The sequence below is a fragment of the Lysinibacillus sp. NPDC094177 genome (assembly GCF_050279145.1).
Taxonomy (GTDB): domain Bacteria; phylum Bacillota; class Bacilli; order Bacillales_A; family Planococcaceae; genus Lysinibacillus.
Genome location: NZ_JBNNTW010000017.1, coordinates 1 through 57,671, shown reverse-complemented (window position 1 = coordinate 57,671; position 57,671 = coordinate 1). Strand labels below are relative to the sequence as shown.

Sequence of the window (57,671 nt, the reverse complement as noted above, 5' to 3'; positions counted from 1 at the left end):
TATCCAAATTATGTTATTCTGTTGAGTGACTCATATTTAGAGTGGAGGCACACATGAAAAAGGCTTTTGGTTTTTTTATCATTTTACTATCCTTACCTGTCCTTTGGTGGATTACTACAAACATTAGGACAGAAATAAATGCGGCACAAGTGCATGAGGAGCAAATTGCTAGCGCTATTCATTTACCGGAAGTACAGCCACAGCTTCCAATAACACTTATAGATCGAAACGGCAGTACATTTAGCGAGGAATATGTCGAATGGCGGCAACCTCTAACATTACAGGAAATCCCAAAAATTGCCCAGGAAATTTTCATCTCAAGTGAGGACGCTCATTTTTATGACCATATCGGCTTTGACTTTAGTGCTATCGTCCGTGCAGTTGTTGCTAACTCAAACTCAAATTCAACTTCTCAAGGTGCTAGCACTATTACACAGCAGCTAGTTCGTATGCGTTATTTATCAGACGAAAAAACATATGAACGAAAATTAACAGAGATTTTTTACTCCTATGAGCTTGAGAAAGAATTTGATAAAGACGAGATTTTAACGATGTATCTAAATGAAGCCTATTTTAGCAATCAAGTTTATGGAATTGGTGGAGCAGCTACATATTATTTTCAAAAACCTCTCAAAGAATTATCTATAGCTGAAATTGCATTTATTGCTGCCATTCCAAATAACCCATCACTGTATAATCCTTTAAAAAACTTTGACAAAACAAAGGCGAGACAGGAACGGCTATTAGATACACTCACAGCGAGTGGCGCTATAACAAAAGAAGAAGCTATTACATATAAAGCCGAAACTATAACATTAAATGTAAAGAATAAAGCTCAAAGCTACCCTATGTACAGCACTTACGTCCTGCAAGAGCTTAGATGGTTAGTTGCAGAAAAAGAAGGCTATTCAGATCGTCTTGCAAACACACAAAGTGAGGAAGAAAAGAAAACAATCAAAGCGCAGTTAGACAATCGACTCAATATGTTATTCCAAAATGGATTAACGATTTATACCGCGCTTAATCCAGACAAACAAGCACATGATGAGGGAAAAATGACTGCAATTCTAGGCTCAGGTAAATTACAAGCAGCTGGAGCAGTTATTGACAATAAAACCCGTGAAGTGGTTAGTCTTTATGCTGGGAAAAACTACGAAAAGTTTGGTTATCATCGTGCCTTTCAAGGTACGCGTCAGCCAGGCTCTGCTTTTAAGCCACTAGCGGTATATGCTCCTTTCTTTGAAACTACAGCACACACACCTGATTCTATAGTTAGTGGTGGCAGTTATTGTGTTGGTTCATTTTGTCCACAAAACTATGGAGGCTTTAAATACGGTGATGTACCAATTCGAGTAGCATTTCAATATAGCTACAATACATCGGCTCTCCGTCTCTTTAACACAGTCGGAATTGAAACGGCCTTTAGTTACTTAGATCGCTTTCACTTCCGCTCCATCGTGGCAAAAGACCATAATTATGCTGCCTCTTTGGGAGGATTAACATATGGTGTTACAGCACTTGAGCTAGCAGACGCCTATACAAGCTTTATAGATGGCTCATATGTACTCGCTCATAGTATTCGTAAAGTGACAACAGCTGATGGAACGGAACTTTACAGTTGGGATTCAGAACGCGATCAAATTTGGTCACCAAAAACTGTTAAATATATGCGTTCGATGCTTGCAGATGTTGTTACTAAAGGTACAGGACAAGGCGTTTATAGTAAAAGTAACTATGTCGGTGCCAAAACGGGAACAACTAACAACTATCGTGACTACTGGCTCGCTGGATTAAATGATGAATACACTGCAGCAGTATGGCTTGGTTATGATAAGCCACAATCTATGGAGAGTTTAGAAGCGTATAAGATTCATCACAAGCTATTTAATGTTTTACTGGAATAAAGTTAAAAGAAGCAGCCCTGAGTGGAATTCATCACTCTAGGCTGCTCCTTTCATTGTTAACTATGTCATTTGAAAAATGTTTAGTGTAAACCGAGGCATTTAATGAGCAAACGGTAAGCTTGCCAAGATACCATTATACAATTTTAAAACTACATAAACTAATAGCGATAATAGTATTGTCCACATAAAAAGCTCAAATACTAGTAAGCCAATCGTTCCACCCATCGACATAAATTGACTCATTTTATAGATAAGGTAAATAAAATAGATAAAAACAGTTAAGACAAAAATACCTACTAAAACGTAAATAAATTGAATAGCAAAGGCTGAACATATTGCGCCAACTAATAAAATGACGTATCCGCCTCGTGCTTGATTAACTGTCGCACCATCATTATCCTTTGAGAAAAATAACATTCCTAGCTCATGAATAGTTTCCCCTACTAATTTTAATGCTGAAAATAGCATAAAGAAGATCACAGCAAAGACAATTAGCAAAAAAACACGTAGCTCGAAATCGGATAAAAACTCACGCATGCCGGAATAAACACCAATTGCATGAAAAACTTGCAACGATTCACTTACTGCATACATCCCAAATGTCAAACTAAACAATAAAATTGTAATTAATGGTAGATAACCATAAATATAAGGGTTCCTCATAAAAAATTTTTTCCTCTATTTTTATTGATAACTTCCTATTTATAATATAGCCAAAATTCCTCCACTATCGCAAGCTAAATCCTATGAGTACATATGCACTCATACAAAAAGTACGTTATAATTAACATACTTACCTGCATAAAGGAGGATTTTTTTGTTACAAGTACTTTATATTTTCATTCCAATGCTTGCCGCAATATTTGTGCCATTTCTATATAAAAGCATTAAAAATATTCACACAGGCTGGTTTGTTCTTGCAGTACCTGCTACACTCGCGATTATTTACGCAACTTACATCGCAAAAGTAGCAGATGGTAAAGTATTTCTTAAAGAGCTTCCTTGGATTCCATCGCTTGATATTTCCATCGTATCTTATTTAGACGGACTTAGCTTGCTATTCTCATTACTGATTACTGGAATTGGCTCGTTGGTCGTACTTTACTCTATTTTTTATTTAGACAAACATAAAGAAAAATTACATAATTTTTATGTTTACTTATTATTATTTATGACCGCAATGCTAGGAGTAGTACAGTCAGATCATTTAATTACGCTGTACTTCTTTTGGGAGTTAACATCTATTTCATCATTTTTACTTATCGGCTACTGGTATAACCGTGATGCCTCTCGCTTTGGGGCACTTAAGTCAATGATGATTACAGTCGGTGGCGGGTTAATGATGTTAGGAGGATTTATCCTTCTTTATATAATGGGAGGAACGTATTCAATCCGTGAACTTATTGTAATGGCACCTGATTTAGTACAGAATCCGCTGTTCACTTGGTCGCTCGTTTTAATACTTCTAGGAGCATTTACGAAATCTGCACAATTCCCATTCTACATTTGGCTACCAGATGCAATGGAAGCGCCAACACCCGTTAGTGCATACCTTCACTCTGCAACAATGGTAAAAGCAGGTATTTATTTAGTTGCACGTTTTACACCAATTTTCGCTGTTTCTGAGCTTTGGGTATGGCTCGTTACTGGCGTAGGTATCGTAACGCTATTCTGGGGTTCATTCTTTGCAGTGAAGCAAACGGATTTAAAAGGAATTCTTGCTTTCTCTACAGTCAGTCAACTTGGACTTATTATGTCGTTACTCGGCGCAAGTGCCTTAGCATTTCATAGCAACGGAGCAACAGATACTATTAAATTTGCTGCTTTTGCGGCAATCTTCCACCTTATAAACCATGCAACGTTCAAAGGGAGCCTTTTCATGATTGCAGGTATTGTCGATCATGAAACAGGTACACGTGATATTCGTAAGCTCGGTGGCTTAATGAGTGTTATGCCGCTTAGCTTTACAGTTGCGGCTATCGGAAGCTTATCAATGGCAGGTCTACCACCATTTAACGGCTTCTTAAGTAAGGAAATGTTTTTAACTGCCATGCTTGCACTACAAAATTTTGAATTTTTCGGCTTTGATACATGGGGAGCTCTCTTCCCGATTATTGCTTGGATTGCTAGTATTTTCACATTTATCTATAGCTTCTATTTTGTTTTCAGAACATTTACTGGTAAATATACACCAGAAAAATTACCTCATAAACCACATGAGGCACCGATCGGCATGCTAATTTCGCCGATGATTTTAGCAGCATTAGTCGTAACAATATTCTTTATTCCAAACCTAGTTGGGGATACTTTTGTAAAGCCAGCAGTACAAGCTATTCAGCCATTCTTATATGATTCACCAAAGGATATTGATATTCATGTGGCAGCTTGGCATGGTGAAATTACACCTGAACTACTCATGACTTTTGGCATAGTAATTGTTGGGGTTCTATTGTTTGTAGCATTACCGAAATGGCAGGGTATTTATCAAAAATTCCCACGAGCGTTAACATTAAATAATGCATACGACAAGATTATGCTCGGTCTAGATGTTGGGTTAAATCGCGTATCACGCCTTTATATGACGGGCTCTATGCGTCACTACCTGCTGTATATGTTTAGTAGCATTGCAGCAATTGTAATAGGTTCTTTATTTGTGAAGAATGCCTTTACTGTCTCCTTCCAAGACACTGCACCTATTCATCTTTACGAAATCATTTTAGTATTGGTGTTAGTTATTGGAACATCCATTACAATTTTGGCAAAGTCACGTTTAACAGCCATTATAGGTCTTGGTGCTGTGGGCTACACAGTGGCATTATTCTTCGTTATTTTTAATGCTCCTGATTTAGCATTAACACAGCTTGTCATTGAAACGATTTCTGTTGCGCTATTTTTACTAGCGTTTTATCATCTGCCTAAGCTCGGAAAACGAGAAGAGCGCATGAGATTCCAATTAAATCGCGCAATTGTTTCAATTGCAGTCGGTGTTATGGTCACTCTTATAGCGCTATCTGCACAATCACAAAAATTGATTCCATCTATTTCGAAGTATTACGAGGAAACAGTTCATTCAAAAGCCGGCGGTGGAAACATTGTCAATGTTATCTTAGTAGACTATCGTGGCTTTGATACATTATTTGAAATTACAGTGTTAGCTATTGCTGGGATGGCCATTTTAGCGATGATAAAGCTACGCATGAATAGAAAGGAGAAAACTCATGAAAACAAATGATGTAATTATACAATTTACAGCAAAAATTGTATTCTTCATTATTTTCTTCTTCTCCATTCATATTTTCCTTGCTGGTCATTACACACCAGGAGGGGGCTTCGTTGGGGGACTTTTAACATCGAGTGCTATCGTGCTCTTAGTCCTTGCTTTTGATTTAAATACGGTTCGTAAGGTTTTACCAATAAATTATACGTATTTAACTGCAATTGGCTTACTACTAGCACTTGCAACAGCCGCTTTCCCAATGTTTGTAGGGAAACCGTTTTTTACACATTTCTTTGATTATTTCGATTTACCGCTTCTTGGCAAACAGTCATTACACACGGCTATGCTTTTTGATAGCGGTGTCTATCTGGTTGTTGTCGGCGTTACGATGACCATTATTCAAACGATTGGGGAGGATGAATAATGGAAATAATTATGGCGTTTGTCATTGGCTTTTTGTTTATGGCAGCGATTTATTTAATCTTATCTAAAAGCTTATTGCGCATTATTATCGGGACAGGGCTTTTAAGTCATGGAGCCCATCTTCTCATTTTAACGATGGGTGGGCTCGGTGGAGAAGCACCACCTGTTTTAAAAGAAGGGGCAAAAACTTTTGCAGACCCATTACCACAGGCACTTATTTTAACAGCCATTGTTATAAGCTTTGGGGTAACAGCTTTCTTCCTTGTACTTGCTTACCGTTCTTATCAGGAGCTCGAGACAGATGATATAAGCTTAATGAGAGGAAGTGATGAGGATGAATAACTTCCTTCTACTGCCAATTATCATTCCGTTTTTCTTCGGCATGATTTTAATGTTTGGGCAAAAAAATTTAAAATACCAGCGTTCATTCGCATTACTTGGTATAGGGCTCGCACTTATATCGGCCATTTCACTGCTTATAAAAGTGAAAAATGATGGTATTCAAAAGGTGACGTTCGGTGATTGGCCTGTGCCGTATGGCATTACGATGGTTTCTGATATGGTGTCCGCACTGCTTGTCACAACAACGTTGCTTATCACCCTCTTTGTTGTTTGGTATGGCTTCGGTTCTATCACAAAGGAGCGTGAACGCTTCTTCTATTATCCTGGCATCATGTTTATTTTAACTGGGGTTAACGGTGCATTTACGACAGGCGATATTTTTAACCTTTTCGTGTTCTTCGAGGTATTGTTAATGGCCTCTTATTTGCTCATCGTTCTTGGGGGCGAAAAAGGACAGCTTAAAGGTTCCATTAAATATATATTAATTAATGTTATATCATCTGCATTATTTGTTATTACAGTCGCCTTCCTTTACTCGGTAGTAGGTACATTAAACATGGCAGATATTGCAGTAAAAATTGCTGACATCAATCAGCCAGGAATTGTTACTGTTATAGCTGTTCTATTTTTAATGGTATTTGGGTTAAAAGCGGCTATTTTCCCGTTATACTTCTGGCTTCCAACTTCTTATGCGGCAGCACCTATACCAGTGCTAACGCTATTTGGTGCACTACTAACAAAGGTTGGCATTTACGCGATTACTCGAACATATACATTGTTCTTTGTTCATGATTTATCGTATACACATGACCTACTGATGGCATTAGCAATTGCAACAATTGTTGCGGGCTGTATTGGTGCACTTGCCTACCATGATGTGAAGCTCATCATTATATATAATATTGTCATTGCTGTAGGTGTTATTTTATTCGGCGTATCTCAAATGAATGAAATCTCCCTAAAAGGTGCAATGTTCTATTTAATTCACGACATGCTTATAAAAGCAGCGCTCTTTATGTTAATAGGTATAGTAATCTACATTACTGGCACATCTGATTTACGGAAAATGGGCGGGCTTATGAATAAATACCCTGCTCTCGGTTGGTGCTATTTAATTGCAGCATTTGGTTTAGCAGGGATTCCCCCACTTAGTGGCTTCGTTGGAAAGCTCTTGATTGTACAGGGAGGTTTTGAAGCAGGTAGTAAATGGAGCAGTATTTTTATTTTAGCTTCGTCACTTCTCGTTTTATTGTCTGTTATTCGTATTTTCCTTTATGCCTTTTGGGGTGAAGAAAAAGAAACAACGGGTACTGTCGATAAAAAAGTCTACTATACACTATTTGTGCCTACTGTTCTTCTAGTGCTCATTACTGTAGCGTATGGTGTAGGCTCTGAATGGATTACTCCATTTATGGACGATGCGGCAAAACTATTAAGTGATCCATCTATTTATATAGATGCTGTAATGAAGGGGGATTAGAAATATGGCATTTCAAATTGTTTTAAATTTTGTACTTGCCTTTGTTTGGATGTTTCTTTCTTCTAATTACACAGCAACAGGCTTTATCGTTGGGTTCATTCTCGGTATTATATTGCTCATTATTATGCGTAGATTTTTTGCTAGCCGTCTTTACGTCTACCGTATATGGGCAATCATTAAACTGACTTTTCTCTTTTTAAAGGAGTTAGTGTTAGCGAATATACAAGTTCTTCAAGTGGTCTTAAAGCCTAAGTTGGATATGCAGCCTGCATTCTTTGCCTATCCGACTGTTTTAACACAAGAATGGGAAATTACTTTATTATCAAGTCTCATTACGTTAACACCTGGTACTATAGTAGTGCATGTATCAGATGATGCAAAAACTTTGTATGTACACGCTATTGATATTAGTGATGTCGATGAAGCAATTACAGCAATTCGAGATTCATTTGAAAAAGCGATTTTGGAGGTGAGTAAATCATGACAACGTTTATTATTACTTCGATTGTAGTGATTTGCTTATCAATGATTGCAGTCATTTATCGAATGGTTAAAGGACCTTCTGCATCCGACCGTGTGGTAGCATTGGATTCATTGGGTGTATCAGTAATCTCGCTAATTGGACTGTTTTCCGTATTGGTTGAAACAAGCTTCTTCCTGGAGATTATATTATTGTTAGCGATCTTATCGTTTATCGGTACTGTTGCTTTCTCTAAATTTATAGAGAAAGGAGATATCCTTAAACGTGACAATTCTCGCTAATAGTTTAGTTATCTTTTTCATTTCTGTAGGGGTGCTATTTATTGTCGTGACAGCCATTGGTCTTGTCCGTTTACCTGATTTGTACACACGTGCTCACGCTGCTTCAAAAAGTGCAACACTCGGCGTCATGTGCGTACTCATTGGTGTATTCTTTTACTTTTGGCTTATTGAAGATCACTTTAATCCCCGCATTTTGCTTGGTATATTGTTCCTGTTCATTACAGGTCCCGTTGGAGGGCATATTATGACTCGCTCTTCATACATCGCTGGCGTAAAACCTTGGAAAGGTACAGTACACGATGAGCTTGAACCTGAAATTGATCGGATGAAGAAGGAACAAGGCATTAAATAACCTTGATCACATTGCAAAAACAAAAAGAATCTGCTCGATTTTAATTAAAATCGGGCAGATTCTTTTTTGAAATCATACTTAAATATATCTTTTGGAAGATAAAATACTCGTTAGCTGTTCAACACATTCGTCTATTGAATAGCTTTCTGTATCTAAAATGATTTCCGGATTTTCTGGTTCCTCATATGGTGCACTAATGCCCGTAAAGTTAGGAATTTCTGCAGTACGTGCTTTTTTATAAAGACCTTTTGGATCACGCTTTTCACACGTTTCAACAGAACACTTCACATAGACCTCTAAAAATTCCCCAGCTTCCACAAGCTCACGGACAACTTGACGATCTTCTCGGTAAGGCGAAATAAAGGCAGTCAAAACAATTTGACCACTTTCCACGAAAAGCTTAGATACCTCTCCAATACGTCGTATATTTTCCTTACGGCTTGCTTCATCGAATCCTAAATCCTTATTTAAGCCATGCCGAACATTATCACCATCTAAAACAAATGCTTGATTGCCGCGTTCAAAAAGTCGACGTGCGAAGGCATTCGCTACAGAAGATTTTCCTGATGCTGATAAACCGGTGAACCATAATATAAAGCTTTGATGCTTGTTTTGTGTACGACGCTCCCTTTTCGTAATGGACGCTTCATGCCAAACGATGTTTGAACTCACTTTAAAACCTCCTTACGCATTCCTTTAATCAAAACGTCCACAACTTCTTTACGACTAAATGTACTTGGAGGCACTTCACCATTACGTAACATTTCACGAACCTTAGTACCCGATAAAATGACATGCGCCGAGCTATCATGTGGACAAGTTTTTGTCGTTGCCGTTCCCTCACATTTGTTGCAATAGAAGCTATGCTCAAATTTTAATGGAACAATCCCTAATTCATCTTCTGTAAATTGTTCAAAGATTTTTTGTGCATCGTATGTGCCATAGTAATCACCAACACCTGCATGGTCACGCCCAACGATAAAGTGCGTACAGCCATAATTTTTTCGTACAAGTGCATGGAAAATAGCTTCCTTTGGTCCTGCATAACGCATTGCAGCTGGAAACACCCCTAATTGCACGCGATTTTCAGGATAATAATTTTTTAGTAAAACTTCGTAACTTTGCATGCGAATTGTGGCAGAAACATCGTCTGATTTCGTTTCCCCAACAAGCGGGTTTAAAAATAATCCATCAATTGTTTCAAGTGCCGCCTTTTGAATGTATTCATGTGCTCGATGCACAGGATTCCGTGTTTGAAAGCCAACAATTGTTTTCCATCCCTTTTCTGCAAAAAGTCGGCGTGTTTCAAGCGGATCAAATGAATAGGAAGGAAACTTTTGCTCTAGACGTTTTACTAATGTAATTTTTCCACCAACATAAATATTTGGACGTTCATGCAACTTTTTAACACCAGGATGCTCTAAATCCTCCGTGCCGTATATTAACAATGCCTCTTTCCGTTTATTTGGCTCATAAATATCAGCAACTTCAATAACGCCATAAACAGCATCACCATATACCAATTTCGCCTCATCACCAGGATGTAAAGTTGCCGCTACTTCCTTTGTTACTGGTAATGTAATTGGAATACTCCATACCACACCTGATGCTAAACGTGTTTGTTCAACAACTGATTCATAGTCCTCCTGCGTTAAAAAACCTTCAATCGGACTGTATCCGCCGATAGCAATTAACTCTAGATCACTAAGTGAAATGGCATCAAGCTCAATAACTTTATTTATATTCGTTACATCCTTCTCTGGATTAAAGGCTTGCACTAATAGTCCACCATGTGGTTGTAGACTCATCAAAATCCCCTCCTAATTTTATTGAAATACTTAGTTTTATATTTAAGTTTATTTGTGTATTTTATTGATTTTTTATCTTAGGCAAATTGAGGCTTCTGCGAATGATCTCCTTTCTTACAGAGGTGATCGGGTTCTCCTCTGATTTGATCGGCTTCCTTTCAAATGTGATCGGGTTCATCTCTGATGCGTTCGGCTTTCCCTCAAAAGTAATCCAGGTATTTAAATCCCTTCACCTGCATCGTATATTGAGCGCTCTTCTTCACGCATTGTTCGCATTAAGCTAATGACACCAAGCGTTCCAACAATAATACTGCCAATTAATACGATGACATAGAAATCTTTCTCTAAAAATAGCTGTACTAAAAAATAGGAGATGGCTAATGAAAAGATTGGCGAGACAATCCAAATACAGATTATTTTTTTCACTATATGCTTATGAAAAATTTGTTTCCCGTTTTTGGCCATCCCCATTCCGATAATCGAAGAGGATGTGACTTGTGTTAATGGCACGGGAAGCCCAAAGACAGAGCTTATACCGACTAGGAGTGCACCTGTACTCGATATTAATATCCCTTCTGCCTTCTCAAAGCGCATAATTTTTTTACCGTTTGTTTCAAGCACTCGTTTTCCAAGTAGCATTGCACCAAGCGCCACAAACGCTCCACCAAGCAATATTCCAGTTGTGACACCCATCAATCCTGCACCAACAAGTGGTCCAACTGCATTTGCTACGTTATTCATCCCTGCTGAAAATGCTTCAAAAAAACCAGCACATACAAGGAGAATCGTTAATATTGAATGATCTTTTAACAAGCCCTTGACTCGTAATTTATACAGCCACTTACCAAAGACAAATGCAATGACAAACGCTACGATTGGCACTATTACCCAAAATGATATGATGACAAGTAATGATTTAATATATAGCACTTTATAGGCGGTCCCTACACCTACAACTGCTCCTACTGTCACTTCACTCGTAGATAATGGGATGCCTAAAAGATTAGCGATAAATAGTGAGCTTGTCGCAGAAATCAAAATAATAATGACAATCTTTACTGTAATGTACTGCTGCGGCATTATACCGGAGCTGATTGTTTTTACTACCTCTCCACCACCAATAACTGCTCCAGTAAAAACACCCACTGAGCAAATAAGCAGTGCTTGCCAAGCTTTTTTGATGGCACCTGCACCGTAAGCAACTCCCATTGAGGCAGCCGCTCCACTTGCACCTATATTCATCGCAAAAAATAAACTAATCGCTATTGCTACATATTCAAGCATGGCAAAACTCCTTTACTCATGTAGTCCACACTCTGTTTTACCAGACCCCCGCCATCTGCCTGAACGTAAATCATCCATTGTAAATGCTGGTTTTGTACAGTGCTCGCAGCCGATGCTTGGATAGCCTTTATCATGCAATGGATTGTACGGCAAATTATGTTTTGAGACATATCGCCAGACATCCTTCCATGTCCAATGAATGAGTGGACAAATTTTAATGGATTGAAATTTAACGTCACGATTGATAAAGTTCGTATTTTGTCGGTTTGGTGATTGTTCACGACGCAAGCCTGAAATCCAAGCTTTCACGCCCATTAACGCTTCATGTAACGGCACAATCTTACGAATTTCGCAGCATTTATTTGGATTAGACTTCCATAATTCATCACCATATTGAGTTGCTTGTTGTTCGAGTGTAAGTGCTGGTTTTTGCATAATAATGTTAAGCTTTGGATATTTTCCTTTTACTTTATCAATCGTTTCATATGTTTCCTTAAAATGAACATCCGTATCTAAAAAGAGAATCGTAGCATTGGGCTTCACCTTTGAAATAAGATCAATCAAGACAATCCCCTCAATCCCAAAGCTACATGCATAGACGATATCCTCGCCATATTCTGCATAACTCCAATGTAAAACATCCAGTGCAGCCTTATAAGTTGCGTCTACCTTAAAATTCAATGTTGGCTCATGCCAAGTTGCATATGTTAGCATATTATCCCCCTCGTAAACGAAAAGAAGCGTTCTAACAAAAGACATAGTGTAAACATGCCTTTGTTAAAACGCCTCTAGTTTGACTAGCCAGCTCATTATTTAATGATTGTTCACTAGTATGGCTAACTCGTTCTACAATCATTTTTCTTATTACCAAATATATACTAAAGTACACCTAGCAGCCAACTAGGTTTTAGAGAAATTGTTGAATAAAATGCTAATCAGAGGATATAGGATTTTTCCATATTAAAAGACCATAAAGCAGACAAGTTTGCTACAGGGCTACTATTTTATATATGATGAAAATCTCGCCCGTCATGAACAGCTGTTACATAACCGGCACGAATAACAAAATCACCGAAATGCTCGCCATCTTGACGTTCCTTCGCATAGTGGAGCAGGATTGGACGAAGCTCCGCTAAAATCTCCTCTTCACCTATATTTTCACGATAGACTTTATTGAGACGATCACCAGTAAAGCTTGCTCCTAAATACATATTATATTTCCCTGGACCTTTACCGATAAAGCCAATCTCAGCCATTGCTGCACGCGAGCAACCATTCGGACAGCCCGACATGCGAATAACGATTTCTGTATCATTTAAACCTGCTTCATCAATGATTGGTTCAATTTTTGTAATAAGAGAAGGTAGGTAACGTTCCGCTTCTGCCATGGCTAAACCACATGTTGGTAATGATACGCAAGCAATCGAATTACGGCGCAATGCAGAATAGTGTGCACCATCTGTAAGCTTATATTGCTCAATAATAGCAGCAATCTTTTTCTTCTTTTGCGATGTTACATTACTAATCATTAAATTTTGGTTTGGTGTTAAGCGGAAATCACCCGAATGCACCTTCGCAATTTCACGTAATCCTGTTAGGAGCTCATAATTGTCAAAGTCTTTAATACGACCATTTTGGATAAATAATGTATAATGCCATTTGCCATCTGCACCTTTAATCCATCCATATTCATCACCTGTACGTTCAAAGGTAAAAGTGCGAGCTTGTTGGATGTCCCAGCCTAGACGACGCGTTAGTTCTTCATTAAACCACTCAAGCCCTCTTGCATCAATTGTATATTTAAAACGTGCATTTTTACGAACCGAACGATTCCCATAATCGCGCTGAATCGTAATAATTTTCTCCGCTGTTTCCAGTAGTTTGTCAGGTGTGATAAAACCAATTGTGCGAGCAAGCTGTGGGTATGTTTCATGATCGCCATGAGTCATGCCCATTCCTCCGCCAACTGCTACGTTAAAGCCTACTAATTTATCATCCTCAACAATGGCAATTAATCCTATATCTTGTGAGAATACGTCCACATCATTACTTGGAGGAACAGCAATACCAATTTTAAATTTACGTGGCAAATATTGTGCACCGTATATAGGTTCAATTTCTTCATCCTGACTATCAACTACCTTTTCACCATCTAGCCATAGTTCATGGTAAGCTCGTGTTCTAGGTAGTAAATGTTCACTCAATTTTGCAGACCAATTATAGATTTCCTCATGTAATGCGGATTGGTTTGGATTCACATTACACATGACATTACGATTCACATCCCCGCAGGCAGCAAGAGAATCCAATAATACCTCATTAATTTCCTGCATATATTTTTTGACATTCCATTTTAAAATGCCGTGCACTTGGAATGCCTGACGTGTCGTTAATTTTAAGGAGCCGTTACCATATTTCCTTGCCATTTCATCCATTACTAGCCATTGTGCTGGAGTTGCTGCTCCTCCCGGTGTACGTACACGCACCATAAATTGATAGGCAGGCTCAAGCTTTTGACGCTGACGTTCGTTACGAAGATCGCGATCATCTTGTAAGTAACTACCATGGAATTTCATTAGACGGTTATCATCCTCTGGAATTCCTGAGCTTAATGGATTATTCATCGTACGCTCTAATGTTCCGCGTAGATAATTACTGTCGTTCTTAATACGCTCTACATCACTAGGCTTCCCTGGTTGTGGGGGTAAAATAATTTTTTCTGCCATTTGTTATCGCTCCTTTAATCAATTATGCCTCGGCATAATTGCCGCTGACGCTTTGCTTTCGCGCAGAAAACATTTTGCTGCTGACGCTTTGCTTTCGCTACATAAAACACTGCCAAAGGAAGTTAATAAACGTCACGTTGATAGCGTTTCTGCTGTTTTAGCTCATTGACAAAGGCTTTAGCTTCCTCTGACGTTTTTTGTCCCTGTTGTTCAATAACGCGATGGATTGTTGCATCAACATCAGCCGCCATCGATTTTTTATCGCCACAGACGTAAATGACAGCTCCTTGCTCTAGCCATTCATAAAAAGCAACAGCATTTTCCTCAATTTTATGTTGAACATATATTTTTTTATCTGTATCACGTGAAAAAGCAACATGCATTTGACTTAGTGTTCCTGAAGCAAGCCAACGCTGCCAATCTGTTTGATAAAGAAAGTCTGTGACAAAGTGTTGATCACCCAAAATCAGCCACGCTTTTCCTTCGATGCCTAATTCCTCACGCTCCTCCAAAAATGCTCGATACGGGGCTACACCTGTTCCAGCACCAATCATAATAATCGGCGTGTCCTCATGCTCTGGTAGTCTAAAGTTCGGATTTTTATGAACATATACCGGTAAAGTGTCACCAATTTGAATACGCTCTGCTACGCTTCCGGAGCAAACGCCTAGACGTTGACGTCCATTCGTCTCATAGCTTACTTTCCCAATTGTTAAATGTACCTCTTCACTATTTGCTTTTTGACTACTAGCAATGGAATATAGACGGGTTGGAATTTTACGTAGTAAATCTACAAATTGCTGCGCATCCCATATAAATGGTGCAAAGTCTTCCACAACGTCAAGTAAATCTCTTCCTTTTGCATAGTCCTTCCAGGCATCCGTGTCTTCCAGTAGCTTTGAAAATTCCTGATGGACCGTATAAGCACCAATTTTTTGTAACAATGGCTTAGACAACACTGTAATTTCTAATTTTTTTTGTAATGCATCTTTTAATGACAGTGTTTCTTCAAAGACGTTTACATCCGTTTGTGGATCAAACTGTAATGCTGTGATTAAAGCATCGACAAGCTTTTCATCATTTTCCGGTTGAATACCGATACTATCTCCTGGTTCGAAATTGAAACTTGCACCTTCGATGGATAATTCAATATGACGTGTTTCTTTATTTGATCCGCGGCCGTTCAAATTAATGTTTTCAAGTACTTCAGCATAAAACGGATTTTTTCGAGAATATGTAGTGTCTTCTTGTGCTGTTTTATTTTGTGTAGTCGATATATCAGCTACATCCGTCTGTTGCAGCAACTCCTGCTGAACAGCTGAGAACCACTGTGCTGCCGCTTCATCGTAATCTACATCACAATCTGTGCGAGGAAAGATTTGACTGGCCCCTAATTTTGCAAACTGTTCATCAAAATCCTTTCCTGTTTTACAGAAAAATTCATAAGACCTATCACCTAAGGCTAGCACCGAATAATGAAGATGCTCTAACCTAGGGGCTCGCTTGCTATGCAAAAATTCGTAGAACTGTATCGCTTGATCAGGTGGATCCCCTTCCCCATGTGTACTAACAATTAGTAAAAGATTTGTTACCTTTTTTAAATTATTTGGTTTAAATGTTGCCAACGACGAAATTGTTACGTCCACATCATTGCCTTTCAAGGCTGAGGCATATTTTTCAGCTAACCCCTGGCTATTGCCTGTTTGTGAACCATATAAAATCGTCACTGTTTTGGTGATTGTTTTTACTATCGGTGTTGCTTCTTCGACAACAGGATCAATAATGGCCAGTGGTGCACTTAAATAGCCGTTTAACCAAATCCTCTGCTCTCCTGATAGTTTAGGAAGCAGCTCATTTAACAGCTTTACCTGTTCCTCATTAAATGGACTGTTTACTACTTGCAGTTTCAATCTTGCCACCTCACGTATTAGTATCATTTTTTTCTCTTGATTAATTGTCCTGAATTTGGTTGCGCATCACAGCTTTTTTCAAGGTCATTTGCTTATGATTTATCACCATACAATTGCGTCCGGAATCGGCATGTTTGGACACTGGCTGAAAGAAATTAAAATTATCGAAGTCGTATTTTTTCCTTCTTTTCTATTTGGACCACATAGGAATTTTGCACAATTAATGTAATGGACCCGTGGTTCACAGTATTTAAAATGTGGCGGACATTATCTAATGCTAGATTTATATTTTCAGTCCTTTTATCTACCATTACAAAACACCTTCCTTAGTAAAGTTTAATAATTGATAAATACGTTCCACTAAAACTTTCCTTACGTTGTCGTCATAGCCTAAACTTTCACATAAAATAATGTTCTTATTCTCGTAATCTTGTAATCGCCTTGTTATGCTTTGGCGCAAAATCCCAGTAAACAACAAATACGGTACTATAAATACTTGATTGTCCCTATTCTTCTCTTGTTGTAACCAATCTTCAAACGTAGGACCCATTCCATATAAAAAGCATGTATCTACAGCTTCATAAGCGTATTTATCACGTAATCTTGTTGCAATTTTGGCTAAATCACTCTTTACTGTAGGATCACTACTCCCACGACCTATAAGTAAAACACTTGCTTCGTTAGTAGGTAACCTTGCTTCTAGAATTCTAGTCTGTAATGTATCAATTAATAGTTCATGGACGCCAAGTGGTTCACCGTATGTAAACCTCACTTGTGAATGCTGTTTTTTTGCTTTATCAATCTCACTAGGAATATCGTGCTTTGCATGCTGAGCAGCTAGCAATAAAATAGGTACAATCGCTATAGCTGTAGCCCCTTGTTTAATACAGCTTGCTATACCTTCAGCAATTGTCGGTGTCGCGAGTTCTAAAAAACAAATTTCTTGGATCGGTATCTCAATCTCCTGTTGTACGCTCTTTAGAAAGGCAACAGCTTGCTCGACCCCTGCCTTTACTCTACTTCCATGAGCGATATATAAAATAGCTTGCATGAACCCACATCCTTACACAGAAATTTCTGCTAACTGCGGCTGTGGAAGGTTTTGCTCGAACCATTGAATTCTTTCCCTCAAAGTCACAACTTTTCCGACTACAATTATGCTTGGATTTTGAATATTCTCTCGTTGCACTAGTTCTTCAATATTAGCTAAAGTACCCGTGACAGTTTTTTGTTGAGAAAAGGTACCCCAATGGATGAGCGCTATTGGGGTTTCTTTATCACGCCCATACTTGAGCAACTGCTGACGGATATAAGGAAGATTACCGACCCCCATATAAATAGCAATCGTATCGATCCCTTTTGCAAGACTTTCCCATTGGATTCCATCATCCTTACCCTCTCTCATATGCCCAGTGACCATCGCAAAACTTGAGCCTAAGTCACGATGTGTAACAGGAATCCCTGCATATGCCGGTGCTGCTATTCCTGAAGTGATGCCTGGCACTATTTCAAATGGAATATTATACTGTGCTAGCACCTCTGCTTCCTCAGCTCCCCTTCCAAAAACGAATGGGTCGCCTCCCTTTAATCTCGTCACAATCAATCCCTGCTGTGCATAGCTGACAAGTGCTTGATTAATTTGCTCTTGAATCATGGCGTGCTGCTGAGGTAGCTTACCGCAAAAGATGAGCTTAGCCTCTCGTTTAGCATAGGATAGTAGCGTCTTATTGATGAGTCTGTCATATAGGATGACATCTGCACATTCGATACACCGTAATCCTTTTACTGTGATTAGATCAACATCGCCAGGCCCAGCACCCACTATAAAAACTTTCCCCATTTGATATCACTTCCTCTTTTCAGATAGAAAAAAAAGACTCAAATTATCCATAGGCAGAACAATGCCTGTGAATAATAAGAGCCTCTAGTTTGCTAGTCAGCTAATATTTAATTCTTAGTAATATAATAAGAATAATAAATAATATAGTATATTCTGTCAACACTTTATTTAATGACCAAAATCTGATATTTATTTAATTTAACTAAAGAAAAAACCAGGTGTCGTTATTATTGCCGACAACTGGTTTTATATTTTCATTGAAATCTATGTCTTATTAGAATTAATATGGTCTAAAATGGTGTCTAAATGGTGGACCAGGTCGGTAAAATGGCGGAAATGGACGATAGAACGGCGGATAAAATGGATATGGGCCAAACTGTGATCCAAGAAAACTTCCTAAAAATCCTCCTAAAAAAGGCCCACCGACTGGCCAAAAGCCTCCTCCTGGATAACCTCCGAAGAATGTCATAAGCTTCCTCCCTTTTTTACTCTATCGTATGTAGGAGGATGCATATATCACATGTCTATCGCCTATTCTATTTTTCTTCTCCTAAACGTTGAACAAAGTTTGCTAGTGTACGTACCATTACACCTGTACCACCTTTTGGGCCTAAGTCATGTATAGCAATGGCATCTGACGTTCCTGCAATATCTAAGTGAATCCATGGTGTATCACCAACAAACTCACCAACAAAGCCTCCTCCAAAAATCATGTGTCCATCACGACCAGGAGAGTTATTTAAATCAGCGACATCTGATTTACGAATTCGTTTTTTATCACTTTCTGTTAAAGGCATACGCCATACAAATTCATCAGTCTCCTGTGTAGCTTCCATAAAAGCAGCAAAGAATTCATCATCATTAGAAAGTGCTCCTGTTTTATCCATACCAAGTGCTGTAATCACTCCACCTGTTAACGTTGCAACATCAATTAGGGAAGTAGCTCCTTGTTGTTTAGCATATGTAGTAGCGTCTGCTAATACTAAACGTCCTTCGGCATCGGTATTTAAAATTTCTACCGTCTTACCACTATATGTTGTAATGACATCATCCGGCTTAAATGCTATTCCAGATACCATATTATCAGTAGAACCAATAACCGCTACGACATTTTTATTTGGACGTAATTCACCGATGATTTTCATGGCACCTAGCACTGCAGCCGCACCGCCCATATCGCCTTTCATGCCTACCATCGAATCTTTTGGCTTTAAGGAATAGCCACCAGTATCATACGTAACACCTTTACCGACAAGGCCAATTGGATCGGCAAAATCTTCAGTCGCTTTATATTTTAATGTTATTAAACGAGGTTCTTCATGGGAGCCTTGATTGACACATAAAATACCACCCATACCGAGTTCCTCTAGTTGTGCTTTATCTAAAATTTCAACTTCAAAATCGTACTCGACTGCAAGGGACTCTGCATAATTAGCTAAGTCTGTTGCTGTCAGTAAGTTTGGTGGTAAATTAATTAAGCTACGTGCTTCATTTACTGCATCTGCATAAATAGCGCCAACTTCAAAGCTTGCCACCACTTCATCTAAATCATCAGCAGTAGTCACAAGATGAACAGTGTCAACACGTTTCTCTACTTCATTTGATGTTGTTTTATAATGAGGAATTGAATAATAACCAAGACCTGTTCCTTCACCAGCTAAAAATGCAACATCTGTTGCAGTAATCGACTCTGTTGTAAACGATTCAAGCCAAATTGAATATTCTTTCACTTTTAAGGATTTTAGTTCCTTACCAACCAATCCAAATGCTGCACGAACATCGCCTTCTGTTAGGTTTTTACGCTCATCTAAACCAACAAATAAAATGCGTTTAAGATTGGCATGGTCCTTCAAGAATGGTAATTTCGTAATTTTTTTTAGCTCGGTAGATACATCCCCAGCACTAATCCAAGCATCAATGGATTCTCCATAAAATGATGAAAAGCTTGCCCAATCTTGCATTTGCTCACGATGTTTAGTGACTCCTACTACTAACACCTCAGTAGAAATCGTTTCAAATGTTTTTGCTTCTTTTACAATATGCATGTAAATTCCTCCATTCAATATTTATTATACCTAAATTTCAGAAAACGCGTAATATTTGGCTTTTAGAAAATAATGAATGTTATAATAAAAACAATTATTAGTGAAGGTTGTGATGATTATGAGTTTACTTCAAAATACCCCTTTACTCGTTGCCCTTTTTTCAGTTCTCTTTGCGCAGTTTATAAAAATTCCCATTCATTTTTTAATGACAAGAAAGATTAACTGGGGATTATTTACTTCCACCGGGGGTATGCCTAGTTCACACTCCGCTTCCGTAACAGGACTAACAACCTCTATTGCCTATGAAACAGGATTAGATTCCCCAATTTTTGCTGTAGCCGCTATGTTTTCATTTATCGTCATGTACGATGCAAGTGGTGTACGCTTTCAAGCAGGTCAGCATGCAGCTGTATTAAATCAACTACGTAAAGACTTTCAAACATTGCTTCATGATTTGAAAAAATGGCCACAAATGGATGGACAGGAGAAAATGGAAGAGCTAAAAACATTGCTAGGCCATAAACGGAGCGAAGTATTTTTTGGGGCATTAACTGGAATTTTTATCGCCATCATCATATACCAATTTATTTTGTGAGAAATAGACACATCCTCATGCTCATGTTGAGGTTGTGTTTTTTGTTTATCGGAACACTTTTGTGATTTATCGAAAACATACAAAAAAAAATCAGCGGATGTTTGGGCACCCGCTGAAAGAAGATCAATATGCCTCGGCATAATTGCGTCCGGAATCGGCTTTGTGCATGCACAAAAGCACTCCTTTCCGATTCCGTGACATCCGCCGGAGGCTTTGGTCCAACACGATGTTGGTTACTCAGTCGTTGCTACAGGACGTGGCGTTCTTAGACTGAGTTCCTTTATTTCAGCGGATGTTTACCCGCTGAAAGAAGTTAAAACATTCGATATCCACTTTTACGTAAATAAATCATGACAATTCCCGCAACAATTGAACCGGCAAAGCCACCAGATAGGATTGCAATATCTACAAATTGCAGTGCCTGCAACTTATCTAAAAGTGCTGGAAATGCGTAACCTGGCTTGAAAATATAATCTAAAAAGCTTACATCATCGACAATAAAAATAACAACAATTGGATACACTATCGCCATTAACCATGTCATTCGCAAAAGCATATTCAATAAAAATCCAATACCAAAGAACATGACGAAAAATAACAAAATTGAAATAATTAACTGTACTAATGAAACTGGACCATCCATGTATGTATAACCTCCGTTTTCCTCTCATTAGTTTACATGATTACTACAACGCTTTCAATGTACATATCCTTGATTTCGCTTGTTCGTCATATTTTGGGATCTCACCATAACGTGTGGTTGATTTCCGTTCCGACTGGGCACTTTCCTGGAGTCGCCCAGTCAGAACGAAGATCAACTTATTTATGGCATAAATTTTAACAAATGTCATCCACAACTCTTAGTGATGAGCCAATAAAAAACTATTGAAAACTAGTATTAGACTAATTTTCAATAGTTTTTCGCTGTTCGAAATATGCTAATGGGATAAAGCATTTCCTTAACTCCTTGATCCTGAAATAGCATTCCCCGAAAGAGGCACCACCTTGACATTAAAAAGGCAAACACAATGATTAGCCCTACTCGCTCTAACATAAACAAAAATAGTCCAATCATAGGTCTCCTCTATCACTTTATTTCTTAAAGAACAATTTATAAGAGGAATAACCAAAGACATCTCCTGGATTAATACCTTCAATGCCCTCAAATTGGTGCTTTTCAAATTGGTTGGATGCCATTTCCTTTAACATAACTGATGTCATTTCATCCTGTGCGAGCTCCTTTGGATACATCCATTTCGCTTCTAATAATTCATTTTCCTGAATGCAAATCTTCTGCTGCTCATCTTTCATCCGACAATAAAATATCGCCATATTATCACTAATGTCACCATGAATTACACCCGTTCGAAAACCAATTAAGCCTGAAACGTAGCAATCAATACCCGTTTCTTCTTGTAATTCGCGAACAACAGCTTCATCTACTGTTTCGCCAGCATTGACAAAACCAGCTGGCAATGACCACCTTCCCTTTAATCCGCTATATGCCTTTTTGACAACTAGCCATTGACCTAGCTCATTTACAGTAACCCCCGCAACACCTAACCAAACTTTTCCTCTATCTTTTTTCATAATCTTCACCTCTATATCACTATTATAACGGCCAATTTTCCATATATAGAAGTATTAATTCAGAATTTTATGGTTACATCTCACTTTCAAACATAAAGTATGCACGCGCGCTACTTTTGGAAATATGTTACATGTATTAAAATGCTGAATATCCAATTTTTCAAAAAGAAGGAGATTTCATGTTAAACGTATTATCACCTAGTGCAAAACTTTTTATTTTTGCGATAGTGTTGCTTTTATTATCACCTATGTTGCCATTTACGATTTCCCAAACGTTTTATTTTAGTAAAGATAATATCGTACTGATCACTCCAACATACAATTTCATTATGCTTTTCCTAGCAATTGCGCTAGTTATTTTAACGTTAGTCATACTAGGGTTCAAAAGAAATAAATACACCTATTTGATTACGCTTTTAGTAATCGTGAGCAGTCTAGTGTTAGGCTATTTTTCTGTTTTAAGTTATACCGCTATACAGAATATTTTCAAAGATTTTCATCATCAAACTACACATGAATGGAAAGATATTAAGGAAGTCATTTATGAGTATGAAGTAGGTACAGTAGGCACTTATTATTTTCAAACGAAAAATAACGAAAACTTTGTCATTGAAGAAAACGGACAGTTTGGCCCAGAGGGGAAAAGTACCATTTATAATTTAGCAAATGACAATGGCGCTTCATTTATAGAACGCGGGAAGGTAAAGTAACGATTATCAATTATGCCTCAGCATAATTGCGTCCGGAATCGGCTTTGTGCTTAGGCCTGCACGGGGGCCGACACTATGTTGGTCATTTCGGAAATGCCACAGGATGTGAAGTTCTTAGCATGAGTTCCTCTTTTCAGCAAATGTCTTTTGTACCGAAAGCGTAGCGACAGGTACAGGTGTTTAAACACCCGCTGAAAGAAGTTAAAAAGAAGCCACTTTCGTGTAGGACGAAAGTGGCTGACGAAATTTTTCTATGCATCTACCTGCTAAAATAGTTGCCTAACCTTATTATGTTACAAGCTATTTTCCAAACATTTTCCATACCTAAACTACGAATACTTACGCTTCCAGCTGCCCCATATCCCAATTAAGTTTTAATATATTTTTTAATTTAATGACCTGATCTTCTCCAATTGTATTGACCAGTTGTTTTTCTATTTCTGCTTTACAATATTGATTTTTTTCAAAGCATTCTTCACCAAATTCAGTCATACGAATAGCTTTATGTTTTTTACTATGTTCGACACTCATAACTGTCACCAACCCTTTAACTTCCAAACTCTTTATTATTTTATGGGTTGCTTGTCTTGAAAATTTAACATTTTTAGCTACATCTGAAATCGTAAGTTGTTTTTTAAAAACTATCCCCAAAATATACCATTCCGAATTTGAAATATAAATATCGTTATGCTTATTCCACTTCTCTTCCGCAAGTCTTCGAAGTAGTTCGTGACGTTCGCTCAACAAATCAATGACATCTCGATTCTGCAATTCGTCCTTCAACTATTTCACCTTCATTTCATTTTTTTCGTTATTAATATACAAAAAACAGCAGCAATCGTCAACTAAGTTGACAAAAACCTTCAAATTGCTTACAATTAATTTAGTCAACCTAGTTGACAATATAGTTTGTTGGAGGGGATATACATGTACAACGTTGGCGATGTAGTCATTTACACATCACATGGACTTTGTTCTATTGAAGATATTTGCGAACAAACCTTTAACGACATTACTAAATCTTATTACGTTTTACAACCACTAAATGCACCACAATTAACAATTCGTACCCCTATTGACAATTCAAAAAAACAGCTTAGAGATATTATTAAAGAAGAAGAAGCCCTCAGTATTTTACATTCATTCACATCCCCTGGTGTGGAATGGATTGAACAAAATACGCATCGAATGAGATTTCATTTAGAAATCATTAAATCCGGCAATCGCCAAACACAAGCAAACCTTTTAAACACATTGTTACGAAAAAAGTTAGAGTATAGCGCTACTGAAAAAAAATTCCCTAACCAAGAAGAGAAATTACTACAATCTTTACAAGATACCATTTTTTCAGAGTTCTCCGTAGCTCTTAATAAATCATCAGATGAAATTTACGAGTATGTATTAACACAGCTTCACTAACTGTGAATTGTTAGTAATTAATAAGAGAATGAGACTAAAGTGTTTCAGCCAACAAAAATACCGAACTATCCAATGAAATGCTCATGAAGTGTTTCGGAATAGTTCGGTTTTTCTATTTATCGTGTTTTGTTAATTTAGAGATTATTCGGCCTTATGAAGGAAACGTTTAGTTATGTCCCAGCCTCTTATTACTTTTTTTAGGTTATAAAAAAGCCCCTTTCATTCATCATGTTTTGCAACATTACAAATCAAAGAAGCTCGTTATTCACAACCCTTTTTAGGCTAAATTAGGGTTGTTATTATACATTTTCGGGATTGTGTATATATGATTTTTAACTGTGATTCATTCCTCTTATCAATCACAAATCTCAGGTGTACCTTCACGTTTCGCCGTTTTGAAAGACGTGCCACAGCCGCATGATGCGATGGCATTTGGATTATCGATTGTGAAGCCGCCGCCCATTAGCGATTGCTTATAGTCAATTTTCGTCCCCATTAAAATTGGCGCATCTTCACGGGAAACAAGAATTGTTAAACCATGCTGTACATCTTCAAAATCATCTTCTTTTTTCTCTTTATCAAAATGCATACCGTATGATAGGCCACTGCATCCGCCACCATTAACAACTACACGTAAAAACGAACCTCGCTCTTCATTGTGCTCCATCATTTCATTAATATGAAAGACAGCCGCTTCAGTAACTTCAATTACTTGCTTACTTGTCATCCCAATCACCTTCCTCTTATTTATTATCATATCAATTTTGACTATTGTATGACAAACATTCAGCTCCGACATGATTTTGGTTCATTACCAATATTTAAGGATGACATTTGTTATAACATAAGCAATTTTGTTGATTGGGTGGCGACAAGGCGACTTTCAGAGCTTACCGGATCACTTTTCGAGGACGCCCACAAGAAAGCGCCTAGTTGGAATGGAAATCAACCATACATTATTATGGCAATCCTGATTTTCAGAAAAAAATTCTAATATTTTTCACATTTTTAGTATTTTTTATCCATGTTTTAAAAATCCACATTGGTATAATAGTTATAATAAGTCGATGAAAGAGGTATAGAATATGGAGATTTCACCTTATTACGAAAAAAAAATTCAATGTCTTAATTGCAAAAAAGAATTTCCAACATTAAAAGTACGCTCTAAATTCATTAAAGTAGATCATACAGAAACAGATTTTCATCCTATTTATGCAGACGGTGTAAATGCCCTTTATTATAATGTATTTGTTTGTGAGCATTGCGGATTTTCATTTACAGAAGACTTTTCAAAATATTTTGCCCCTGGCACGCAAGATGAAATTCGCACGCAAATTACTGAAAAATGGGTTCACCATGATTTTAAGGGAGAACGTACTGTATTCCAAGCAATACAAGCTTATAAATTAGCATTCCTTTGCGGTACGATTAAAAAAGAAAAATTTGTCGCTATAGCTGGGCTTTCATTGCGCCTTGCATGGCTATATCGTTCACTAAAAAACGAAGGCCAAGAGCAACGTTTTATGACAATGGCCCGAGATTACTATATGGATTCTTATTCAAATGAGGATTACAGTTCAACTCAAATGTCAGATGTACGAATTATGTATATGATTGCTGAACTTTCAAGACGTATCGGGGATTTAGAAAATGCTACACGCTTCTTTTCAAAGGTCATTGAAAAACAAAGTATTGGTGGAGAAGCAAAGATCATTGATATGGCTAAGGAACAATGGGCAATTATTCGAGAAGAAAAAGAACATGCTCGCATAGTTTAAGAAAAAAAGTTCTAGCTTGAATTAATCAGCTAGAACTTTTTTAGTCGTTTTAGAATACTTGCTCTACTTCAATAACACCTGGTACTTCTTCTAATAATGCGCGTTCGATACCAGCTTTAAGTGTAATTGTTGAACTTGGGCAACTACCGCATGCACCTAATAAACGTAATTTTACAATGCCGTCTTCTACATCTACTAATTCACAGTCTCCACCGTCACGTAGTAAGAATGGGCGTAATTTATCTAATACCTCTTGAACTTGGTCGTTAATTGTTGCTTCTGCCATTTGTCTCGACTCCTTCCCTTATAATGATTATAATGTTAGCAACAGAAAAAATCCAATATAGAATCACGAGGAGTGGAAATGAAATGGGACAAACGAAACCAATGATTGAAATTTACGGAACAGCTGTAATCTGCGCGAGCTGTGTCAATGCACCATCTTCAAAGGATACATATGAGTGGCTACAAGCAGCCATAGATCGAAAATATCCAAACCAAGGATATGATATTCGCTATATCGATATTGAAGGACCAATTGAGAATGAGCGTGATCAAGATTATGCTACACGCATTCAAGAAGATGAATTTTTTTATCCACTTGTCCTAATAAATGATGAAGTAGTGGGCGAAGGATATGTGCAATTAAAGCCTGTATTTACTGCACTTGAAAAGCTAGGTTTCGAACCTGACGAAACTGTATAAAAAGTAAGGGATTGTTTCGAATAAATTTCGAAGCAATCCCTTTTTATAAGACTTATTAATCATTTTGACGTTTGTAGTACCATAATAATCCTGATTTCATCAAGCGTGCGATACGTCCTGTTACTGTTGTATCTGCTAAATACACAAAGCCTTGTTTTTTACCAAGAGCTCCCATGAAACCTTTTAATTTGATATCAGGCATTTTCTCAGGTAAGTTTTCGCCTTTCCAACGCATGCGAAGTACTTTTACGATTTGTTCTGCTTGTTCCTCTGCTAACTGAGCAGTTGGAGGTAAATCTGAAGCTGCACAGTCACCTACAATATATACATGCTCATCATCAAGAAGATTGAAATATTGTGTTACAAGCGGACGACCTTGTTTATCTTTCTCAACTTCCAAATCGCGTACAATTTTGACAGGCTGTACACCAGCAGTCCAAACTACAGTATCGAGTGCAATTTCTTCTTCGTGATTGTAAATTTTACCTTGTTCAATCTTTGTAATATTTGAATTGGCAATGACTTCAACATCATGTTTCACAAACCAATCTTTTACATACTTACTTAGCTTTTCTGGGAAGTCCTTTAGAATACGTGGCCCACGGTCGAATAGCTTTATTTTTAAATCTGATCGACTTTCACGTAACTCACTTGCAAGCTCAATACCACTTAAGCCAGCTCCTACAATTCCGACTGTAGAGCCTGCTGGTAAACCACAAAGTGCTTGGAATGTTGAACGTGATTTCGCCATCGTCTGAATGCTATAAGTGTACTCCTCTGCACCTGGTACACCATGATATTTATCCTCACAGCCAAGACCAACTACTAAATCATCATATTCAATACGTTGTCCATCCTCTAAAATGACTACCTTTTCCGCACGATCAATTTCAACGACTTCTCCATATACAGCCGATAAACGTTCATGCTCCGGGAAGCATACACGAATTTCTTTATCTGTTGCAGTCCCTGCTGCTAAAGCGTAAAATTCTGTTTTTAAACTATGGAAAGGGGCTCTGTCTACTAGCACAACTTCTGTGTCTAATGGAAAGTTTGGTAATAATCGAAGCATGACACGCATATTGCCGTAGCCGCCACCTAAAAGTACTAATTTTCCCATAATAGTCTCCTTTTATATCTCTTATATTAATTGTTCACAAAGTATCCACAAATGAGTATAACCGATTGTGAGAAGTTTCACAATATCATAATGCAATTTTGTGAAAGATTTCACAAAACGAATGATAACTTGCTTTTTTCGAACAATTTTTGAATCATTTGTACTTTGACAAATTGTCGATATTGCTCAAAATCCTCTTAAATATTGTTTCCTTTTCTTCACTTTTGTATAGATCGTTTAACACTGTAGCGTATCATCATTTAGTATGCGCCCAACTTTAACAATTAAATATCTACTTTTATCTCACGGCCACCCCAAATCATTGACGAATGTTTTAAAAGCTAGTAGCATTACTTTGGTGAGGTGACACGTATGAATCCAATGGTTGAATTTTGTATAAGTAATTTAGCAAATGGCTCTCAAAAAACTTATGAAGTACTAGACCGCGATCCAAACATCGACGTTATGGAATATGGCTGCCTTAGCTACTGTACAAAATGTTCAGAATCATTTTATGCAGTCGTCAATGGTGAATTAGTTGAGGCGAATTCTCCTGAAGAGTTGACGAATGCCATTTATCAATATATCGAAGAAAATCCGTTATGGTAATGAAGGTGTAATACCTCATTCGTAATGATGAAACGTTTACTAATACTAAATTTGAACATAAAAAAAGGATGTTATGCCAAAAAAATCGACATAAGCATCCTTTTTTTATGTTTGAACTATTCAATTAAAGCTTCCACCACATAGGTAGGCTGCTGCTCCTTCTCAAGTACAATCTTTGTTGGTGTAACACCTGTATTTACATGGATTGTGTCACAGCCAAAGCGAATCCCACACATTATATCTGTGTCGTAATTATCGCCAATCATCACCATTTCGTCTTTCGTAAAGCCATGCTCTGTCGCAATGACTTCAAGCATTGCAGGTGATGGTTTACCAATATAGATTGGCTCAACGTCTGCAACCTCACCCACTAAACGGGCAAATGACCCATTGCCAGGGAGAAATCCATATTCTGTTGGGAATTTAATATCTTGATTCGTTGCTATAAATGTCGCACCATTTTGCACAGCAATCGTCGCCTTCGCAAGTGCCATATAATCTAGATTTCGATCAATCCCCATAACAAATACCTCTGGCTCATCCTCGGTAGGTTCAATGCCTTCATTCAATAACGCGTTACGAATACCATCAGAACCCAACATAGCTACTTTTTTGCCAGAGAAATTCAAGGCTACATATTTCGCCGTAACTAGCGCACTAGAGTAAATATGTTCTAACGGTGCATTCACACCTATAGCGCTTAAAGCTTCCTGCAGCTGTTCTCTGGTCTTAGAAGAATTGTTTGTTACGTAAAATGGCTCGATTCCTGCTTGTTGTAACCCATGAATAAACGTAATAGCAGAAGGAATGCCATCCTTTCCACGATACACTGTACCATCTAAATCAAAGCAATATGCCTTGTAAATTTTCATTGATGATCCTCTGGTAAAAAAGCCGATACAGGGCCGAGTTCATTTGTTAAATAACTATTCACAGCTGGTGAGAATTGCTTTAATACCGGTAAACTCGCTGTTAACACATTTACAACTTCCTGAATATCTACATCTATAAATTCACGAACAAGCATTTTACGTAAGCCAACTACTGCTTTTAATGATGCTTCCATCTCAATAGATACGACTTTTTCATCGATTAAAATATCGATAATATCCTCATAGCTTCCTGGATCACGCATAATGAAACCGTCAATCATTAAATTTCCTACATCCATCATTGACTCCATCACATTGTGACCAATTCGCTCGATTGCTAATTTTTTAATATCATTTTCTAGCCAGTTATCTTCTGACTCCAACATAGCTAATAGTCCATCTAAGTACTGTAAGTTTTTTGTGATTTTATTACGATCTACAAAATACACAAGGAAAGCCCCCATTCAAATCTTTAAAAGTTGATAGTCATTTCTCTTCTATAGTACCATATCTATAGGACTGGAAGGAGATTAAAAGATGGAACGTTTTTTTTTATATGATGATGTAGAAGATACAAAAACACGCTTTGTTAGTTTTGCTGGGGAAAAGTTACGATATGATTTAGCCATTTTGCAATCGGGTCGTTTCTTCGGGAAAGTGCTTGTCATGGATATCCAATTTGGACGCTTTGCTATAATTGGTCCAGATGATATAGAAGAGCCTGGCTATCTTGAACACGTGTACAATCGTACAGAGGAAGAGACAGTCGAGCTACGAGAATATTTACGTGAATTATTAAATTAACACCCTTCAAAGATTGGGTGTTTTCATAGCAATTAAGCATTTAATACAAAAAAATTCCGCTTTTCTACAGACAAAGGAATATACTTTGCGCACTGTGCAACAGAAGGTTGGCGGAATTTTTTTGTAGGTATCTTAAATCTAAATCGAGGAGCATTGTATTGTGCCCCTACTTTTCATTATTTATTTTAGCAGGATTATCCTTATTGCGAGGCTTGTCTTTGTTTTCATTATTGTTTTGTTTTTTGGCTTGTTGATTTTGCCCAATTACTGCTAAGTCATCAACACTAATATCAAAGCCAAATCCATATTCTTCTCGATCTAACCCTTTTTTATTTTCTTTAGTCAAATTAATCACCTCCAATAAATAAATTATCCTTTTTTACATGATTTATACGCTTTGTCTTTCCACCTCAACAATACTAGCATTATGCTGTGGCATCTTTAATAATCCAATCAGTAGCACTAATTAAATCTGGGAAAACTGCATCTGCCAACGGATCTTTCGCACCTAAAAATACTCCCTTAGTTCCTGCTCGTTTGCCTGCTATTATATCTGTATCCGTATCTCCCACCATATATGATTTTGCCAAATCTATATTATATTTTTCACTAAGATCAACGATTAACTTACTTTTTGGCTTACGACAGGCACAGCCCGATTTTGGTTTATGAGGACAATATACGACTTCGTGAATAGTGGCCCCTTCCTTCTTCAATTCTTTTACCATATGCTCATGTATTTTTTGTAGCTGCGTTTCTTTCATAAACCCCAATCCAACGCCGCCTTGATTGGTTACTACAAAAATATAGTCAAAGTATTTATTCAATTTTTTTATAGCTTTCGGAACATGCGGCAGAAAATAAAAATCCTTTGGTTTATTTACAAATTTAACGCGATCCGTTAATACTTCGTTGATGACCCCATCACGGTCCAAAAATACAGCTTTTTTCATCTAAATAACACACACCTTTAATATAAAACTAGAATTAATTTTAAAATCCGTCCTTTTCGATTCATCACCAAAAATTAGGAATGTTATTCGTTAAAACGTATAGTTGATTGGAGTGGAGGCTGGGCGATTCCTTGGGGATTAGCGAATAGAGGAACGAAGGCTAAAATCATCACGTCCTGTGATAACGCCTTCGTGACCAACATCGTGCTGCTGCCGCTACGTTAGCACTTCGCTTTCGCGCAAAAAACACCTGTTGGCCCAAGCGGCTCATCGGACGCCCCCAGGAAGCTCTGCTCTAAGCGAAAGCGAAACGTCAGCGGCAAATGTTTATCTGTGCGAAAGCGAAGCGTCAGCACAATGTTTTAACTGCGCGAAAGCGAAGCGTCAGCGATAAAAGCGCCTAGCCGGAACGGAAATCAACCTCACGCTATGTTTATAAGCCACATTGTTATTATTACCAAATTAAAAAAACCTATTACTGCAAAGTAAAAACCTGATGCAAATTTCGCATCAGGTTTTTAAAGTTTATTCTGCTATTTGTTCATGCTCAGCAAGCTTTGTCACTTCATGATCTTCACTTACTACAACTTCTGGCTGTTGAGTAGATTTACCAGTTTTGCGCAATACAAAATATGCACAGCCAAAATTACAATACTCATATAAGTAATCTTGTAGTGTACTAATCTTCGTATCGAAAGTCGCTTTCTGATTTTTATCGTCAAAAAAGCCTTTTAAGCGTAATTGACTATAGCCCCAGTCGCCAACAATATAATCATATCTGGCTAAAATATCTGAGTATCGTTCCTTGAATACTTCCTCTTGAAAAGCATCTTTGTAATCTTCAATAAGTTCGTATTCAAATCCTTCAATATTGAACAAAGTGACACCACCTTCCATTTCAACATTTGATTTTACTGTTCTGCTTGTAGTTGACGTTCTTTTGTTGCTTCGTTAACTTGTTCATCAGCGTGATAGCTACTACGTACAAGTGGGCCTGCTTCACAATGCTTAAATCCTTTTTCCATTGCGATTTTACGCAGTTTACCAAACTCTATTGGTGAATAATACTTTTTAACAGGCAAGTGCTTTTTCGTTGGCTGTAAGTATTGACCAATTGTCATAATATCTACGTCGTTTGCTCGTAAATCGTCCATTACTTCTAAAATTTCTTCATCTGTTTCACCTAAGCCTATCATTAAAGATGACTTTGTAGGGATGTCTGGCTGCATTTCTTTTGCCAAACGAAGAAACTCTAATGAACGCTCATATTTTGCGCGAGCACGTACTCTTGGCGTTAAGCGACGCACGGTTTCAATATTATGATTTAAAATATCTGGCTTCGCATCCATTAAAATTTGAAGGTTCTCTTTCAAACCACCTAAATCGGACGGTAACACTTCAATCGATGTAAACGGACTTTTACGGCGAATCGCACGCACGGTTTCAGCTAATACTTGCGCACCGCCATCCTTTAAGTCATCACGCGCTACCATTGTAATAACAACGTGCTTCAAGTTCATAATAGCTACAGAATCTGCTACGCGTTCTGGCTCAGCTAAGTCTAATTCATTCGGTAAACCTGTTTTAACAGCACAGAAACGGCAAGCACGCGTACAAACAGATCCAAGAATCATCATCGTTGCTGTACGTCGTTCACCCCAACATTCATGAATATTAGGACAACGTGCTTCTTCGCATACTGTATGCAGATTTTTTTCTCGCATGAGCTTCTTTAGCCCTTTATATTCATCATTAGTGTTTAGTTTAATTTTTAGCCAATCTGGTTTTCTTAAATATTCTTCTTTTTCTTTGCTTGTAGGTTTACAAGATGTCATACGGATATCGCCCCTATCAAATATGTGCAGTTTTTATATTACTATCTTCACTGATGTCAATGTAACATAATAAATGAACTCCAACAACTATCATAATCAATTTTGCCTCAGCAAAATTGCGTCCAGAATCGGCTTTGTGCTTAGGCCTGCATATGTTTTTTGCTCGAAAGCGAAGCGGCAGCAGCAGATGTTTTTTGCGCGAAAGCGAAGCGGCAGCAGCAGATGTTTTTTGCGCGAAAGCGAAGCGGCAGCAGCAGATGTTTTTTGCGCGAAAGCGAAGCGGCAGCAAAAGGGTTTCATTCTGTGCGAAAGCGTATTGCAACGAAGCGACAGCACAGATAAATTGCCACAGGACGTGGCGTTCTTAGACTGAGTTCCTCTATTTCACCGGGTATTTGGAAACCTGTACCTGTCGCTACGCTTTCGGTACAAAAGACATTCGCTGAAAGAAGGCAAACATTTCTATTTTTTAGGAGGGACAGGTATTTGAATTGAAGGTGCCTCTTCACTACCATTTGAATAAACGTTTGGAACTGCCCCCCTTACTAAGCCCATTGCCACCGGAATATCCTGGGTAACTGTTGTAGTTTTACTAGCAAAAGGGACAATAATTTGCACATTTACTTCTATATGAATCCCTACCGACATATATGCGCTATTTATACCAAATTCCTCTATTGAAGAAGTAACTTCACTATGCACATTGCCAATGACATGAAAGCGTATCGGAATTTTAGGCCCTAAGTTCCCAATTAAAGGGATATTAGCTGCCTGACTCAATGGCATATAAAAAACTACCCCATTACCTTCATTAATTTTGTTATAATCATATTCAACATTATCAACATTTGGTAAATGAGACAACTCCCCTTTCTCTGCCTGCTCTAAATATAATTTTACTTGATTGACCGTTTCTGTTCGAACTCGATTAATCGTTTCTGTATTAATTTTTAAATCAGCATGGTTGCCTGGGGATACTTCTACAAGAACATCATTAACATCCATAACGCTTGAAGTACGAGAATCAATCGCTTTACTCACAACGGAGGAAGCAATCTTACCCGTTTGTATTTCAGCATAATCTAAGTAGGTCGGCATTAGCTTCGCATTTAAATAATAAATAAATAAAATAACACCGATAATAATGCAGACAATTAATATGGTTAATCGATTCAAACGACTTCCCTTTTTTCTATAGTTACCATTATTACTATATGTTCGTAATTTCATCCTTTTTCGAGGGAAAAACAAAAAATCTCCTCCTGTTCCATAACGTATGAACAGGAGGAGATTTTTATTCGATTTACGATGGTACAACATAATCCGCTTCAACGTTTTCAATTGTTACGGTTGGGTAGTCCACTAAATTAATTTCATATGTAGCTGTTAATATTTGATTTTGCTCCTCAAAAATACGAATCCATGGTAATGCTGCATTCGATGTATTTTGTCTAGATACAATACCTCGACGTCCATCCGACAATTTTAAAATAACACCGTTAGGATAATGTACAACAGAACTTTTCAATGCTTTTACAATACGTGCATCGTATATAGTTCCACAGCCAGCTTCTACAATTGCTAGGCCCTGTGAAGGTAACATTTTTTCACGATATACACGACTTGTAGTCACCGCATCAAAGACGTCCGCTACACCAATAATTTTTGCAAACGGATGGATTTCAAAATCAACTAAGCCCCGTGGATAGCCACTCCCATCAATCCGTTCGTGATGTTGGAAGGCACAATGTGCAACAATCAATGATATGGAATGTAAATTACGTAACAAATCAAAACCATATCGAGTATGCTGCTTCATTGTTTCAAATTCCTCACTCGTTAGGCGTCCTGGTTTTGTCAGGATCTCTTTTGGTACCATAAGCTTCCCTATGTCATGTAACAAAGCGCCAATCCCAATCAAACGTAAATCCTCAGCCGAGTATCCAAGTTCTTTAGCAATCGCTATCGAATAAAGGGTGACTTGAAAGGAGTGTTGATATAAATATTCATCAAATAAATACGCATCTGTAAGTATTGTTAGAATTTCATCATTACCACTAACTGCCGACAGCAACTCATCTACAATTGAGACAATTGCTTTTGATTGTTGGTCAAGCACATAAGAAGCATTTACTGGATTTAAACCATTGATTGATTGGAAAGAATCTTTAATGGTTGAAATTGCTTTATTTCGAATAACAGGTGGAACAGTTTCCTTTACCTCAATACCTTCAGAAATTTCATCGTCTATATATAAATAATGTGTATTTAATTCTTGAAGTCTTTGTATGATACGTTCATTAATGACAACATCTTTCTTTAAAAGAGGGTGTCCCGCCTCATTCCAAATGGTTCTTGCTAATACCATTCCTTCTTTTAATACATCGATTGAAATTAATCGCATGACCTTTTCCCCATTCCATTCTAAAAGCGTTTTATCTACTATTGCTTAAAGAATCTTTGCCCATAATCTATCATAATGTTTCGTAAAAACTCTGGTAGAATATATTTTTTCTTAGCATATTTAAAGCTCGGATAAAAATAACCGAACGTAAACAAATCAAGTGTTACTAATTTATAAATTCGATCGTTATCTGCAAGCTTCCCATTGATAAATAATTGGCGATCTTCATTCATTGAAAAGCCATAAGTCAGCATCTTTCCAAAGATAACGCCTCTAAACCCTAATCCTTTTAGCTCAATATAGGGCCATTCTTCATTTTTAGATTGCTGAAAAATTTCTTTCATTTCAACAACTGATAATTCAATCGTACATAAATTTATAGGATGTGGGAAAATTCTATGCAAATCTAGTGCAGTCACTGTCCCCTTAGGTAAACCATCCAAAAAAATACCCGCGTTAAATAACGCACAATCTGCTCCACTTTTCTCTAAAATGGCCCGCGCAAACAAATCGGATAATTGTGAGTAATGGAACCATTCCTTATTGTACGATTTTTTCGTAGTGAATACTGGAATATCAAGTAATCGTTCACCTTCTTTTTCTAAAGACTGGACGATTTCATATTCATTTTTAACTGTAGGCAAATCATTATTATGAATTAAAGTATCCTTTTTTTCAACAATTTTCCTCAATTTTTTATCATATTCTACCACAAGATGGCCAATATATTGCCCAAATTTCCCCCCACCCGTTAATAAAACGCCATTAATTAGCTTTCCATTTGGGAGAACATGATGTGTATGTGAGCCGAATATAACATCTATTTCTGGGCATTCCTCAGCTAAAAGTTCATCCTCTGTTATCCCCAAATGTGACAAACAAACAACAATATCTACTTCTTTACGAAGTTGATATGCTAAGCGAACGAGTGTGCTTCGCGCCTCATCTATATCCCAGTTTAATTCCTTATAATAAATTTCAAACATAGCCGTTGCTGCAATAACTGCAACCTTTGTGCCATAAGCAGTTGTTAATACAACATACGGCTTCATCCACGCCGGATTTGTTCCTTGTGTGACATTCACATTAGCAACTACTACCTCAAAAGCTGCTTCATCATATAAATGGTACAGCTCCTCATGGGACAATGTTATACCTTCATTATTACCAATTGTCACTACGTCGTAGCCTGCTTCATTCAATAACCTCACATTGCCCTTGCCGACAGTTGCTTCTGTATAAATATTTGAACGATCTAAATGATCACCGACATCAAATAAATAGCTTGTTTCTCCCATGGTTGTAAGCTTAGTACGTATTTCTTTCACATAGCTTTGCATTCGTGGCCAATACTTAAAATGACTGTGCAAATCATTCGTGTGAAAAATATGAATTTTTTCCAGCAATTAAGCCACCTCTTCTTTAAAATAGCTTCTATGTCTGTAATAGACCTGCTTTAAATCAATATTACAATAAACCATCGATAATGGAACGAATTCCTAATAATAATAAAATAACTCGAAGCGCTACTACAAGCGTATCTGATTTAATTCTTTTATTTAATGCTGCCCCTAACTTTGCTCCAATATAAGCTCCTGGAATAACAGGAATCGTATAGAGCCACGGCACATGTCCTAAATAAATATGACTCGCTGAATTAACAATTGACGATAAAAATACCATGAACATCGATGTTGCCACTGCAACGTGTGGTGGGAATAAAAATAAAATAATCATTGCAGGTACAATCATCGAGCCTCCACCGATACCAAATAATCCAGAGGCAAAGCCAATTGCAAAGGTTAATACGATGGCAAACCAAATTGGATACCCATATACAAAGGTATTTCCTTCTCTATCTTCGAATTCCAGTTTCATACCTTTTTTTACAAACCATTCTACAGGTTTCAAACGATCACGTACAAGTAATATCGTCGCCAAAATGATTAGTAAAATACCAAAATACAAATTAAATGATGGTAAATCTAGCCCCTTATTAACCCATGCGCCCAGCATTGTTCCAGGAATACTTCCTATAAAAAATATCCAACCACTCTTATAATCAACTGTTTTAGATTTCATATAGCTTAACGTAGAGGCAAGTCCAGTAAAAATCATCATGACAACAGATAAGCCAACCACTTTTTGAGGAGTGATATCTGGAATCATCCCTAAATTTAACCCAATGTATAATGTTGCTGGGACTAAGATAACTCCTCCACCTAGCCCAACCAACGCGCCAATTAACCCAGATAATAATGCAATAATAACTAAAACAAAAAATTCCATTATAGTTCTCCTTCAAACATATTTAATTGTTTAGGCGCTAACCCTACATCTCTAATCGCTAAAATTCCTTGTAACTCCTTTGCATTTTTCGCAGCATGAAGTCCTGAATTATTATTAAATAATACATACAGGTCCTGTACTTCTGGTTGGAGATGTTTTATATGCTGTCCAAGCTGCTGCAATTCTTCACTATTATAATCATATAAAAAGCGAACCTTCCGCCAGTTTTCGGCATTACCAGTATTGCGCCACCCATGAATGTTACGTCCATGAATACGTACGAGTGCCTTCCTCGCAGTAACAGTAGGATAAAATGGTACAGAACCTACGCCAGCCTGTGGTTCATCACAAATTGTATGAATGAATTGATGTTCTCGTAAAAAATCCATTGTTTGTTGCACTACATTATCCGCATACCATGTTCGATTACGAAACTCAATAGCTACATCAAAGCCCTTGAGCTGTTGTCTAATATACAAAAGATATTGTACATTTTTTGCCTGACAATCAAACCATGGAGGAAATTGCGCTAGTACCATTGCTAGCTTCCCATGACATTTAAATTCATTAGCACATTCGATAAAGGCATTAAACATGTCATTCTTCGATTCATACGGTATGTCGCCACGTAAATGCCCAGTCATTCCTTGATAGGCCTTCACAACAAAACGAAAATTTTCTGGCGTATCTTTACACCACTTTCGAACATTCTCTTTAGAAGGAATGGCATAAAAAGAAGTGTCTACTTCTACCGTTAAAAAATGACCTGTATAATCGAATAATTTGTCCTTTGAGGCAGTGACTCCACTATAAAGCGAAGGATGATCACCCCAACCAGTTAATCCAACTCGAATCATGTGACTCCCCCCTCTATTTACAATATCATAGCACACACTTTCTAACTAAATATGAACGTAAAGTAAAAAAACATAGCTCATAAATAAGGTTAATAAGATGGATATTACCATCATTTACCTCTATGATAAATTAGAGGAATATCACCTTAACAAGGTGTTGATTTCCGTTCCGGCAGGGCGCTTTCCTGGGGGCATCCCATGAGCCGCTTGGGGCAACAGGATGTTGGTCACGAAGTAGTTATCACAGGACATGATGCTCTTAGCCTTCGTTCCTCTATGTGCTCGCTCTAGGGTCTCGGACCAACAGATGTTTTTTGCGCGAAAGCGTAGTGTTAACGTAGCGGCAGCAAAGTGTTAACGTAGCGGCAGCAAAGTGTTAACGTAGCGGCAGCAAAGTGTTTTTGTCTGTGCGAAAGCGTAGTGCAACGTAGCGACAGCAACAGCACCGATGTTGGTCACGAAGTCGTTATCACAGACGTGATGGTTTTAGCCTTCGTTCCTCTATTCGTTGATCCCCAAGGAGTCGCCCACCCTCGACTCCAATCAACCTAAACACATGGTATACGTTTTAAAAAATGTCACTGCTAACTTTCCTTTACTTTACTCTTCCACTTTCACTTGTAACATTTCCAGTTACAAGTTGAGCAAAAAAAAAATGCATTCATTGAAAAGAATGCATTTTTTGCGATTGTTGTAATTACTTGCTCTATTGCTTCTTGTATCTGTACAAAAATTAGCACTAACAAAACCTATATGTTTGCACCTATAGGACAATTAGGATTTGGATTTTCATATGATATGAAAGAAGTATGAAAATCCAAAATCGTATTAATCTTAATCAAGAGAGATTTTTCCTTGTAGATGTTGGGTTTACAACTTATATTCGTACGAACCTCTCTTTTATTAATCAATAGATGTGATTATTTGTATACATTGTACAGGCTAAAAAAGAATTGCTTTTTCTCCACAAGTTCGTAAAAGCTTCCTGTTTCAGTTATCTCACCATTATGTAAACAAATTATTTGATCAAATTTATTCAAAAAATTTTCTTCTAATTTATGACTTACTACAATTATTAATTTATCATTAAGTTGTAGTAGAATTTCTTCTATTTTTGAGGCTGTTCCATTATCTAATGCTCTTGTTCCTTCATCTAAAACTATAACAGGAGAGTCTCGTAATAAAGCCCTAGCGATTGCAATTCTTTGTTTTTCACCACCAGATAAGTTAAATCCATCTTCACTACATATATATTGCATTCGTTCAGGAAGCTGTTCTATTAATTCATATAGTTGTGCATCACGAATAGCTTTATCGAGCTTTTTTTTAGAATAATTTTGAAACAATGTTATATTGTTTTCAATCGTATCATTAAATATAAAAGTATCTTGATGAATATATGAAAAATAGTTAAGTAATTCTTCACTCTTAATATCGCGGATATTTTTATTATTTAAGAAAATATCACCTATATAAAACGAATCAATGAAACCAGTTATTAACTTTAATATAGTTGACTTTCCACTTCCACTAGTCCCTACGATCGCATATTTATTTTTATTTTCCAACGTTAGATTGAGACTCTTTAAAGCGTTCTCCTTCGTTTCATAAGAATAACTTACATTTTTAAGTTGAATAGTATATAAATGTGGTAAGGAAATTTCTTCAGACAATCCAGATTCTTTTTTACTATTAAGTAAGTTATTAATCTTTTCAATGAGTAGCGTGCACCCTTTAATACCCATAAGAGATTGACTAATGTTTGATGCCGGACTCATTATATTATTCAATAATTGAACTGAAGCAATCAACTGTCCAATTGAAATATCCTTATGTAATAATAAAATACCACCAACAGCAAAACAAATCACAACCAGTATATAACTACTATTCAACGAAACTTGTTCAAATAAAGCTAGTTTATTATTAAAATTATAGCGTGCATCTTCCATTTTCCCATTGTAAATTGTGTATTCTTCTATTACTTTCTTTTCAATACTATTCGATTTAATGACTTCTATTCCCGTAAAGTAGTCTTTAATACTAGTTAAATACTTACCAACTTGATCTGAAAGCTTATTGTTTAATATATTAAGCTCCCTACTAAATAAAACAGGTATTATTAACAATAAGATACTTCCTATTATAATGCTCAAAGCTAATATGAAGTTAATCTTAATTAAATAGATTACAGAAAATATAAATAAGAGTAGACTTTGAATAATGGAAACTATACTATTAAAATAATCGCGTTCAATTATTTTTAAATCATTTTCGAAAATTGATATCTTATTTCCTGAACTAGTCTTCTTAAAATCATCAAATTTTAAAAAAATTAAGGATATAAAAACATCTCTTCTTAAATTCACCATTATTTTTTTATTTAATTTAGCGTTTAAAACATTACTAATATAACCAATTAAAAAACTTCCAACTACAAACAATAAGAAATAAAACAAGATTTTCTTAAATTCATAAAATTCTCCAGTCACCGTTACATCAATAGCTCTTTCAATTATTATTGCAAAAAGTACACTAGAAAGTGATCCAAGAATTAGGAAAAAAATTAAAAAGATAAAAACTTTTTTAACCTTATTTAAATAGGAAAGCATATGCTATCCTCCATTCATCACCAATAACTATGTTTTGAAGAAAGTACAAAATATTGCCTAAGAACTAGCCACTTTGACACTGTACACTCTACTGTTGGAGATGTGCTTTCAACTCACTCAAAACTCTCTTATTATATGTTTTGCTTAAACTACAATACGGATCTGGTTTATAAATTGTATTATAATCATAGAACGATCTCGCTCGACAAAATCCAGCACAAAAATACTTTAAATCACACTTGTTACAGCCGCTAATTTTTTCAACCGATAAATCTTGGAATTCTTGTGCAATCTCATTTTGTTCAAGTATATCAATTAATGAAAATTCTAATAAATTCCCCATATCAAATTCTGGATACATAAGAGCATGACATGGATAAACGTGACCGTCTGTACCAATACTTATCGTACTAGTTCCTGCACCACAATTATTTCTTAATCCAAGATCACCAGTAAATGTAGTATCTTCAATAATTGCACCATTACCATATAAAATATCAGCTAAATCTTTCAATTGTTGTTTACTTGGAATGAAATCTCGAAAAACTTCCGTGCTACAACTTAGTAAACTAAAGCTAATGGGTACTTTTAATGAATCCGCCAACTTCAAATACTCAGTAATACGATAAAAATTTTTAGAATGAATTGTCGGTAATATCGAGACATCTAATCCATACTCTTTAAATATTTTAACTGTACCAATAACTCTTTCAAAAATACCTTCATCCCTTAAAAAGGTTGGGTGTTCATTACTATAACCATCTACAGATACACTTACTACATCAACTTTCCCATACAAATTTTTTATAATATCCGCTTTTCTAATCATTCCGTTTGTGATTAGAGTTACCATTAACTTTTTTTCGTTTTTTGCATAATTAAGAATTTCGACTATATCCTTATTCATCAGAGGTTCTCCACCTGAAATAACCACAGACTTAATTCCAACATCACACAGTTGATCAATCACTGATAAGATTTCGCTTTTTCCTAAGTCTTCCACACAGTTCCTACTATCATTAAGTGAATAACAACCAGTACAGTGCAAATTACATTTATTTGTAACATGAACATAAGCTACATCTAGTTTATGATTATTTTTCGAAACTTCATTATTAGGTTCGATAAAAAAATCATTTTTATCCAAAAAGTCAAATAGTTGTTTTTTATTTTCAGTTTCTAATTCAATTAATTTACTTTTTCGAATATCTAATACTAAATTTCTTCCTTCTTGATCTAAACCAACAATTACAGTATTCTTTAAATTTCCAATAAAATGAATATCATCTACTGTAAAAATTCGAATATAATCATTAAACGTTACTTTTTTATTTATTAATACTTTATCCATAGTTAACCTTCTTCCCTAAGATGAAATGTTTTATTTTATGTACTACTAATATGCTAAGAAAAGTAATAAACCATAGTGACAACACAGGTTTCGCACCCGTAATGCTAAAAGATATTTCCAAGTTTTCGTCATTATACGAAGACAGAAAATTCGAAATATTATCGATAGACTCTTTTTTTATAATGAGGTTGGCTAAAAGATAAAAATAAAAACTATTAATTGTTGCCATAATCCCTGCAATAATTATAGGCTCGTATCCCCTGGAAGTTTCTCTTACCATAAAGAAATATATAATTGCAGGTAAGAAAATAGAGATTGTTAAAAAGATTAGCCCTAGTGGTATTGAATTTGAATTAATAAAGTAAAAAATTAAAATCGAGTTGATCCCTAATATAACGGGGGAAAAAATCCACAATTGAAATAATTTCACGCTCACTGTCCTCCTATAATTATAATAATAAGTGAGTTATAAACAGTATGAATCAAAATTGGTATCCATATATTGTTGGTTTTATTGTAAGCTATACCCAGCACTAACCCTAAAGGAAATCTTATAAAAAGATTTTGCACAAATGACTCATTAAGATGAAATATTAACGCAAATATTAAACTTACAATTATTAATGTTCTCTTTCTAGAAAAAGATTTTTGTAATTCTTTAGTGAGAACACCCCTACAATAAAATTCTTCTGCAATTGAAATAACTAATAAATGTACACAATATACTAAAGGCTCCTGCATACTAACATAAAAAAAGAGAACAGGTAAAATACCAAGGTACAATGCTGTTGTTATTAATAATTGTCTATTGCCTATTAAAAAAATGTTAATATATTTTCTTCTAACTAGACATGGGATAATCACTAGACAAATTAGTAATGGAAAAGATAAATTCATTAACAGCATGAGTTGATGCTTAAAATTAAATAGTAGCGTAATAATAAAAGTAAGAAATACTGTACAAACTAACATTAGAATAGTCGTAAAAATATATGTGAATAAACGATAAACTTTAAGTTCCGTTTCCATATTCTTAAAACTCTATCTGCCTAAAGTTTTTCCATCCTTTTCTAACAATAAAAATAAACAACATTAAATTAATACATATTTGAATGAATACAATATAGTAATTTGATCCGATATCAAGATCACTCAATGCTAGATAACCTGGAGAAATATATTTAACATAAGGAATATAATTTGCAAATGAAGTAATAGTTAAAAACAGTAATCCACATACTATAGATATAACTAAATTAAATCTTGTCGAACAGAGCATAACAATGTAGCAAAGTAATAACAAAAAGATTTGAACGCCAAATAAATTAACAACTTTATTCAATGTGTCCATATTAAATGTAAAAGGTATAAAATACTTCGTATCATAAATAAAAAGGTAAAAGGCAACAATAGAAGCAATGATATTTGTAATAAAAAATATAAATAATAAGTACGTAATAGCTAAAAATTTTCCACTTAATATCCGCTCCCTATTTGCCACTCTAGTGATAGCTAACATCATCTGACCTTCATATATTTCATTTGCGATTAAATTTGTTGAAATGAAAAATAATATAAACATAGGAATTCCTAATATAAAAATAATTGTATATATACTTGTAATATAATTTATTATTGAAAATCCATCTACAGTAACGCTAACAAAGCTCCAGTTAAATTTCATCGCCATAGCATAAAAAAATGACGGTATTATGCTTATGAGAAATAAAATCTTGACCGTTTTCTTTTTCTTAAGTTTATAAAGTTCCACTCTCATCAAAGCTATACTATCCATTGGTCATTCATCCTTTTCAAATAATTCATTTATCGAATTTATTTCTAAATCTATACTTTGAATTTCAATGCCCAATTCTAAAAAATCATAAAATAAGTCATTGTATGAATAACTATTTGATTGATGGAGAATGATCTGGTTGTTAATAATTGAAATATCTTCTTGATATTTTTTAATTAGAAACGCTAAATTATCCTTATTAGTTGAACAAAACGCAAATTTAATTTCCTTGGTTTTATATCCTTCATATTCCATAATCCTCCCGTTTTCCAAATAAAGATATCTAGTACATAGATTTTCGATTTCAGACAATTGATGGCTTGACATAAGTACAGCTAACTTTTTATCCTTTGTTAGTTTGAAAAGATATTCTTTAAATGTCTTTATTCCAACTGGGTCTAACCCTACAAATGGTTCATCTAAAATCAACAGTTTTGGTTCACCTATAAGTGCCAAGGCCAATCTAAGCCTCTGTTTCATTCCAAATGAATATTCAGAAACTCTTTTAGGGTTGTTTTCCAAGCCGACGAATGACAAAATTTCATCAATTTTTTGTGACATTTGCTGATTGTTATTCCTACCACTGTATAGCCACTGAATTGTAATGTTATCTGCTGCATTTAAATCTTCATAAAATTTATAATCAATAAGATAACCTAATGAGTCCATAAGTTTTGAGTTATTAGTATATTTTTCATCCCCTAAATAACTTACAGTACCCGTATTTAAATTAACTAATCCCAGTATTCCTTTCATTAACGTTGTTTTACCTGCCCCATTTCTTCCAACTAATCCGACAATTTCACCTTCTTTTATGTTAAAAGAGTTATTATTTAATACTTTGTTATTTTTAAATATTTTAGAAACACCATGCACAGATAAAATATTTTTCACAATGTATCACCTCTACTCCTTAAATATCCTTGAATGAAAGGTGCAGCTTAACAGACGTTAAAGATGTCCACACCTTTCTTTTAAGTTATAAAGCTATAAACCATTCTTGCCGTAACTTATACAAATAAATATTGTTCCCACGCTAATACATCCTGAGCCAAATCTACTTTTAGAATTAAATAGCATCTTTATTTCCTCCCCTCTTCAATACTTTTGTACTTCTTTTGAAGTATACACATATAATTTATCGTGCCTTTAGGGGTTTTTCACCAATATGTAGTAACTTGCATGGATGTTGTAGTAAATAACATCCTGTGATCTAAAAAAAATGTCTAAGTGCCGTTGAAGATACGGATCTTCAGGGCATTTAGACATTCATTATTCCTATTCCATATTCAGAAGGATAATAACCTTAAATACTTGATCTGACTGGTCAAAAGTTATCGTTCCATTTAAATTCTCAACAAACATTTTAATAATATTTAAACCATTTCCTCTAGCATTCAAAGTGTTTTTTTCACTAGAATCCTTTATTTTTTTCATATTTTTCATAGGATTCATTACTCTAATGATGAGATTTTCATTATAATATCTCATTTCAATCTCAATCCAGCGTTCTTTTTGATTTTTAAATGTAACCACTTCTTCTAAAGCATTATCTAAAACATTGCCTAATATTAAAGATAATTCGACTTCCTTACCTTCAAGAGGCATATCATAAGGGATTACAATGTTCTTTATAATAGAAATCCCTCTTTTTTTTGCCTCTTCAATCTTTTCATTACAAATAGCATCAATTACGACATGCCCCGTAATAGACTCATTAGACATAGCGTGGCTTTCAATGATTGTATCAATATAATTTTCTGCCTTCGCAGTTGATCTACTAATAATGAAACCTCTAATTGTGATTAGAATATTTTTAATATCATGGCGTAAATAGTGTATTTTTTTTTGATTTTGAAATCTTTTTTCATATTCTAAAATTTGTCTTTCAATTAATTGTGATTTTAATTTATTATTTGTGAATTCAAGAAGTTTCTGGTATAAAAATAAAATGGCTATGTTCATTACTAATAAACATACAACCATGATTACAAATTGAATATTCATATATTCGTTAATGCTTGCGATATCTTTATCCATTTTGTATAAATTTACCAATAGTATAGCTAATGAACACATTGATATAACTGTTAAAGTGAGCCATTCTCTAGAGGTTAATGTAATAAAACTATCATTTTTAAATACATATAGTCTTTTTACAATTAAAAGGGTAATGGTTATAACAAATAACATTTGCACACTATAAATAATAAATGGTTCTACAAAATTGCTAACGAATCCGAATAAAAATGTAATTAAAAGCTCCGTACAAAGAACAAAAACCGTATAGTATATAGATACAAAAATTTTTTGAGGATAATCTCCATAAAAACCTTTTACAGAAACGATAAAATACATTAAAACTGAGAAAATAATAATTCCAATACTACTTAAATAGCTTCCTATTAAAGATTTTAAGAGCAAAGTGCCAAAGATGATAAAAAACATTTTTATTAAAGTTATCTTTCTCTGAAAAAAAATACATAAAAAAATGTAGAGTGAATAACCTTGAAGTAAACTAATAAAGATATAAAAAAGAATTAATAGCAAAATTTGAAATAAGTTAATTTCCATAGTGTTCACCATTATATTAATCTTAATTCAATAAAATTGTGATATTGAAGCTTAAATTCCTGCCGTCTACCTCTACTTATTGGAATCTCATCCTCGTTATTCATAATGATTTGAACATTATTTATTGATCGAATATTGTCCATATTAACTACATAACCTGTATGCACTCTCGCAAAAAAATATGGTTTTAAATATTTTTCTAAATCTCCAAGTTTACCATAAGTTTTATATTCGTTTTCTGATGTTATTATATTTAATTTTCTCCCGTTCTCTACGGTTATGTAGATAATATCTTTTATACGAAGCTGATAAGTAGTATTCTTTAATGAAAAAGTAATCAAATTATTATTGTTTACAATAAAATGAAAAGCTTGAAAAATTGATTTTCTCAACTCTTCAAATTTTATTGGTTTGAGGATATATCTAAATGGTTGTACTTCAAAGCTTTCTCTCATATACCTGTCATAGCTGCTTACATAAATGATTAATACATCCGAATCAATATCTCTTATTTTTCGGGCAATTCTTATACCGTTTTCTTCAGGCATTTCTATATCCAAGAAAATGATATTGTATTTTTCTAGACCCTTCTGGAAATTTTCTAAAAAGTTATGTGGATTATGATAAACATCGATTTCAATAGTGGCTTCTTTTATTTGATTAAAGACCTTGTTAATATTCTCTTCTAAAATTAATGTATCTTTAATATTATCATCACAAATTGAAATATAAATTTTCATATTCTCCTCCCTCTACACCATTTAAATGATATATCAATGATCACACCATTTTTTGAGTGTCTGAAGATTTTCTAAGGGATTGACCCTTCCATGACAAAAAAGATTTCAAATAATTTACCCAGCGAGTTAGCAAGTTGTTCATATTCAAATGTTATTTCTATAGATGCTATTTTATTTTTCGTAAAATTTTCGACTATGATCTATTAGATTTTTAATAAAACAAAATTATAGACCAAAAAATAACAAATAAAAATATAGTGAATATTACTTGAATCATCACAAAGAGACCATGTGTTTTATTTTAATTATTCCGTTTATTTTTATTGGAATAATGCATTAACAAATATTCGCTAGAAAAAACAAGTGAATTTCACGATTAATAAATAGACAACAAAACTTGCTAAACCACTATCATTTTTTAAAATTGATTGGCAAAATGCAAGGAATGTAATAATTAGTTGCACAAAAGAGTAGCGAAAATCCTTTATTTTCAAAGTATTTCCCCTCCTATAATGTCTAATCGTAAAGAAACCAATAATATACCTTATTAAAAATAGTAGATTGTATCTATCATACTATATATTTATAATTTCACAAATTTACGAAAAAGAGCGTTCAAACTTATAAAAAACTGCCATAAATATTGATCTGGCGGGATTTCTAGCTACCTTCTATTCGAAGTTTATCAACTTTTGTCAAAATATATGCAAAGATTGATAAATGGAAATTTAAGGTTTGTATTCCCGTAAATGCCTACATTGATAAGTGCTTTGTATAACAAGCTTGCTTTCTTTAGATTGTAAATTAAGTCCTGACACTTAATAAAAAAATAGGTAATTGTTCGTTTATTTAACTGCGATCATGCCGATAGCTGTGGTGATACCAAATATGTTAAAACCCCGTTAAGTGAACGTGTCACTTAACGGGGCATAATTGTAGTTAGGCTTTTTTAATAAAACTTCACTACATCTTCAAAAGGTAATGATGTTTTTTCTCCTGGTTGTTCATTTGGTTCACCGAATGGCATTTGAGCTACTAGGCTCCATTCTGCAGGGATATTCCAAGTTTGTTTAACTTCCTCGTCAATAATTGGATTATAGTGCTGAATAGATGCTCCAATTCCTTCAGTAGTTAAAGACATCCATGTTGCATATTGTAGCATAGCATTTCCTTGATGTGACCAGAATGGGAATTGCTCTTTATAAGAAGGTGCATTTTCTTGCATTTGTTTGATTGTTGCTTGGTTTTCAAAGAATAAGATTGTTCCTACGCCATCTTTAAAGCCTTGTAAACGCTCTTCTGTTGCAGCGAAATTTTCTGCTGGAACTCGTGCACGTAATGTTTCTTTGACAATATCCCAAAACTTTTCGTGCTCGTTATCCATTAAAACTACTAGACGTCCACTTTGCATATTAAATGAAGATGGTGCATGTACACTAATTTTTAATAGTTCTTCAATTTTTTCTTTTGTAATCGCTGCGTTCTTTTTCACTTTACGGATTGAACGACGATTAATAATTGCTTCTTTTAAATTAGTTGTTGTTACTGACATTTGTATTTCCTCCAAATTTTAATTAAATTTTTTATAGACTTTTACATGCAGCTTTATTTTATAAGCTACCTTACATTACCTATTTTTTTAATTGCTGATCGATGACTTGTGCTATTCTTTCTTTACTAGTTAATCCTTGAATTATTTCATCACCAATAATTAGTGTAGGAACAGCCGTAATATTTGCTTCTTCATATGCATGCTTTAAAGCATCTTGATGTACTTCACGATATTTACCTGAAAACAAAGCCTCTTTGAATTCTTCTTTTTGCAGACCTACCTCATTCGCTAATTGAGTTAACACTTCTACATCCTCAATATTTTGTTCCTCTTGGAAAAACGCTGTGAAAACTCTATGATGAAATTCATTTCCTTTTCCTTATACTTTAGCGAATTGGTATCCTTCAAAAGCTAAATTCGTATAAGGATGTGGAGATACTCATGGTAATCGCATATCAATCCCTAGCTTTTTGGCTGTAGGGAGAATATAGGAATCCCACGACCCTAATTTAGCAGGCTCTTTCCAAGGATCGATTTTTGGAAATGGTTTTGGCCTTAATTCAAATGGCATCCACTCTATTTCAATATCCTTTTCTTTTGCAATTTCATCTAATGGCCCTTTCCCTAAAAAACAGAAAGGACAAATAAAATCCGAATATGCTTTTATTTTAAGAGTCACCCAATAAAACCTTCCTTTCTTTTTTAGTTGTAACCATTTTAGTTACAACTCAGTCAATAAATAATGCATTCGAAAAGAATGCATGCACTTATTGTGATTGTTGAATTTCTTGGATTAAAGATGTAATCACTTGTTCCATAGTAATGTTGGCTAATACTTGCTCCATCGCTTCTTGTGCCTGCACTAAAATTAGCTCTAACACAGCCTGTATATTTGCACCAATAGGACAATCAGGATTTGGATTTTCATGTAGATGAAATAACTTATCTTCTTCTACAACTTCTACTGAACGAAAAACCTCTAGCAAAGTGATAGCATCTAGATCTTTGACTAAAGAAGCTCCACCTGTTCCCCGGCGCACTTGCACTATACCTGCCTTTTTAAGATAGGATAATATCTTCCTAATCACTACCGGATTTGTATTTACGCTTTCCGCCATAAATTCTGATGTGCAAATGGTCGATGGATTTTGTTTGATGATTGATAAAATATGAACAGCGATTGTAAAACGACTGCTAATTTTAATCTTCATCACCTCCAGCTGTAACCATTATAGTTACAACAAGAAAATAAGTCAACTGTTTAATAAAAATGACTTTGCACAATTACCTATACACAAAGCATAAGATAAGTTGATGGATCAATTATGCCTCGGGATAATTGTGTCCGGAATCAGCTTTGTGCTTAGGCCCGCAGATGTTTTTTGTGCGAAAGCGTAGCGTCAGCGACTAATGTTTTTTTGTGCGAAAGCGTAGCGTCAGCGACTAATGTTTTTTTGTGCGAAAGCGCTGTGTTAACGCAGCTATTTCAGCGGATGTCTTTTGTACCGAAAGCATAGCGACAGATACGGATATTTGGACACCCGCCGAAAGAAGTTTAACAAAAGGAGGACAATCATGTATTCAAATCAATACTATTATCATTATGCTCCACAGTATAATGATAATTATCATATGCTAAACGATGCTCAACTTGTAAATGATATTCAGAAGGCAATCAATGGTGAGTATAGTGCTATTGTTTGTTATGAAAAGTTAGCCAAAATGGCGCCTACTGAGGATGAAAAGAATAGAATACTTGAGATACAAAAGGATGAAAAACGTCATCTCGAGGAATTTAGAAAAATTTATACAAATTTAACAGGAAGAAAGCCGTCTTACCAAATAATCGAGGAATGCCCGGATTACTTTAGGGAAGGAATCGAATTTGCCTTTAAAGATGAACAAGAAACCGTTGATTTTTATTTAGATATAGCAGATAAAGCAAATGATCCAATAATTAAAGAAAGATTTCGACGTGCTGCAGCGGACGAGCAAAATCACGCTGTATGGTTTTTATTTTTTTTTCAAAAAGCCCCAATATAACACATATAAATAAGCAAACTCAAAATTACGGTCATCAAGATACATTACAACCTTCTACATTTACGTCCCCTCAAATATTCGGTGAAAACTTAACTCAATCAATTTTTGATCATTTTCTAGGAAAATTTAATTTTATTAATAATACATTGGGGCATATAAATGCTTTATTACCATTTTTCGATCATAATTGGGTACAGTTTCCTAATGGTGAATCACAGTTATTCGCAACGAACTTAGAAAACAATAAAATAGCATATATGGCTAGGAGTCAGATGGAAAAGGACAATTTTTCTATGTATAAATCGTTTATAGCATTTAATATTCCTATCGATAATTCCCCAACCGTTTTTTCTCAATTTTATAACGACCCTTCGAACCATCAAAACAATATTAAGTACCTACCTTGAAAATTAAAAAAAGGAGACGAACTTCAAAAGTTCGTCTCCTATCTGAATCGGCATGTTTTCGGCACATCTGATTTTATTGTTCTTCTAAAACCTTTATATACCAGACATTTTAGGCGTATTACCCAATACTGCCTTCCATCTCAAACTTGATCAGGCGGTTCATTTCTACTGCGTACTCCATTGGTAATTCTTTTGTGAATGGCTCGATGAAGCCCATTACGATCATTTCTGTCGCTTCTTCTTCAGAAATACCACGAGACATTAAGTAGAATAATTGTTCCTCTGATACTTTTGAAACTTTCGCTTCATGCTCTAAAGAAACGTTATCATTTAAGATTTCGTTGTATGGAATTGTATCTGAAGTAGATTGGTTGTCCATGATTAACGTATCACATTCGATGTTAGCACGTGCACCACTTGCTTTAGGGCCGAAACGTACTTGACCCATATACGTTACCTTACCACCTTGTTTAGCAATCGATTTAGAAACGATTGTTGAAGATGTGTTAGGTGCCATATGAATCATTTTCGCACCTGCGTGTTGGTGTTGCCCTTTACCTGCCAATGCGATAGATAATGTCATACCACGAGCGCCTTCACCTTTAAGGATACAAGCTGGGTATTTCATTGTTAACTTAGAACCGATGTTACCGTCGATCCATTCCATTGTACCGTTTTCTTCAACAACTGTACGTTTTGTTACTAGGTTGTAAACGTTGTTTGCCCAGTTTTGAATCGTTGTATAACGGCAGTATGCATCTTTACGTACAACAATTTCTACTACTGCTGAGTGTAAAGAGTTTGTAGTGTAAACAGGAGCTGTACAACCTTCAACGTAGTGTACGTGAGCGCCTTCATCTACAATAATTAACGTACGTTCGAATTGACCCATGTTTTCAGAGTTAATACGGAAGTATGCTTGTAATGGAGTTTCCACTTTTACACCTGGTGGTACATAGATGAATGATCCACCTGACCAAACAGCTGAGTTTAATGCAGCGAATTTGTTGTCAGTGTAAGGAATTACTTTGCCCCAGTATTGTTTGAAAATATCTTCGTTTTCACGTAAAGCTGAGTCAGTATCTTTGAACACAATACCAAGGTCTTCAAGGTCTTGTTTCATGTTGTGATAAACAACCTCAGATTCGTACTGAGCAGATACACCTGCAAGGTATTTTTGCTCTGCTTCTGGAATACCTAATTTATCAAAAGTAGCTTTGATTTCATCAGGTACTTCATCCCAAGATTTTTGTGTAGCTTCTGATGGTTTTACGTAATACGTAATTTCATCAAAATCTAAATCTCCTAGGTCGCCACCCCATTGCGGCATTGGTTTTGTATAGAAAGTTTCAAGTGCTTTTAAGCGGTACTCAAGCATCCACTCTGGCTCTTGTTTCATATTTGAAATTTCACGGACGATTTCTTCAGTTAAACCACGTTTTGAACGGAAAATTGATACGTCCTTGTCATGGAATCCGTATTTGTAATCGCCAATATCAGGCATTTTTTTAGCCATCGTTTCTCCTCCGTTCATGCATTATTGTTATTTTGTTTAAAGCTCGGTATCTTACTTTGAGTGAAAGCACCTATAGTGACTTTCACTCAAATTTAGATATTATTGCTTCACACCTTTTTCCATTGCTTTCCAAGCTAATGTCGCACATTTAATACGTGCAGGGAATTGAGAAACACCTTGTAGTGCCTCAACATCCTCAAGGTCATATTTCTCGCTATATTCTTCGCCCATCATCATTTTAGAGAAAATTTCAGCAAGCTCTAAAGCTTCCTCAACTTTTTTTCCTTTAATGATCTGCGTCATCATGGAAGCAGAAGACATGGAAATTGAACAGCCCTCACCGTCAAACTTCGCATCTTCTACAATACCGTCAGTCACTTTTAGCGTTAAGTGAATGCGGTCTCCACAAGTCGGATTGTTCATATCGATCGTAACAGCATCTTCTTCAATAGATCCTTTATTACGAGGATTTTTATAGTGATCCATAATGACTGAACGATATAGTTGATCTAAATTATTAAAAGACATCGCCAAAATACTCCTTCGCAGAACGTAACCCTGCAACTAGGCGGTCAATATCTTCTTCTGTGTTATACAGATAGAAGCTTGCACGCGCTGTCGCTACTTGTTGAAGACATTTCATTAGTGGCTGTGCGCAATGATGTCCTGCACGAACAGCAATACCATTCATATCAAGAACCGTTGCCACATCATGTGGATGTACATCGTCTAGGTTAAACGTTACAAGGCCACAACGCTTCATTGGGTCACGTGGGCCGAAAATTTTAAGTCCGTCAATTGTTTCAAGCTGATCCATCGCGTATCCAGCAAGCTTATGCTCATGCTCCGCAATGTTATCTAGCCCAATTTCAGTTAAGAAATCAATAGCGGCTCCTAAACCTACTGCACCTGCAATAATAGGAGTTCCACCTTCAAATTTCCACGGCAATTCCTTCCACGTTGACTCATAAAGTCCAACAAAGTCAATCATTTCGCCACCAAATTCAATTGGCTCCATCTTTTCAAGGTGTTCCTTTTTACCATATAGTACACCTATTCCAGTTGGACCGCACATTTTATGCCCAGAGAATCCTAAGAAATCTACATCTAGATCCTGTACATCGATTTTCATATGTGGTGCTGCTTGTGCACCATCCGCTACCATTACAGCACCGTTAGCATGCGCGATTTGAGCGATTTCTTTAATTGGATTAATCGTTCCAAGGACGTTTGACGCCATTGACACCGACACAATTTTTGTTTTAGGTGTAATTGTCGCACGAACCTTTTCTAGATTAAGTGTGCCATCCGCTTCAAGCTCAATATATTTCAGCGTTGCATTTTTTTCCTTCGCTAGTTGTTGCCAAGGAATAATATTAGAGTGGTGCTCCATGTGAGTAATGACAATTTCATCACCTTCAGCAACATTAGCACGACCATAACTTGATGCTACTGTATTTAAAGCAGTTGTAGTACCGCGAGTAAAAATAATTTCTTGTGTTGATGTAGCATTGATAAAATTACGAACCTTTTCACGTGCACCTTCATACTTGTCAGTAGCACGGTTACCTAATGTATGCACACCACGGTGAACATTAGAATTATCGAATTCATAATAATGTTTCATTGCTTCAATCACTTGAATAGGCTTTTGAGAAGTTGCTGCGCTATCAAGGTAAACGAGCTTATGACCGTTTACTTCCTGATCTAAAATTGGGAAATAGCTTTTAATGTCTTTATTCATCATTAGCGAACTTTCCTTTCAATAACCTCCGTCAGTTGCTTTTGAACGCCTTCGATAGGTAATTGCGTAACAACTGGCGCAAGGAATCCATGGATAACAAGGCGCTCTGCTTCTGCTTTCGAGATACCACGACTCATTAAGTAATAAAGTTGTAGTGGATCAACTCGACCAACAGATGCTGCGTGTCCTGCTGTTACATCATCTTCATCGATCAATAGAATTGGGTTTGCATCGCCACGAGCTTTTTCAGAAAGCATTAACACACGTGATTCTTGCTGTGCATCCGCTTTTGTCGCACCATGTTCGATGTAGCCAATACCGTTAAAGATTGATTGTGCTGCGTCTTTCATTACACCATGCTTTAAGATATGACCATTTGAGTTCTTACCCCAGTGACGAACTTCAGTAGTAAAGTTAAGTTTTTGTTCACCGCGACCAACAACTACTGTTTTCGTATCAGCATGAGAACCGTCACCGATTAGATGTGTAATGTTTTCAGAAATAGTATCTGAGTCATTCATTAAGCCAAGAGCCCAATCTACTTTCGCATCACGAGCTAGTCGTGCACGACGATTTACATAAGTAGTATATCCTTTCGCAAGCACATCAACCGCACCGTAAGTAACTTGTGCATTGTCTTGAACTACTACTTCTGCAATAATATTTGCTTGACCTTTTGCTTCTTCAACTGTTGAAATATATGTTTCAACATATGTTACAGCTGAATTTGCTTCAGCTACAACTAACACGTGGTTATATAATGAAGCTTCTGCGTTATCATTTAAAAATACTACTTGAAGCGGTTGTTCGATAACGACATTTTTCGGTACGTATACGAACACACCACCGTTAACAAGTGCCGCATGAAGTGCTGTTAATTTATGCTCATCAACTTTCACAGCTTCTGTCATAAAGTACTTTTTAACAAGGTCGCCATGTTCACGAACCGCTGTTAAAATATCTGTAAAAATAACACCTTTATCAGCTAGTTCTTGTGATGTTTTAATGAAAGCTGGTGTGTTATTGCGTTGAATATAAAGGTTTTCTTGTGCTTCAAAATTAATTAAACCTTTTGCTTCTTCTGGTAATGCATCAAGTGAAGCGAATCCTTCACTGTCAACTGTGTGAGTTGGGAAGTTTACGAAATCCCATTTTGTAATATTTGTTCTGTCTGGTTTTGGCAAATCTAAACCAGTTACTTTGTCTAGTGCTGCCGCGCGAAGTTCTGTAAACCAAGCCGGTTCTCCATTTGCTTCTGAGAACGAGCGCACGTCCTGTACTGTTACAGGCAAGTTAAGTTCCACTGTCATGCTAGTTCGTCCTCCCTCTTATGCTTCTTGTTCTTCAGTTTCTTCTTCGATACCTAATTCTTTTTTAATCCAGTCATAGCCTTCAGCTTCTAAACGTTGTGCTAATTCTTCGCCACCTGATTTAACAACGCGACCTTGCATCATAACGTGTACATGGTCTGGTGTAATGTAGTTAAGTAGGCGTTGGTAGTGAGTGATCATTAAGCAGCCGAATCCTTCTCCACGCATTGCATTGATTCCTTTTGAAACAACTTTAAGCGCGTCAATATCAAGACCAGAGTCAATTTCATCTAAAATTGCGAAAGTAGGTTTAATCATCATTAATTGAAGAATTTCGTTACGTTTTTTCTCACCGCCAGAGAAACCTTCATTTAAATAACGTTGTGCCATATCTTCGTGCATTTCAAGGAATTCCATGTTTTTATCTAATTCACGGATAAATTTCATTAGAGAAATTTCATCGCCCTCTTCACGTCGTGCATTGATAGCTGAGCGTAAGAAGTCAGCATTTGTTACACCAGCGATTTCAGAAGGATATTGCATTGCAAGGAATAAACCTGCTTGAGCACGCTCGTCCACTTCCATTTCAAGTACATTTTCGCCATCAAGTTCTACTGTACCTGAAGTTACTTCATATTTAGGGTGACCCATGATTGCAGAAGCTAGTGTTGATTTACCAGTTCCGTTTGGTCCCATGATTGCATGAATTTCATTTGTATTAATTGTAAGGTTTACGCCTTTTAAAATCTCTTTCCCGTCGATTTCAACGTGAAGATCTTTAATAACTAAAGTTGACATGAAAATACCTCCATAGTGTGTTCAGTGAATGGTGTACCATTCCTTAATTATCATCATTCTAATCTTAACTGAAAATCGTTCTCTATGCAAACCATTTCAATCACTTTCATTTTTCTCCGAAACAATCCTTAATAATAAAGAGTTTGTAAGCATTTTCAGATTATTGTTAATCACTATTGACAATGAGAATCAACTTTCCTCATTTTCAATGAAATAAATCTAATTGAGAATCGATTTCATCTAGCTACATAGTGAAAACCCCGCAGAAAACGCTAAATGTAGCGGTTTTGTGACAGAATTGCATAAATAACAATATCAATACTATAACCTTTTTTATTAGAATGGAATCAATTAAAGGAAAGAATATTGTAGATAAGATTTTATAGGAATTGTATTTTGCTTATTACCAAAATTCTAGGATGATATTAGTTTATTAAAACCTATGCCATTCATATAGGTTGATTGGAGTGGGCTGGGCGACTCCTTGGGGATCAGCAATAAAGGAACGAAGGCTAAAACCATCACGTCCTGTGATAACGCCTTCGTGACCAACATCCTGCTGTTGCTGTCGCTACGTTGCACTACGCTTTCGCACA

60 protein-coding genes and 1 pseudogene are annotated in these 57,671 nt (G+C 36.0%); 16 read left to right on the top strand and 45 right to left on the bottom strand.

Going from position 1 to position 57,671, the window contains the following annotated elements; genetic code table 11:
* Window positions 1-53 precede the first annotated feature (53 nt).
* On the top strand, window positions 54-1,904 hold the full coding sequence (locus tag ACQKNC_RS20120) for a transglycosylase domain-containing protein (RefSeq protein WP_427426501.1): 1,851 nt from the start codon (window positions 54-56) through the stop codon (window positions 1,902-1,904).
* A gap of 99 nt (window positions 1,905-2,003) precedes the next feature.
* On the opposite strand, the gene ACQKNC_RS20115 is transcribed toward ACQKNC_RS20120, so the two are convergent.
* On the bottom strand, window positions 2,004-2,567 hold the full coding sequence (locus tag ACQKNC_RS20115) for a DUF5366 family protein (protein ID WP_427426500.1): 564 nt from the start codon (window positions 2,565-2,567) through the stop codon (window positions 2,004-2,006).
* 154 nt (window positions 2,568-2,721) lie between these two features.
* Here ACQKNC_RS20115 and ACQKNC_RS20110 point away from each other — a divergent pair, with 154 nt between their 5' ends.
* The 7 genes from ACQKNC_RS20110 to mnhG are packed head-to-tail and all read left to right on the top strand — an operon-like array spanning window position 2,722 to window position 8,480.
* Entirely contained in the window at window positions 2,722-5,136 is a 2,415-nt protein-coding gene (locus ACQKNC_RS20110; RefSeq protein ID WP_427426499.1) for a Na+/H+ antiporter subunit A, read from the top strand.
* Entirely contained in the window at window positions 5,123-5,545 is a 423-nt protein-coding gene (locus ACQKNC_RS20105; protein WP_249075124.1) for a Na(+)/H(+) antiporter subunit B, read from the top strand. Before ACQKNC_RS20110 ends, ACQKNC_RS20105 begins: the two co-directional genes overlap by 14 nt.
* Window positions 5,545-5,886 (top strand): Na(+)/H(+) antiporter subunit C, encoded by a 342-nt coding sequence (locus tag ACQKNC_RS20100; protein WP_402781018.1) that lies wholly within the window; start codon window positions 5,545-5,547, stop codon window positions 5,884-5,886. Before ACQKNC_RS20105 ends, ACQKNC_RS20100 begins: the two co-directional genes overlap by 1 nt.
* Complete coding sequence (locus ACQKNC_RS20095; protein ID WP_427426498.1) at window positions 5,879-7,366, top strand: Na+/H+ antiporter subunit D; 1,488 nt, start codon at window positions 5,879-5,881, stop codon at window positions 7,364-7,366. Before ACQKNC_RS20100 ends, ACQKNC_RS20095 begins: the two co-directional genes overlap by 8 nt.
* A 4-nt stretch (window positions 7,367-7,370) precedes the next feature.
* Window positions 7,371-7,850, top strand: coding sequence for a Na+/H+ antiporter subunit E (locus ACQKNC_RS20090; RefSeq protein ID WP_427426497.1), 480 nt, complete (start codon window positions 7,371-7,373; stop codon window positions 7,848-7,850).
* On the top strand, window positions 7,847-8,128 hold the full coding sequence (locus ACQKNC_RS20085) for a Na(+)/H(+) antiporter subunit F1 (protein ID WP_427426496.1): 282 nt from the start codon (window positions 7,847-7,849) through the stop codon (window positions 8,126-8,128). The genes ACQKNC_RS20090 and ACQKNC_RS20085 overlap by 4 nt, the downstream gene beginning before the upstream one ends.
* Window positions 8,112-8,480: a monovalent cation/H(+) antiporter subunit G gene (gene mnhG / locus ACQKNC_RS20080; protein WP_427426495.1), complete on the top strand. Its 369-nt coding sequence runs from the start codon at window positions 8,112-8,114 to the stop codon at window positions 8,478-8,480. Before ACQKNC_RS20085 ends, mnhG begins: the two co-directional genes overlap by 17 nt.
* A gap of 78 nt (window positions 8,481-8,558) precedes the next feature.
* On the opposite strand, the gene cysC is transcribed toward mnhG, so the two are convergent.
* From cysC to ACQKNC_RS20025, 11 genes are all read right to left on the bottom strand, one after another.
* Window positions 8,559-9,152 (bottom strand): adenylyl-sulfate kinase, encoded by a 594-nt coding sequence (gene cysC / locus ACQKNC_RS20075; RefSeq protein ID WP_427426494.1) that lies wholly within the window; start codon window positions 9,150-9,152, stop codon window positions 8,559-8,561.
* Entirely contained in the window at window positions 9,149-10,288 is a 1,140-nt protein-coding gene (sat, locus tag ACQKNC_RS20070; protein WP_427426493.1) for a sulfate adenylyltransferase, read from the bottom strand. The genes cysC and sat overlap by 4 nt, the downstream gene beginning before the upstream one ends.
* Before the next feature lie 219 nt (window positions 10,289-10,507).
* Window positions 10,508-11,572, bottom strand: coding sequence for an inorganic phosphate transporter (locus ACQKNC_RS20065; protein ID WP_427426492.1), 1,065 nt, complete (start codon window positions 11,570-11,572; stop codon window positions 10,508-10,510).
* Between the two features lie 12 nt (window positions 11,573-11,584).
* A complete protein-coding gene (locus ACQKNC_RS20060) occupies window positions 11,585-12,286 on the bottom strand; it encodes a phosphoadenylyl-sulfate reductase (RefSeq protein ID WP_427426491.1) in 702 nt (233 codons plus the stop codon).
* Between the two features lie 290 nt (window positions 12,287-12,576).
* Window positions 12,577-14,298, bottom strand: a complete 1,722-nt coding sequence (gene cysI / locus ACQKNC_RS20055) for an assimilatory sulfite reductase (NADPH) hemoprotein subunit (protein WP_427426490.1) — start codon at window positions 14,296-14,298, stop codon at window positions 12,577-12,579.
* A 122-nt stretch (window positions 14,299-14,420) separates the two neighbouring features.
* Window positions 14,421-16,208: an assimilatory sulfite reductase (NADPH) flavoprotein subunit gene (locus ACQKNC_RS20050; RefSeq protein ID WP_427426489.1), complete on the bottom strand. Its 1,788-nt coding sequence runs from the start codon at window positions 16,206-16,208 to the stop codon at window positions 14,421-14,423.
* Window positions 16,209-16,369: 161 nt separating this feature from the next.
* A complete protein-coding gene (locus ACQKNC_RS20045; RefSeq protein WP_427426488.1) occupies window positions 16,370-16,519 on the bottom strand; it encodes a DUF2292 domain-containing protein in 150 nt (49 codons plus the stop codon).
* A complete protein-coding gene (locus ACQKNC_RS20040; RefSeq protein WP_427426487.1) occupies window positions 16,519-17,259 on the bottom strand; it encodes a sirohydrochlorin chelatase in 741 nt (246 codons plus the stop codon). The genes ACQKNC_RS20045 and ACQKNC_RS20040 overlap by 1 nt, the downstream gene beginning before the upstream one ends.
* Window positions 17,260-17,271: 12 nt before the next feature.
* Window positions 17,272-18,048 carry a uroporphyrinogen-III C-methyltransferase gene (cobA, locus tag ACQKNC_RS20035; RefSeq protein ID WP_427426486.1) on the bottom strand — a complete coding sequence of 259 codons (777 nt, stop codon included), beginning with the start codon at window positions 18,046-18,048 and terminating at the stop codon, window positions 17,272-17,274.
* A 280-nt stretch (window positions 18,049-18,328) separates the two neighbouring features.
* Window positions 18,329-18,517, bottom strand: a complete 189-nt coding sequence (locus tag ACQKNC_RS20030; RefSeq protein WP_427426485.1) for a uroporphyrin-III methyltransferase — start codon at window positions 18,515-18,517, stop codon at window positions 18,329-18,331.
* A gap of 67 nt (window positions 18,518-18,584) precedes the next feature.
* Window positions 18,585-20,093, bottom strand: a complete 1,509-nt coding sequence (locus ACQKNC_RS20025) for a leucyl aminopeptidase (RefSeq protein WP_427426484.1) — start codon at window positions 20,091-20,093, stop codon at window positions 18,585-18,587.
* 112 nt (window positions 20,094-20,205) lie between these two features.
* Between ACQKNC_RS20025 and ACQKNC_RS20020 the strand changes: the two genes are divergently transcribed.
* A complete protein-coding gene (locus tag ACQKNC_RS20020; RefSeq protein WP_427426483.1) occupies window positions 20,206-20,688 on the top strand; it encodes a divergent PAP2 family protein in 483 nt (160 codons plus the stop codon).
* 313 nt (window positions 20,689-21,001) lie between these two features.
* On the opposite strand, the gene ACQKNC_RS20015 is transcribed toward ACQKNC_RS20020, so the two are convergent.
* Together ACQKNC_RS20015 and ACQKNC_RS20010 are read right to left on the bottom strand one after the other, a co-directional pair.
* A complete protein-coding gene (locus ACQKNC_RS20015) occupies window positions 21,002-21,331 on the bottom strand; it encodes a YuiB family protein (RefSeq protein WP_427426482.1) in 330 nt (109 codons plus the stop codon).
* Window positions 21,332-21,780: 449 nt separating this feature from the next.
* A complete protein-coding gene (locus ACQKNC_RS20010) occupies window positions 21,781-22,278 on the bottom strand; it encodes an NUDIX hydrolase (protein WP_427426481.1) in 498 nt (165 codons plus the stop codon).
* A 179-nt stretch (window positions 22,279-22,457) separates the two neighbouring features.
* Between ACQKNC_RS20010 and ACQKNC_RS20005 the strand changes: the two genes are divergently transcribed.
* Window positions 22,458-22,988 (top strand): hypothetical protein, encoded by a 531-nt coding sequence (locus ACQKNC_RS20005; RefSeq protein WP_427426480.1) that lies wholly within the window; start codon window positions 22,458-22,460, stop codon window positions 22,986-22,988.
* A 339-nt stretch (window positions 22,989-23,327) separates the two neighbouring features.
* Here the strand turns inward: ACQKNC_RS20005 and ACQKNC_RS20000 are convergent, their stop codons facing one another.
* Window positions 23,328-23,771, bottom strand: a complete 444-nt coding sequence (locus tag ACQKNC_RS20000) for a MarR family winged helix-turn-helix transcriptional regulator (protein WP_427426479.1) — start codon at window positions 23,769-23,771, stop codon at window positions 23,328-23,330.
* Between the two features lie 144 nt (window positions 23,772-23,915).
* On the opposite strand from ACQKNC_RS20000, the gene ACQKNC_RS19995 reads away from it, so the two are divergent.
* A complete protein-coding gene (locus ACQKNC_RS19995; protein WP_427426478.1) occupies window positions 23,916-24,407 on the top strand; it encodes a CarD family transcriptional regulator in 492 nt (163 codons plus the stop codon).
* Between the two features lie 355 nt (window positions 24,408-24,762).
* On the opposite strand, the gene ACQKNC_RS19990 is transcribed toward ACQKNC_RS19995, so the two are convergent.
* Window positions 24,763-25,134 carry a HesB/IscA family protein gene (locus ACQKNC_RS19990; protein WP_427426477.1) on the bottom strand — a complete coding sequence of 124 codons (372 nt, stop codon included), beginning with the start codon at window positions 25,132-25,134 and terminating at the stop codon, window positions 24,763-24,765.
* A gap of 358 nt (window positions 25,135-25,492) precedes the next feature.
* Here ACQKNC_RS19990 and ACQKNC_RS19985 point away from each other — a divergent pair, with 358 nt between their 5' ends.
* On the top strand, window positions 25,493-26,185 hold the full coding sequence (locus ACQKNC_RS19985) for a DUF2225 domain-containing protein (RefSeq protein ID WP_427426476.1): 693 nt from the start codon (window positions 25,493-25,495) through the stop codon (window positions 26,183-26,185).
* A 49-nt stretch (window positions 26,186-26,234) separates the two neighbouring features.
* Here ACQKNC_RS19985 and ACQKNC_RS19980 read toward each other — a convergent pair whose 3' ends face one another.
* Complete coding sequence (locus ACQKNC_RS19980; RefSeq protein WP_100546189.1) at window positions 26,235-26,471, bottom strand: NifU family protein; 237 nt, start codon at window positions 26,469-26,471, stop codon at window positions 26,235-26,237.
* Window positions 26,472-26,554: 83 nt separating this feature from the next.
* On the opposite strand from ACQKNC_RS19980, the gene ACQKNC_RS19975 reads away from it, so the two are divergent.
* Window positions 26,555-26,890, top strand: a complete 336-nt coding sequence (locus ACQKNC_RS19975) for a YuzD family protein (RefSeq protein WP_427426475.1) — start codon at window positions 26,555-26,557, stop codon at window positions 26,888-26,890.
* Window positions 26,891-26,945: 55 nt separating this feature from the next.
* On the opposite strand, the gene ACQKNC_RS19970 is transcribed toward ACQKNC_RS19975, so the two are convergent.
* On the bottom strand, window positions 26,946-28,010 hold the full coding sequence (locus ACQKNC_RS19970) for an NAD(P)/FAD-dependent oxidoreductase (protein WP_427426474.1): 1,065 nt from the start codon (window positions 28,008-28,010) through the stop codon (window positions 26,946-26,948).
* A 372-nt stretch (window positions 28,011-28,382) separates the two neighbouring features.
* Between ACQKNC_RS19970 and ACQKNC_RS19965 the strand changes: the two genes are divergently transcribed.
* The gene (locus ACQKNC_RS19965) at window positions 28,383-28,619 is read left to right on the top strand and encodes a YuzB family protein (protein WP_427426473.1); all 237 of its coding nucleotides are present in this window, start codon (window positions 28,383-28,385) and stop codon (window positions 28,617-28,619) included.
* Window positions 28,620-28,735: 116 nt separating this feature from the next.
* Here the strand turns inward: ACQKNC_RS19965 and ACQKNC_RS19960 are convergent, their stop codons facing one another.
* Both ACQKNC_RS19960 and ACQKNC_RS19955 read right to left on the bottom strand, forming a co-directional pair.
* Window positions 28,736-29,491, bottom strand: coding sequence for a TIGR01457 family HAD-type hydrolase (locus tag ACQKNC_RS19960; RefSeq protein ID WP_427426472.1), 756 nt, complete (start codon window positions 29,489-29,491; stop codon window positions 28,736-28,738).
* Window positions 29,488-29,940: a DUF86 domain-containing protein gene (locus ACQKNC_RS19955; RefSeq protein ID WP_427426471.1), complete on the bottom strand. Its 453-nt coding sequence runs from the start codon at window positions 29,938-29,940 to the stop codon at window positions 29,488-29,490. Before ACQKNC_RS19955 ends, ACQKNC_RS19960 begins: the two co-directional genes overlap by 4 nt.
* An 88-nt stretch (window positions 29,941-30,028) precedes the next feature.
* Between ACQKNC_RS19955 and ACQKNC_RS19950 the strand changes: the two genes are divergently transcribed.
* Window positions 30,029-30,295: a DUF3055 domain-containing protein gene (locus ACQKNC_RS19950; RefSeq protein ID WP_427426470.1), complete on the top strand. Its 267-nt coding sequence runs from the start codon at window positions 30,029-30,031 to the stop codon at window positions 30,293-30,295.
* 166 nt (window positions 30,296-30,461) lie between these two features.
* Here ACQKNC_RS19950 and ACQKNC_RS19945 read toward each other — a convergent pair whose 3' ends face one another.
* From ACQKNC_RS19945 to ACQKNC_RS19850, 20 genes and pseudogenes are all read right to left on the bottom strand, one after another.
* The gene (locus ACQKNC_RS19945) at window positions 30,462-30,656 is read right to left on the bottom strand and encodes a hypothetical protein (RefSeq protein WP_427426469.1); all 195 of its coding nucleotides are present in this window, start codon (window positions 30,654-30,656) and stop codon (window positions 30,462-30,464) included.
* Window positions 30,657-30,720: 64 nt separating this feature from the next.
* Window positions 30,721-31,248, bottom strand: coding sequence for a D-glycero-alpha-D-manno-heptose-1,7-bisphosphate 7-phosphatase (locus ACQKNC_RS19940; RefSeq protein ID WP_427426468.1), 528 nt, complete (start codon window positions 31,246-31,248; stop codon window positions 30,721-30,723).
* Between the two features lie 525 nt (window positions 31,249-31,773).
* Window positions 31,774-32,127 (bottom strand): YutD family protein, encoded by a 354-nt coding sequence (locus tag ACQKNC_RS19935; protein ID WP_427426467.1) that lies wholly within the window; start codon window positions 32,125-32,127, stop codon window positions 31,774-31,776.
* 32 nt (window positions 32,128-32,159) lie between these two features.
* Window positions 32,160-33,083, bottom strand: coding sequence for a lipoyl synthase (gene lipA / locus ACQKNC_RS19930; protein ID WP_427426466.1), 924 nt, complete (start codon window positions 33,081-33,083; stop codon window positions 32,160-32,162).
* A gap of 462 nt (window positions 33,084-33,545) precedes the next feature.
* Window positions 33,546-34,334, bottom strand: coding sequence for a sporulation protein YunB (gene yunB / locus ACQKNC_RS19925; RefSeq protein WP_427426465.1), 789 nt, complete (start codon window positions 34,332-34,334; stop codon window positions 33,546-33,548).
* A gap of 52 nt (window positions 34,335-34,386) precedes the next feature.
* A complete protein-coding gene (locus ACQKNC_RS19920) occupies window positions 34,387-35,487 on the bottom strand; it encodes an HD-GYP domain-containing protein (RefSeq protein ID WP_427426464.1) in 1,101 nt (366 codons plus the stop codon).
* A 38-nt stretch (window positions 35,488-35,525) separates the two neighbouring features.
* Window positions 35,526-36,893 (bottom strand): bifunctional metallophosphatase/5'-nucleotidase, encoded by a 1,368-nt coding sequence (locus tag ACQKNC_RS19915; protein WP_427426463.1) that lies wholly within the window; start codon window positions 36,891-36,893, stop codon window positions 35,526-35,528.
* Between the two features lie 61 nt (window positions 36,894-36,954).
* A complete protein-coding gene (locus ACQKNC_RS19910) occupies window positions 36,955-37,776 on the bottom strand; it encodes a sulfite exporter TauE/SafE family protein (protein WP_427426462.1) in 822 nt (273 codons plus the stop codon).
* Entirely contained in the window at window positions 37,776-38,633 is an 858-nt protein-coding gene (locus ACQKNC_RS19905) for a DUF72 domain-containing protein (protein WP_427426461.1), read from the bottom strand. The genes ACQKNC_RS19910 and ACQKNC_RS19905 overlap by 1 nt, the downstream gene beginning before the upstream one ends.
* Window positions 38,634-39,553: 920 nt before the next feature.
* Window positions 39,554-41,245, bottom strand: coding sequence for an ABC transporter ATP-binding protein (locus ACQKNC_RS19900; protein ID WP_427426460.1), 1,692 nt, complete (start codon window positions 41,243-41,245; stop codon window positions 39,554-39,556).
* Window positions 41,246-41,333: 88 nt separating this feature from the next.
* Window positions 41,334-42,596 carry a radical SAM protein gene (locus ACQKNC_RS19895; protein WP_427426459.1) on the bottom strand — a complete coding sequence of 421 codons (1,263 nt, stop codon included), beginning with the start codon at window positions 42,594-42,596 and terminating at the stop codon, window positions 41,334-41,336.
* Window positions 42,589-43,026 (bottom strand): hypothetical protein, encoded by a 438-nt coding sequence (locus tag ACQKNC_RS19890; protein ID WP_427426458.1) that lies wholly within the window; start codon window positions 43,024-43,026, stop codon window positions 42,589-42,591. Before ACQKNC_RS19890 ends, ACQKNC_RS19895 begins: the two co-directional genes overlap by 8 nt.
* A gap of 2 nt (window positions 43,027-43,028) precedes the next feature.
* Complete coding sequence (locus ACQKNC_RS19885; protein WP_427426520.1) at window positions 43,029-43,337, bottom strand: CPBP family intramembrane glutamic endopeptidase; 309 nt, start codon at window positions 43,335-43,337, stop codon at window positions 43,029-43,031.
* A 292-nt stretch (window positions 43,338-43,629) separates the two neighbouring features.
* Complete coding sequence (locus ACQKNC_RS19880) at window positions 43,630-44,391, bottom strand: hypothetical protein (RefSeq protein WP_427426457.1); 762 nt, start codon at window positions 44,389-44,391, stop codon at window positions 43,630-43,632.
* A gap of 3 nt (window positions 44,392-44,394) precedes the next feature.
* Window positions 44,395-45,285, bottom strand: coding sequence for an ABC transporter ATP-binding protein (locus tag ACQKNC_RS19875; protein WP_427426456.1), 891 nt, complete (start codon window positions 45,283-45,285; stop codon window positions 44,395-44,397).
* A gap of 384 nt (window positions 45,286-45,669) precedes the next feature.
* Complete coding sequence (locus tag ACQKNC_RS19870; RefSeq protein WP_427426455.1) at window positions 45,670-46,965, bottom strand: sensor histidine kinase; 1,296 nt, start codon at window positions 46,963-46,965, stop codon at window positions 45,670-45,672.
* 11 nt (window positions 46,966-46,976) lie between these two features.
* Window positions 46,977-47,705: a LytR/AlgR family response regulator transcription factor gene (locus ACQKNC_RS19865; RefSeq protein ID WP_427426454.1), complete on the bottom strand. Its 729-nt coding sequence runs from the start codon at window positions 47,703-47,705 to the stop codon at window positions 46,977-46,979.
* Between the two features lie 949 nt (window positions 47,706-48,654).
* The gene (locus tag ACQKNC_RS19860) at window positions 48,655-49,257 is read right to left on the bottom strand and encodes a nitroreductase family protein (protein ID WP_100546176.1); all 603 of its coding nucleotides are present in this window, start codon (window positions 49,255-49,257) and stop codon (window positions 48,655-48,657) included.
* Between the two features lie 79 nt (window positions 49,258-49,336).
* Window positions 49,337-49,936, bottom strand: a pseudogene (locus ACQKNC_RS19855) (DsbA family oxidoreductase).
* Between the two features lie 88 nt (window positions 49,937-50,024).
* Complete coding sequence (locus ACQKNC_RS19850) at window positions 50,025-50,462, bottom strand: Rrf2 family transcriptional regulator (RefSeq protein WP_049669190.1); 438 nt, start codon at window positions 50,460-50,462, stop codon at window positions 50,025-50,027.
* Window positions 50,463-50,832: 370 nt separating this feature from the next.
* Between ACQKNC_RS19850 and ACQKNC_RS19845 the strand changes: the two genes are divergently transcribed.
* Window positions 50,833-51,300: a ferritin-like domain-containing protein gene (locus tag ACQKNC_RS19845; protein WP_427426453.1), complete on the top strand. Its 468-nt coding sequence runs from the start codon at window positions 50,833-50,835 to the stop codon at window positions 51,298-51,300.
* A gap of 525 nt (window positions 51,301-51,825) precedes the next feature.
* On the opposite strand, the gene sufB is transcribed toward ACQKNC_RS19845, so the two are convergent.
* The 5 genes from sufB to sufC form a co-directional block, all read right to left on the bottom strand.
* Entirely contained in the window at window positions 51,826-53,223 is a 1,398-nt protein-coding gene (gene sufB, locus ACQKNC_RS19840; RefSeq protein WP_031417705.1) for a Fe-S cluster assembly protein SufB, read from the bottom strand.
* A 99-nt stretch (window positions 53,224-53,322) separates the two neighbouring features.
* Entirely contained in the window at window positions 53,323-53,751 is a 429-nt protein-coding gene (gene sufU / locus ACQKNC_RS19835; protein WP_427426452.1) for a Fe-S cluster assembly sulfur transfer protein SufU, read from the bottom strand.
* The gene (locus ACQKNC_RS19830) at window positions 53,741-54,970 is read right to left on the bottom strand and encodes a cysteine desulfurase (protein WP_427426451.1); all 1,230 of its coding nucleotides are present in this window, start codon (window positions 54,968-54,970) and stop codon (window positions 53,741-53,743) included. The genes sufU and ACQKNC_RS19830 overlap by 11 nt, the downstream gene beginning before the upstream one ends.
* Entirely contained in the window at window positions 54,970-56,277 is a 1,308-nt protein-coding gene (gene sufD / locus ACQKNC_RS19825) for a Fe-S cluster assembly protein SufD (RefSeq protein WP_427426450.1), read from the bottom strand. The genes ACQKNC_RS19830 and sufD overlap by 1 nt, the downstream gene beginning before the upstream one ends.
* Before the next feature lie 18 nt (window positions 56,278-56,295).
* The gene (sufC, locus tag ACQKNC_RS19820) at window positions 56,296-57,075 is read right to left on the bottom strand and encodes a Fe-S cluster assembly ATPase SufC (protein WP_024362714.1); all 780 of its coding nucleotides are present in this window, start codon (window positions 57,073-57,075) and stop codon (window positions 56,296-56,298) included.
* Window positions 57,076-57,671: the final 596 nt, after the last annotated feature.

Coding starts and splice junctions, on each gene's coding strand:
- lipA (WP_427426466.1), bottom strand. CDS start 33,083: ATGACATCTTGTAAACCTACAAGCAAAGAAAAAGAAGAATATTTAAGA.
- ACQKNC_RS20090 (WP_427426497.1), top strand. CDS start 7,371: ATGGCATTTCAAATTGTTTTAAATTTTGTACTTGCCTTTGTTTGGATG.
- sufU (WP_427426452.1), bottom strand. CDS start 53,751: ATGTCTTTTAATAATTTAGATCAACTATATCGTTCAGTCATTATGGAT.
- ACQKNC_RS19920 (WP_427426464.1), bottom strand. CDS start 35,487: ATGCGATTAATTTCAATCGATGTATTAAAAGAAGGAATGGTATTAGCA.
- ACQKNC_RS19830 (WP_427426451.1), bottom strand. CDS start 54,970: ATGATGAATAAAGACATTAAAAGCTATTTCCCAATTTTAGATCAGGAA.
- ACQKNC_RS20100 (WP_402781018.1), top strand. CDS start 5,545: ATGGAAATAATTATGGCGTTTGTCATTGGCTTTTTGTTTATGGCAGCG.
- ACQKNC_RS19865 (WP_427426454.1), bottom strand. CDS start 47,705: ATGAAAATTTATATTTCAATTTGTGATGATAATATTAAAGATACATTA.
- ACQKNC_RS20105 (WP_249075124.1), top strand. CDS start 5,123: ATGAAAACAAATGATGTAATTATACAATTTACAGCAAAAATTGTATTC.
- ACQKNC_RS19860 (WP_100546176.1), bottom strand. CDS start 49,257: ATGTCAGTAACAACAACTAATTTAAAAGAAGCAATTATTAATCGTCGT.
- ACQKNC_RS20010 (WP_427426481.1), bottom strand. CDS start 22,278: ATGAAAAAAGATAGAGGAAAAGTTTGGTTAGGTGTTGCGGGGGTTACT.
- ACQKNC_RS20005 (WP_427426480.1), top strand. CDS start 22,458: ATGTTAAACGTATTATCACCTAGTGCAAAACTTTTTATTTTTGCGATA.
- ACQKNC_RS20030 (WP_427426485.1), bottom strand. CDS start 18,517: ATGACATTCTTCGGAGGTTATCCAGGAGGAGGCTTTTGGCCAGTCGGT.
- cysI (WP_427426490.1), bottom strand. CDS start 14,298: ATGGCAGAAAAAATTATTTTACCCCCACAACCAGGGAAGCCTAGTGAT.
- ACQKNC_RS20020 (WP_427426483.1), top strand. CDS start 20,206: ATGATTATGAGTTTACTTCAAAATACCCCTTTACTCGTTGCCCTTTTT.
- ACQKNC_RS19970 (WP_427426474.1), bottom strand. CDS start 28,010: ATGGGAAAATTAGTACTTTTAGGTGGCGGCTACGGCAATATGCGTGTC.
- ACQKNC_RS20120 (WP_427426501.1), top strand. CDS start 54: ATGAAAAAGGCTTTTGGTTTTTTTATCATTTTACTATCCTTACCTGTC.
- ACQKNC_RS19950 (WP_427426470.1), top strand. CDS start 30,029: ATGGAACGTTTTTTTTTATATGATGATGTAGAAGATACAAAAACACGC.
- ACQKNC_RS20040 (WP_427426487.1), bottom strand. CDS start 17,259: ATGCAAGCTATTTTATATATCGCTCATGGAAGTAGAGTAAAGGCAGGG.
- ACQKNC_RS20085 (WP_427426496.1), top strand. CDS start 7,847: ATGACAACGTTTATTATTACTTCGATTGTAGTGATTTGCTTATCAATG.
- ACQKNC_RS19870 (WP_427426455.1), bottom strand. CDS start 46,965: ATGGAAATTAACTTATTTCAAATTTTGCTATTAATTCTTTTTTATATC.
- sat (WP_427426493.1), bottom strand. CDS start 10,288: ATGAGTCTACAACCACATGGTGGACTATTAGTGCAAGCCTTTAATCCA.
- ACQKNC_RS19885 (WP_427426520.1), bottom strand. CDS start 43,337: ATGCAGGAGCCTTTAGTATATTGTGTACATTTATTAGTTATTTCAATT.
- ACQKNC_RS19900 (WP_427426460.1), bottom strand. CDS start 41,245: ATGCTTTCCTATTTAAATAAGGTTAAAAAAGTTTTTATCTTTTTAATT.
- sufC (WP_024362714.1), bottom strand. CDS start 57,075: ATGTCAACTTTAGTTATTAAAGATCTTCACGTTGAAATCGACGGGAAA.
- ACQKNC_RS20025 (WP_427426484.1), bottom strand. CDS start 20,093: ATGCATATTGTAAAAGAAGCAAAAACATTTGAAACGATTTCTACTGAG.
- cobA (WP_427426486.1), bottom strand. CDS start 18,048: ATGGGGAAAGTTTTTATAGTGGGTGCTGGGCCTGGCGATGTTGATCTA.
- sufD (WP_427426450.1), bottom strand. CDS start 56,277: ATGACAGTGGAACTTAACTTGCCTGTAACAGTACAGGACGTGCGCTCG.
- ACQKNC_RS19895 (WP_427426459.1), bottom strand. CDS start 42,596: ATGGATAAAGTATTAATAAATAAAAAAGTAACGTTTAATGATTATATT.
- ACQKNC_RS19910 (WP_427426462.1), bottom strand. CDS start 37,776: ATGGAATTTTTTGTTTTAGTTATTATTGCATTATTATCTGGGTTAATT.
- ACQKNC_RS19880 (WP_427426457.1), bottom strand. CDS start 44,391: ATGGATAGTATAGCTTTGATGAGAGTGGAACTTTATAAACTTAAGAAA.
- ACQKNC_RS20065 (WP_427426492.1), bottom strand. CDS start 11,572: ATGCTTGAATATGTAGCAATAGCGATTAGTTTATTTTTTGCGATGAAT.
- ACQKNC_RS20060 (WP_427426491.1), bottom strand. CDS start 12,286: ATGCTAACATATGCAACTTGGCATGAGCCAACATTGAATTTTAAGGTA.
- ACQKNC_RS19985 (WP_427426476.1), top strand. CDS start 25,493: ATGGAGATTTCACCTTATTACGAAAAAAAAATTCAATGTCTTAATTGC.
- ACQKNC_RS20015 (WP_427426482.1), bottom strand. CDS start 21,331: ATGGATGGTCCAGTTTCATTAGTACAGTTAATTATTTCAATTTTGTTA.
- ACQKNC_RS20045 (WP_427426488.1), bottom strand. CDS start 16,519: ATGGTAGATAAAAGGACTGAAAATATAAATCTAGCATTAGATAATGTC.
- ACQKNC_RS19905 (WP_427426461.1), bottom strand. CDS start 38,633: ATGATTCGAGTTGGATTAACTGGTTGGGGTGATCATCCTTCGCTTTAT.
- ACQKNC_RS19995 (WP_427426478.1), top strand. CDS start 23,916: ATGTACAACGTTGGCGATGTAGTCATTTACACATCACATGGACTTTGT.
- ACQKNC_RS20095 (WP_427426498.1), top strand. CDS start 5,879: ATGAATAACTTCCTTCTACTGCCAATTATCATTCCGTTTTTCTTCGGC.
- ACQKNC_RS19965 (WP_427426473.1), top strand. CDS start 28,383: ATGAATCCAATGGTTGAATTTTGTATAAGTAATTTAGCAAATGGCTCT.
- ACQKNC_RS20115 (WP_427426500.1), bottom strand. CDS start 2,567: ATGAGGAACCCTTATATTTATGGTTATCTACCATTAATTACAATTTTA.
- ACQKNC_RS19960 (WP_427426472.1), bottom strand. CDS start 29,491: ATGAAAATTTACAAGGCATATTGCTTTGATTTAGATGGTACAGTGTAT.
- ACQKNC_RS19990 (WP_427426477.1), bottom strand. CDS start 25,134: ATGACAAGTAAGCAAGTAATTGAAGTTACTGAAGCGGCTGTCTTTCAT.
- ACQKNC_RS19975 (WP_427426475.1), top strand. CDS start 26,555: ATGGGACAAACGAAACCAATGATTGAAATTTACGGAACAGCTGTAATC.
- sufB (WP_031417705.1), bottom strand. CDS start 53,223: ATGGCTAAAAAAATGCCTGATATTGGCGATTACAAATACGGATTCCAT.
- ACQKNC_RS19845 (WP_427426453.1), top strand. CDS start 50,833: ATGTATTCAAATCAATACTATTATCATTATGCTCCACAGTATAATGAT.
- ACQKNC_RS19940 (WP_427426468.1), bottom strand. CDS start 31,248: ATGAAAAAAGCTGTATTTTTGGACCGTGATGGGGTCATCAACGAAGTA.
- ACQKNC_RS19980 (WP_100546189.1), bottom strand. CDS start 26,471: ATGGCAGAAGCAACAATTAACGACCAAGTTCAAGAGGTATTAGATAAA.